Below are 57,671 nucleotides of genomic sequence, written 5' to 3' on the forward strand. Positions count from 1 at the left end.
CCCTAGACGGGCTCGGGCCTGGTGCTTCGGAAGTCCGGCAGGGATGCCGCGGGGGAGAGGAGCGTCTGAAGGAAGAACCCCGACCGTGGTCGGGGCCCCCGATTCACGCAGGCGCGTGGAGATCAATATTTGGGAAACGTCTGGCCGAGCTTGTAATTGAGCCGTGCCGTGATGAGATCGACGTCCTGGTGGACGCGATCGGCGCCAAAGGCCGCTGGGAAGCTTACGTTGCTGCGCTGCATGAACAAGTGGGTATACTCGACGCCAGCTGACCAGTTCGGCGTGAGGCTGACTTCGGCACCGGCGCCCAGCGCGCCACCCCAACGCACATCATTGTTTTTGGCAATCTCGGTGCCAGTAGCCACCGAGTTGACGTGATAGGTGTTGCTGGTCACCGCAGCACCGCCCTTGCCGTAAAGCAGCACGGCATTGAACGCGTAGCCGATATGGCCGGTGAGCAGACCGAACGCATCTGTCTTGGTGCCAATGGTGTCTGCTGGGAAGGCGGTGCTGACATTGGAGCCGCTGAAGTCGGCCCAGTTGCCCTGGCCTTCGATCCCGTAGACCATGTTGAAGATGTGCCAACGATAGCCAATCTGGCCGCCAATGGTACCGCCAGTCGAATTATGACAACCCTCGGGAGTGACGCCATTGAAATCCCAGCAGTTGCGGCCCGTTCCCCAGCCGCCATTGACACCGATATAGTAGCCGGACCAATCGATAATCGGGGCTGCGACCGGCAGCGGTGGCGCCTTGACCTTGACGGGCTGCCCGGCCAAGTCCGCGCCAAATGCGGGAGCGGCCGCACTGAGTGCGCCGATGCTTGCGATCAGAATCAGAAAATTCTTCATTCGAGTGTCGTTCCTTTCGATGCCCCCCGGCGCCGTGCGTTTAACAACATGATCGCGAATTGCTGTAACTGCGGCACAACATGTCTTCGAAAGAAATGGCGCCAATCGCACGCCGCGTCAGATTGTGGAGCGCGCAATTTGCCATGCACTGCCTTGACCGAAATGCTGCGGCCTGACAGTGGTCGCTTGGCGCAGATCCTTCTTTGAATACGATCCGTTCATGACGGCCTGTGATGTGACGCAATGCTGCGAGGTGTTTGGCTCCCTCTGTCGCTAACTGGCGCCAAAGCCAGGCTGCGCCAATGCGCCCCGTGCATGCTCGCTGTTCAGACAGTTCGGCAAATAAAGACCGCTGATCGAGGACGCGTCTTGGACGCTCAAGCTCATTCTTCCGGCAGGACGGTCGCGCTGCCGCTTGTAATCGTGAGCGATGCGGTGGTGATCGATCACAGGCCTCGATCGCTTTGGCTCCGGACCTATTACAAGTGTAGCACAACATTCCTCAATCTCTACCGGGATCGAGGGACGTCAAGAAGGCAATGCGGCTGCGCTTGACGAGGCTCTTGCTTGAAGTTGCGCAAGCTCGTGCCGAGCTCGTCAGAAGAGAGAACGAATTACGCCAGGGAATATTAGCGCGGCTGTCCCGTCTCGTCGCCGACTTGCTCAGGGGTCCAGCTTACTGGTCCCGGGTGACCAGAAGAGCTGCACAGGCAACAGTCGTCGCGAACGTGCTCGTCGTCAGCGGGGCAGAACATGAGTGGAGGCAGGTCAGCTCGACCACGTTCTGACCCGGTTCGTTCCTGCCGCATAAGGTCCCCAAGAGCCTTAACGAAGCCAAACCCATCTGACAGTAGAGGTGCAAGCGCCTTATTGCTTGGTCGACGGCGCCAGTTCAGCCCGCAAGTTGCGTATCGCTTCGTTTGCCAGATTCAAAGTATTCCGTTCGCCGTTCCTTATCGAACACTCGAGGAAAGTTCGCAATCGAGTATGAAGGACCGTCTTGAGATTATGCGCCAGCAACGGATCCTTCTCGACAAAGCGCCAAGCCTTATCAAATGCGACACTCACGATAGCATCTGGCGCCTGCACTTGCTCGGATAAGAACTGATCCATCTCAACACTCCTCGACATCCTGATACAAGGACGTACCTTGCCAAAAGCGAACCGAGAGTCTGTGGCCTGTCCCAGCAAGTAGGACATCAGGGCCCAGACCGCTTGCGTATCGAGCTGCTCTCGGCGCTTCAATGAAGTCGATATAGATGTTTGTTGAAGTTCCGATGACCGAACGTCGTATTGCCAGGCGCAATTCGAAAAATTCTGAAACGGTTGAAACGATCACGCGTTGTTCGCGCGCTTCATTGCCGCAGTGCTCTTGTCGCTTGGCATCGGTCAATAGTTGTGGCTATTCTTCCTGCAATCGGAAGATCGGCGCCATGCCATCACGACTAAAGCCGAACATGATGAAAATGGGCCGTTCAACTCCTTTCGCAGTCTCAATCTAAGAAGAGCTCTGATCGCAACTGCTTGTCATGTCGTTTCTGGAATCGTGTGGCGTTTTCCGAACGCTGCTTGTTTGCTTTCTGACATGTGTCCGCGATCCGTCATCCTGTTGCTCGACCCTGCGTGTGGCCTCCTGCTCTCGGTGCGGGTTTTGCTCCAGGTGAGTCGCACTAGAGAAGGGAGCGAGATGCAGCGGCAATTGCGATGCTCTCCTGCCGAATTCGCTGTCGTCCGGCAAAGGAGTGTGGGTGCCGTTCGTTGCGCTTTGTAGGAGACAATGCCGCAACGAGGGCCGAACGCATGGAGGGATCAGAAGCGGCGATAGCCGTGCGATGTCTCGCACGCATGTGTTGGGTTGCGCTTCCCAACTATCAGCCCTTGGAGTTGGCCGCAGGCGTTTAAGACACCATAGCTATCAGGTGCTCGAAGAACTGCAAGGTCTAGCTGGATCGAATGAAACTGTGTCATCTCCGGCGCGAGGTGGTTTAATAGGCGAGCCTGCTTTCGAGTGTGGTGGCGAACAGTTGCGATATGGAAAAGCCAGCGGAACCGGCGCGCTTACGGGACGGTGAACCCATAAACGCCAAGTCGTCGATCCCTGGTGCGCTCGGGCGTAGCAGTCAGCCCAGCGATAAACGCTCGATAAGCGCGTCATCAACCGCAGAAAAACCAAATCAAATCTCAGTCCGCTGCTGCACGTGACAGAATTAGTTTGGCGATCTTCATTTGGTTGGCGGGAGTTCGCAGCACTTCCGGTAATGCCGCCACGGCCTGATCGAGAAGGCGTCCCAAAACCTGAAGGTCTTCTGGGTGGTAAACGCCACGGTCCCGCGACAGTCGCGCTGTTCGCCGGTCGCCGGCGTGGCCCCCGGTTCTCGTATCGCCGAGCTGGCCGAGCTCCAGTTCCGCGGTAATCATTTGGTTTGTGAGTGCGTTTAGCAGTCGGATCGCTTCGAGCTCGTTGCCTTCTTCGCGTATGAGGGCGGCCACGATGTCGAGTTGCAGGTCGATGCGATCCTCGAGGTCTTGTGTGCGTGAATTGGAAGGGTCAAGTTCCACGGTGTTGCTCCAAGGTAGTTAAATGCAGGGCAGCAGGCTGAGTAACGGTTGTGTCGTGCTTTCCCCGTTCGCGAGACGGCAGACGCGGCGCTACAACGAATGGCTGCTAGCAAGGTGCGCACGCATGGTCGCCGAATGGAGCGGGTGGCAGGCACGTGCAGCGAAAGGACCGCAAAGGCGGAATCGACGGGATAGAACGCCGCGAACAGCGTTGTAGATGGCCCGTCATTTGATTGGACCGTCGAGCCGGTCCAGCGCGTCGGGTAGTGGCAGTCACTCCAGCCAGCGGGGATACCGCTGATGACGGCAAGTCGAGAAGCGCCGCCCGAACTGCTCCGGGATTGCTTGCCGCCTGACATAGCGATCCTCACGTAACCGGAGGGCTCGCCAGGCAGAGTGTCATACAGAGCGCTTGGCGCTGGACGAAGCTGTTGCTGAAGATGCGCCGTTAGCTGGTCCAGACCGGTCTCCTCATCATGCCAGACAATGATGTCCCAGTCCATGCCAGGCAACCCAGAAATAACATTCGCTACATACGTCTGCGGTTTCTCTCTGCATTCGTTGACAGGCGATGCCTGGCACGCTGAGGGTGCGGATGGGCTCCTGGAAGCTGCGCGCGCTAAGATACAAGACCGGCAGATCGCGCACGTCCACCACTCGTTCCGATAGTGATGTAAGGATCGCTGACAAGGCATAACCGCGTCGGGATATGGTCGAAGAGCGCCGGCGCATAGAATGAGATGAGGTAGCGTCAGTCTGGAGGAAGTGGGTGAGGGTGCCGCCCGCCGACGAAGGCCGAGGACGCAAGCAGAGTGAGAATCCACGATCACACGACGTACGGGGGTGGGCAGTAAGATCGCGTGGCTGGTCTCATCACACGGATCGACATCAGTGCCCCGTCCTGGCCGGAGGATACGTGTCTTGCACTTAGCGCAGTCAGATAGCTGACGGCACTGCTTTGCTTGAAGGCCGCGACAGCGGCGGATTGTCGACGCTGCCCGCCTGGTGAGGGCGAAAAGTCCAGCCCGCACCGGTGGAGCGGGCAGTTCGCCTGCCCGAACTCTATGCAGCGCACGCATTTACCCTGGCCAAGCAGTGTGAGAGCCGATCTTCTTGGAGGGCTTAGTATGATGGCAAAGGGGGAGGCGACAACGCGATAGATTGCCGCGCGGCTGGCCATCCGACCGCATCTGCGCCGCACGTGCGTCGATTTCAAAGATTGAGGGGTGTCGTTGGGGATGCAGCCACGAGAAGCTTGAATTGGCCTGCGACTATGCTGAAAGCAAGAAGGATCCATTGTCACACGACATTCGTGAAATGTGCTTTCCGGAAACCGGGCGATCGACTTATGGGGTATTTGGCTGAAATTGGTAAAATCGAAAGTGTTGATGGGATGCATCCAGTTCGTGAATAGCGCACGTGAGTAATCTCATCGCCTACATCAAAGGCGGGGTAATTAGTTTTCTCCCGCCGTCTTGGTTCAGTGAGCTTAAGGGCTTTCAGGCGAGCCTGCTGATTCGTTGATGACAGGCCGTGATTGAGAAGACAAAAAGGTCGCAGCGGTGACCCTTCGAATACCTTTAAAGTGGACCCCCAGATGTCACGAAGTTCCAAACTCCTCGATCGCCGCAAGCCGAAGAGAAGGCCATGGAATCTCGACGGCGACTATCCACCAGCTTCGGCCTCCCGCAGATGCAGGATGACCCTGAGCAATCGCGGGCCTTCATTGAAAAGGCCCGCGAGATCAAAGCGGACGAAGAGCGTTCGGCTAGGTTGACAGTCCCCTTCATCCGACCGCCTTCCTCGATGTAGGTGCCACTATAGCGAAGGTTCCCAGCGTCGATTCCGACAATCTTGCCGTTGCCGACGTAGACGGCACCACCGCCAGTTCCGCCCATGCCGACAAAGTTCATTGCGTAAAGCCGCTCACAACGAAGAATTCCCTTCAGCAGAGTTTCATGTGTCGAAGCAAGGAAGAAGCGCAGTCCGAAAGATTGACCGGTTGATCGCTGCCATTGAGGCTGACCGTCGCCTTTGCGCCCAGGGCAAGCGACGACCAAAATCGCAACCAGCTTCGGATATAATCTCAGCGCGTCGGTCTACTTGCCAAGTGTATGATTCCCCAATCTAGACATTATCCGGCAAAACTATCGAGAATTTCAGCTTTGATTGCTGTTGCGGTGTACAGGGAAGTCTCCAGCGGAAGGTTTCCGAATGCAAGCTGGCAAAGCAGGTAGTTGGCACCTGCCTCTTCCATCTGGTTAAGAAGGAGCTGTCGGACGGAAGCTGGCGTTCCGACGACGCACAATTCGCTCTCAAGCGCTGCATCGAAGGTCAGCGGGAGGGCGGGCGGTGTCGGAATGGCATTCAGCTCGTAAAGAAACTTGAAGCTCTCCAGCCATCGTCGATACGCAGTTTCGGCCGCCGCATGAGCGTCCTGATCAGATTTCGCAATCACGACCATGCGGACCAGCCCGAGAAATGGCTCGCGACCGTGGGCGGTTGTATTGTGCGCTCGATGGGAGCGGTAGGCATCCGTAACGTTCCGGACAACACAGGCGCGGCCTATGCACGCCAGATTGGCGCCATTTGCAGCGGCCCACTGCGCCGTTTCGACCCGATTGCTCGCGATCCAGGTCGGCGGATATGGACGTTGATGAGGCCTCAAGGTTAAGGGTATGTCCCTCAGCTCAAAGTGGTGTCCCTGATAAGATAGCGTATGCCCCTTCAGCGCAATATTCAGGATTTCGCTGGCTTCCGTATAACGGCTTGGTACGGCGTCTGCACTGATGCCGAAATAGCTCCATTCAATCGGCTGGGAGCCGCGGCCTATCCCGAGCTCGAGCCTGCCGCCGCTCAATTGGTCAAGCATGCAGATCTCTTCGAATGCGCGCAATGGATGATAAAGGTTGAGCAAAAGGACGAGCGGACCGAAGCGTAATCGCCGGGTGCGCTGCGCGACGCTTGATAGAAACAGGTTCGGCGAGGGCCCTCTGCCATGAGGTGTGCAGTGGTGTTCGGCCAGGTGATAAGCGTAGAAGCCGAGGGAATCGCAGACCTCCGCCAGCTTGAGACGATCTTCATATTGTCGTGCGGCATCTCGGCCGTCGTCATCCAAATGGTCGAAAATGCCGCACGTTAGTCTTGAAAGGCCACTCTTCACTCGATCAATCTCCGATTATGGGCTAGGTGGCGAGTCCTGGTTGCTTCATGCCGTCGCGCTCAAAGAGGTCTTCTTCGTCATTTGACCGCTTAGGGCGTTTCCTTTTGGGTGCGTGGATCTGATTGCACGATGTGATTGGCTCACGAGAATGCGCAGATGGCGGCCCGGCCGTTACTTTGACTGGCGAAGCGCCTCCACACCAAGCATGTGCTCGACCAGAAGCATCGATAGCTTGGCGGTCTCCTCTTCCTGGGCCTTCAACCGCTTGGCCGCAGAAACGTCCATGCCGCCAAACCTGGCACAATTGTAGATGGCCGCTTCAGAAATGCTGTGCCTGCCTGCCAGATCAGCTCGGTACGGCTACTATTTGTCTATCGTCAGACGTAGCGCCTCCTTCAGGTCGACATCGGGTAGCTCTGCGAGCGCCGCAGCGAACGCTAAAAACGCTCCAAAAGCTGCAAGTATAAGAGAGCTTGCGAGTATCGCTGCTCCAACGTTATGAGGGCGTCTCATCATCCGTGTCACTTTGAGTTTGGGGAGACGGCGTTGATGCCAATCAGTTCTGCTGGACAGTTTCAACACGGCCGTCGCGCCAGCGGTAAACCAGAAAACCAGGAGCCGCGTTGTCTCCCTTTGTATCGAACCGGACTGGGCCAATCACGGTGTCGATCGGCCGTGAACGAAGTGCACTGGCGACGCGCGCAGCATTGAAGGAGCCGGTCCGGTTCACCGCTTCTGCCCATGCTTGCACGGCTGCATAGGCGTAAAGCGTGTAGCCTTCAGCGGACAGGTTGGAAGCTTGGAGTCCGGCGACCACGCCGGCCGCATTGGCATTCCTGGCGGGGTCCGGCATGAAGGTAAACAATGTGTCATTCCCAGCGCTGCTGGTAATGGCCCAGAATTCAGAGGTCATCAACGGATCGTTCGCCATGACTATGAGTCCCGCTCCTGCTTCTGATGCCTGGCGTACAAACAATCCGATTTCGGTATGATAACCGCCGATATAGACAACGCGCACCCGATCCTTCTTCATTCTTGAGACCAGCGCCCTGTAATCCTTTTCACCGGCTACATAGCTTTGCCGAATGACTTGTTCACCGAATCTCTGAAGCTGTGCCTGAACCACGTCGGCAATACCCTTGCCTGCGGTGCTCTTGTCGTCGAGCACCGCGATCTTGTGGTTAGGATAGTTCCTGTGAATGTACTCAGCGGCAACGGTGCCCTGTTGGTCGTCGCGGCCGCAGATCCGAAAGACAGTCTCAAGGCCGCGCTCTGTTAGCTGAGGATTGGACGAGCCAGGTGACAGCTGAACGATGCCTGCTTCGGCGTAGATGTCGGAGGCCGGGATCGACGAAGAGGAACAAAAATGGCCAACGACCAACCGAACCCGCTCTGTTGTGAGCTTATTCGCAACTGCGACAGCTTGCTTCGGGTCGCAGGCGTCGTCGGCGACACTCAATATCACCTTGGTATCGGGAAGTAGGCCCGAAGCATTCAATGCCTCGACCGCCGCAGCCGCACCAACGCGCATTTGCTCGCCGAACGCAGCGCTGCTTCCGCTCATTGGGCCAGCCACGGCAATATTGACCTCGGAGCCGCGCGCAGCCGAGGCGAGGGCGCAGAAGAGAAGCGCTGCACTCGCAGCAAAAGCGTAACGCCCATTTAACATTGTAGAGCTCCCAATGCTCACCTGAAGTGAACCGCCAGCAGCTGTGATCAGACGCGCCTGCAGGTCGAGGCTGCCGACCAAGCGAAGCGTGCGTTAGGTCGGCCAGATTGCGACCACGGTGGAGCCTACAATTTGACGTTACGTGCGGTTCAAGCCCCTTTTGAAGGAGGCCTCGATCAATGCGTCAGGGGAGCGCGGGTCGGTGAGACGATGACAATCTGTCCCATTGAGTCCTTAAAACTGTCGGCCCGCATCAGAGCCGCCAATCAACCAAGCGTCATCGCGTTTTCAGCTTGCCAATGCCGATCGGCAGCCTTGTGCGGAGCCGGCCATGAGAACGTCATTACGGCTGATCCTCCAACCCGCCAAGGGCGAGATCGAGATACTGCATGAGGCAGGGATCCCAACCAGCCAGACTTTGGGGGGCGCTTAATCGTGCAAGTACCTTCAGGATCATGGAAACGCGTGAGTCGGCGCCGGCGATTTCGCTGATCAGCAAGCGTGCTGCAGCTGCGACGGCCTTGGCCCGCTCGCCGCAAGGGTGCTCGCCTCGATCCATGCAATCACGCAGGTCGTCGCGGATCCGCCGCCACCGCTCCTCGCGATCTGCAGCTAACTTGCAGGTGCATCGGGACGTCTGACTACGCGTCTCGACCCGCGACATCGCATTCAGGGTGGCAGGCAGCTCATCCACACTGACCTGGCTCTCGCGGTCGATGGTCATGTTGCGCAAACGGTCGCGCAGCAGAGTTGCTCGAGCGACTTGAAGTTCTATCCGCTCTAGATGTTTGCGCAGCAGGTCGATGAGTGAGGTCGAGCCCTCCATAGCTTTACGGATCTCGACAAGGGAGAAGCCAAGCTCACGTAGCGCGCGAATCTGGTGAACCCGCTGCACGCTTTCACGGTCGTACATCCGGTGGCCGCCGTCAGTACGCTCTGAGGCTGCTAGGAGCCCCGTGTGTTCATAATGATGCAGCGTGCGTACCGTTACTCCGGTCGCCTCTGCAAGTTCGCCAATGCGCCATCGACGCCTTCGTGGTGTAGCTTTGCTCATGTTGTTCAATTTAAAGCCTACAACCTGACGTCACGTATGATTCAAGCTATTTCAAAGCTCTAGCCGGATCGTCTTCCATTCCAGCGCGAGAATGGTGACTATCCTCAGAATGCCGGGGGATCAACCCTGAGAGGAAATGGTGATCAACAAGTTCGTCAGGCATGCCACTTGAGCCTTGCCAGCCGCGGTACGCTCCAGGATGAGTTTGGCGATTGCTGTGCGATTTTCCGGATTTCGCATCGATGGGGGTAGCGCGGTGACCGCGCCATCATAAAGGCTTCCCAGGACGGAAAGCTCTTCCGGATCGAACACCCCGCTGCATTGCTCCAACGTCAGCTCCTTGTTTGTCATTGCGTCAGGGCACCGCACGTCGTCAAGACGTTTGGCTGCGGTAGGGCCGAAAGAAGTCAGACCGGCGGCGCAGAGCGACGAGGGTGCGATGTACTCCAGGGTGATGCGACAGGGCAACACGCGTGCGAGATGCTTGCTTCGACAGCGCAAGAGATCGTGGTCATATGCATGATCGATGACCACCACGCTCACTGTGCATGGTGGTACTTCTGCGAAGAAGCCGAATCGTCTCCCTCAACGGGAGCCACTACTGATTCGGAGAGTTGACGACGACATCCCCCGTACCGATCCTAGCTGTATCGAGGCCCGGCGGCCGGGGTTGCAACGTAAGGCCTGGCTTGGCAGTGAACGCGTCGCTCCGTCCCTGTCTCTAAAACCAGGCCAACAGTCTGAGCCGCCGCTCGCATGTCGCGCCTAATGCCAACATGCGAAAGAGCGACACAACGTCGTCATGATAGCCGTCCGCTGCGAGGGCCTCTATCCAGCGACAATGAGTTCGAGCGAGGCGAGCCTGAATTGTCTGCGTTGAGACATGCGTTGAGATATGAGGTTCGCAGCCGTTGCGAACGTCCTTACGACAAAGGCGAGACAGATCGTGCGAAATCTCCGGCAGTATCCGCTCGTTCCGAAGTGCAGATGATGGAGGGCTCTTGTGCAGTTGCCATGCGGGTGGCCTCCTGCAACAATATCTCTCGCATCCAGAGGCTTTCCGGGTCGCTGTTGTGAAGCACGGGCCATTGGACTGCCTCAGTGAAGGCGGGGAATGGCTGCGGAAGCTCGGCAATCCGAAGGGGCATCGTTCTTTGGAAATGCTTTACGAGCCCTAATGGCATCGTCCCTATGCGGTTCGTATCTACCAGTAGGAGCGGGATCATGCTGAAGCTCTGCACGAGAATGTCGATGCGCCGATTGAGGCCGAGATCGAGTAAAAAGGATTCCTCGATCGGCGTCTTGCGCGCAGCTCCGAGCTTAACCGCAACGTGGCCCATCGACATATACCGATCAAATGTAAGCCGCGGTAGTAGGTGGCTGTTCGTGCAGCAGCCTACGCAGACGAGTCTCTCCTCGAATAGGGCCGCCCTGGGGTGCGCGCTGGACATGAATAATTCCGGCAAGATAACAAAATCGACTTCGCCGCGGCGGAGAAGCTCATCGTGCTCATCGGTGAGCGCCACAAGTTCGAAGCTGACGGCGGGCGCTTCTCGCGCGACGCGCTCCACGACATTTCGGAAGAATACGACTGTTATGAAATCAGAAAGGCCGATCCGGAATCGCCGATTCGATCGAGCTGGGTCGAACACGTCCCGCGCCATAATTGAGAGCTCAATGTGCATTAGAGCCTCGCGCACAGGAGCTGCGAGTCCTTCCGCGCGTGAGGTCGGGACAAGTTCCCGCCCCCTCATCCCAAACAGCTCATCACGGAAATAGGAGCGCAGCCGGGCAACGGCTGCGCTCATGGCCGGCTGACTGAGGTTAATCTTGCGTGCCGCTGCGGTGAGGTTGCGCTCGGTCATTAGAGCATCCAGCGCGACGAGAAGATTTAGATCTAGACCTTTGAAACGCATTCTTCTTATCCGGCACAAACATCCTTGCGGCGCATACGACAAGCGGCGACGGCTGCGTCTGAAGCGGTCCTATTGGCTCGCCGAATGGACATCGGTTCCATCGTGCGATCGCGTAAAGACGCTCGCGAAGTGACCGCAAGAATGGAGAGCAACGCGGTAGGCCGATCAGCAGCGGCCGGAAACCGTCAGGAGTCCCGAAGCTGATCGGTCTCGCTGCTTCCGGCGGGCCCGGTCAGTTCGTTAATGGCAGATCAACCCCAGCGTCCGGCCAGCGCCGTGAGTTCGCCAAAGCGCCCATCGACGGCCGCGTAGCGCAGCGTTAGTCACGGCGGTTAACCTACAACCTGACGCAGTGTGCGGTTCAAGCGATTTTATCGGGCAAGCTAAACATTATTGTGCTTGAGGAGGCGTGTTCTGCCGCGTAGTGCCTGGCCTCACCTGTTTGCAGTGCAAGCGAATCCAACCACACCTGCGAGGTCACCACGCTCACCACTCGGCAAGTCTTCCCGACCGATCGCCGCCTCGCGGCGGTCTCTGGCAGCTTCGCCCCAGAGACGTTGAACTGACGAAAGGGGCCGAGCACGTCGAAGGAGTTATAGCGTATTTGGAACTTTCCGAGCGCGGCTTATGGCGAGCCTAGCAGCGCCGGCGAGTTGGAGGCTCCTGATGCCCAGATGCCATGTTGGACGCCTCCTCCAGCAATATCCGCCGCATCCAAATGCTCGCCGGGTCGGTATTGTGAAACGCAGGCCACTGCAAAGCCTCGGTGAATGTGGGCAGGGGAAGCGGTGGCTCGACGATCCGCAGTGGCATCCGCTTTTCGAAGTGTCTGGCGAGCCGTAAGGGCATTGTGCCGATCCGGCCCGTGTCCAACAATATGGGCGGAATCAGGCTAAAGCCCTGCACAACGACCTCAATGCGTCTCTTGAGGCCGTGCTCAAGCAAAAACCATTCTTCTAGGTTTGGTCTCAGGGCTCGTCCGAACTTGGCCGTAACGTGCCCCATCGAAATGTATTTTTCGAACGTAAGCTGCCGCGATAGCTGTTTGTTCGCGCGGCAGCCCACGCATACGAGGGTCTCGTCGAACAGCGTCGCCTTAGGGTGCGCGCTCGACATGAACAATTCCGGCAGAATGAGAAAGTCGACCTCGCCGCGGCGGAGCAGCTCATCGGGTTCATCGGAAAATGGCAGCAATTCGAACCGCACCGCGGGAGCTTCCTGCGCAACACGGTCCACGATTCTACGAAAAAAGACGATTGTCATGAAATCGGAGAGAATGACCCTGAAGCGTCGGCTCGATTGAGTCGGGTCGAATGCGTCCCGTGATATGATCGAGAGTTGGATGTGCAGCAGGGCCTCGCGAACCGGACCTGCAAGCGCCTCCGCGCCAGGTGTCGGGACGAGCTCGCGACCTCTCATGGTAAATAGTTCATCGCGGAAATAGGTGCGCAGCCGCGCGATCGCAGCGCTCATAGCGGGCTGGCTCAGGTTAATTTTGCGCGCCGCCGCTGTGAGGTTGCGCTCCGTCATCAGAGCATCGAGCGCAACGAGAAGATTTAGATCAAGTCCCTTGAACCGCATGTTGTGAGTCTATCCATCGTGTGGATGTGTTCTATCGAAACAATCGATTTTACCAAACTGCGGGATGTTGGATAGCAAACATCAGTTTGTAAAAGTAATCAGGCATACCACGATGGCTGCTGGTCGCTCCCGCGGGCTCAGAGAAAAACTTCTGGACGTGCGAGCAGCACGCCGCATCCGTTTCGAGGGCGGCTATGGGCGCGCCGTGCGAGCCACGTCGATTCTTCTCAGCGCGAAGCTCGCTCAATGGGATACCAGGCGGATCCCGATAAACCTTGGTTTGCGTATTCCATCCGTTTCCATATTGGAGGTTTACTCGCGTACACTTGAGAGGGCGTTCAGCCTCATTCTAGTGTCGCGAAATAGCGGCAGGCGCAGATTGCGGATGCCAAGCATTTCAGGCGAATCTCCAAATGGCTCGCCTGTTCACCGCATTCAGGGCGTGTCGAAGATGCATAAGAACCAGTTTGATCTGATGCCGCTCCGATGCGCCATCGATGAGGCCCCGCGCATCGATGGCCTGCCTTCAGACGTCAAAACATCGACAGCGATGCTGGACGAGGCGGAAAAGCGCCGTGGTGCAGACAGGTTCTGGTTAGTCCAATCGCTTCGTCGGCATCTTCCGGCCTATCGCGCGCAGGGCATTGGTCGGGTGACGACGCGAACGATGCGATCGCTTCATCGCGAGAGAAGGCGCGAGGCGCGGTGCAGGCGAGGGGTGCCGAGCTCCGACGGGGCATGGCAGCGCCATTTCAGTGTGGACCGGCGCTTTGGCGGGTAGCGAGTTCACGTGACCATCTCCGCTCTTAATTCCACTGGCGCAAGGAAGCCCGCCATGAACATTGCCGTATCCCGGACTGCGGAAGCTCCTTCTGCACGCGCTCAAGTGCAGTGGAGCCGTCGCTGGGAAAACGAATTGCAGCTCACCGATCATGCCGAACTCGCCGAGTTCTTCCGCAAGAGTTACGGGCCGACCGGTGCGTTCAATGCGCAGCCATTTGAGGGCAACCGAAGTTGGGCCGGGGCGAGGCCTGAGGTCCGCATTATCGGTTACGACGCGCGCGGGGTAGCCGCTCATGTCGGGCTACTACGCCGCTTCATCAAGATTGGCGGGGTCGATCTACTCGTTGCCGAACTGGGGTTATATGCGGTGCGTCCGGATCTCGAAGGGCTGGGAATCAGCCACGCAATGCGCGTGACGTATCCGATACTGCAGGAGCTTGGGGTTCCATTCGGCTTCGGTACGGTTCGGCCTGCGCTTGAGAAACATATGACTCGACTGGTCCAAAGGCAGGGGCTCGCCACCCTCATGTCTGGCATTCGCGTCCGCTCCACGCATCCGGATGTCTATCCCAGTTTGTCGCCGATCCGCATCGAAGACGTGATCGTGGTGGTTTTCCCGGTTGGACGCTCGATAAGCGAGTGGCCGGCAGGGACGATCATCGATCGGAACGGGCCTGAGCTGTGAAAGCGCTTTTCCCCCTATCTGCTGTCCGCTGCGACTACGCTGACGTGAGCGGAAGTCGCCCTGTCTATTTGACCTTTGACGATGGGCCAAATCCATTCTGCACGCCAGAGGTGCTCGATGTGCTGGCGCAACATGGGGTTCCGGCGACGTTCTTCGTCATCGGCACGTACGCGGCCGACCAACCTGAACTCATTCGACGAATGATTGCGGAAGGGCATGAGGTTGCGAACCACACGATGACGCATCCAGATCTATCCAGATGCGGACCTGCGGAGGTGCACGATGAAGTGCTGACGGCGAGCGAGGCGATCCGTTTGGCGTGCCCGCAGGCCTCGCCCAGGCACATGCGAGCACCTTACGGCATATGGACACAAGAGGTGCTCGCTATGTCAGCGAGCGCTGGTCTTACAGCTGTGCACTGGTCGGTCGATCCGAGAGATTGGTCCCGCCCCGGGGTCGATAGAATTGTGAATTCAGTACTGGCGAGCGTTCGCCCGGGTGCAATCGTGCTCCTGCACGACGGATATCCTCCCGATGAGGAGAGACTGTGCACTGATGCCACGCTGCGTGATCAGACCACGATGGCGCTGTCATATCTGATTCCGGCATTACAACGGCGCGGGTTTGTAATCCGTCCACTTCCTCAACTTCACTGAACAAAAACTGAGACCCTATGGACCTGCTCGCTACAACCAGCGCTGTCGCCGTTTCGTCTTATGCGCTGCTCTCGACTATCTACAAAAGCGCGCAAGCGCTTTATGCCCAGCCGGCGATTAAGTCATCGCTGCAGGACAAGCCGGTACAATCCGAGGTGGTCCTTCCCACTGTGGACGTCATCGTGCCGTGCTTCAACGAGGATCCAAACACGCTCGCCGAATGTCTGGAGTCGCTTGCGAATCAAGACTATGCCGGAAAGCTACAGGTCTATGTGGTCGACGACGGATCTGAAAATCGCGACGTTGTCGCGCCTGTACACAAGATCTATGCAAACGATCCGAGATTCAGCATCCTCTTGCTGGCAAAGAACGTTGGGAAGCGCAAGGCGCAGATCGCTGCAATACGCAGCTCATCCGGGGACCTGGTGCTCAACGTGGACTCGGATACGATACTTGCTGCTGACGTTGTCACGAAGCTTGTATTGAAGATGCATGACCCGCAAGTCGGTGCGGCCATGGGTCAGTTGATAGCGAGCAATCGCAGCGAAACCTGGCTGACCAGGCTGATCGACATGGAATACTGGTTGGCGTGCAACGAAGAGCGCGCGGCACAGGCTCGTTTCGGTGCCGTCATGTGCTGCTGCGGCCCATGTGCCATGTATCGTCGCTCCGCGCTCGCCTTGCTTCTTGATCAATACGAAGCGCAATTCTTTCGTGGGAAGCCGAGCGATTTCGGCGAGGATCGCCATCTAACGATCCTCATGCTCAAGGCGGGGTTTCGAACCGAATACGTCCCGAACGCAATCGCAGCAACAGTCGTCCCGGACAGTCTTGGGCCATATCTGCGTCAGCAACTCCGCTGGGCGCGCAGTACCTTTCGGGACACGTTTCTTGCATTACGCCTGCTGCCAGAGCTCGATGGCTATCTGACGCTAGACGTTATCGGGCAAAATCTCGGCCCGTTGCTTCTCGCCCTTTCATCCCTGGCTGCGCTCGCGCAGTTCCTAATCGGCGGCTCTGTACCCTGGTGGACGGGATTGACGATTGCAGCAATGACAATGGTCCGGTGCAGTGTGGCAGCCCTTCGTGCTCGCGAACTGCGGTTTCTCGGCTTCTCGCTCCACACACCGATCAATATCTTTCTCTTACTTCCTTTGAAGGCTTATGCGCTTTGTACATTGAGCAACAGCGATTGGCTATCGCGCAAGATCGCCAATGTGCCGGCCGAAGGGGAAAAGCAGTCTGTCATCCCGCACCCGAACGCTGGACGAAGTCCTGCAATTATGGGAGGGATGTCTGGCACAATTTGTAAGGCGGGAGTTTCGCACCGTCCATCGAGCCTGGCAGCGACGAAGAGTGTTTGCGGTCGCGATCGTTCGACTGCCTACAAATAGGTGGTTGTTTCATGACCCTGGACACAAACCATCAGCTATTAGAGCGAGAGTTGGCTGTCGACGATCCATGGCGCCTCGACAGTAGTTCGTTCGAACAGGAGCGGTACGCGCAAATGCTCCGGATGTCGCGTTGCAACGGAGATGTTGCGCATGCCCTCGAAGTAGGATGTGCAGCCGGTGCATTCACGGACATGCTGGCGCCGCTATGCAAACGACTCACCGTGGTCGATGTCATGCCGCAGGCGATCGAGCGAGCGCAACTCCGGACAAGGAAGTGGTCACATATCACGTGGGTGACCTGCGACATTCAGCGGTTCTCGACCATTGAGCAGTTCGATTTGATCGTCGTGGCCGAGGTTCTTTACTACCTCAAGGACATTGTCGAGATGCATGCGGCTATCCGCAATCTGGTGAGTATGCTTGCGCCAAATGGAGCTCTGATTTTCGGGTCCGCACGTGATGCCACATGTCAACGTTGGGGTCATGCTGCTGGTGCCGAAACGGTGATCGCTCTCTTCAACGAGAACCTATCGGAGGTCGATCGTCTGCACTGCCACAGCGAGTCGGTCAACGAAGACTGCTTGATCGTCCGCTTCCAGAAACCGGGTCACTCGTCAGAACAATCAAACGTCGGTCACTAGGCCAGGGGGTCGTATGCGCATCTGCGGCATCAAATTAACACATGACGGGGCAATTGCTGTCGTCGAGGACGGGCGGCTTGTCTTTTGCACCGAGCAAGAGAAGCGCGGCAACAGTCCACGCTATCAGTCCGTCGACAATCTCGATGCAGTCGTGCTCGCCTTGGCGGAGCATGGTCTGGATCCGCGGGATATCGATCAGTTCGTCATCGATGGCTGGGATGGTGAGATCGAGTCGCAGTTCCATGTCAACAGTGGAGCTGTGCCGATCTCATTGAAAGGGGCGCCATATGTCGAGCGCCATGCTGAGGGCCTTCTTGATTCCGTCGACGGCTTTGGCCTGATCCTCGGCGGCAAGGTGTTCCCATATAAGAGCTACCCGCACGTCACGGGCCACGTTACGTCTGCATATAGCACCAGTCCCTTTGCCACCGCGGGAAAACCCGCGTTCTGTCTGGTATGGGACGGCTGCATCTTTCCACGTCTTTATTATGTCGAACCTCGGCGGGCACGGCTCATTGGATCCCTGTTTCCGATGATCGGCCATGCCTATGCTGCCGCGGGCCTTCACTTCGGGCCTTACAGACAGCCGAACCGCTCCAGTTGGGATTTGGGCATCGCCGGCAAGCTGATGGCCTACATCGCGCTTGGCTCTGTCGACGAAAGCATCGTGGCAGTGTTTCAGGAGCTCTATGAAAAGCGCTTCGCGGCCGACACGGAGCAGGCTCGTCGCTACCGCGCGGACATCAACAATGCGGAATCGTCTCTTGCAGCTATCCACGACTTCTTCGAGGCAAGCGCATTGCGCCTGACGGCCAAGCGAGCGGAGGACGTCCTCGCGTCGTTTCATGTGTTCCTGGAACGTCTTCTTGTCAAGGAAATCGCGATGGTTCTGCTGCGGCACTCGTCGCTTCCGGGAGCGCGAAATCTATGTGTCGCCGGAGGCTGCGGTCTCAATATCAAGTGGAACAGCGCGCTTCGTGCGACGGGATTGTTCGATGATGTCTGGGTGCCGCCGTTTCCGAATGACAGCGGTTCGGCAATCGGCGCTGCTTGCGGTGCGATGGCGGCGCAAAATGGCTTCGGGCCGTTGGAATGGTCAGTCTACAGTGGTCCGGCCCTGCAGGACAGCGAGCTTCCGTCGGACTGGGCGGCCGCGCCGTGCAGTCTGCGAGAACTAGCGGCGATTCTCGCCGACAACAAGCCGATCATCTTCCTTTCCGGCCGCGCCGAGCTTGGGCCGCGGGCGTTGGGCGGGAGAAGCATTCTTGCAGCCCCAAGCTCCCCGGCAATGAAAGATCATCTCAACGACATCAAGCGTCGCGAGCACTTCCGACCGGTGGCGCCGATTTGTCTGGAGGATCGGGCGCCGGAGATCTTCAGCCCAGGCACGCCAGATCCTTACATGCTGTTCGATCACCAGACCCGGGCGGAATGGCGCGACAAGATCCCCGCTGTGATCCATCTTGACGGCTCGGCGCGCCTGCAGACAATTTCCCGCAACTCTCCGCACCAAATCGCCGCGCTTCTCGTCGAATTTGAGCAACTCACGGGCATTCCGCTGCTCTGCAACACGAGCGCCAACCTCCACGGACGCGGATTCTTCCCGGATGCTGCGGCGGCCTGCCAATGGGGGCGTGTCGAGCATGTGTGGTGCGACGGCGTGCTCTGGACCAAAACGGCCGTCAAGAAGCCATCGTCTGCGGAACGACTTCTGTCAGCCTAAGATGAACATGTCCACGGTAGCGATCGACCTTGCCGGCGTGAAAAAGTCATTTGGCGACAAGATCATCGTCAATGAACTGTCGTTCTCGGTTGCGCGCGGAGAATGCTTCGGCCTGCTTGGGCCAAATGGAGCAGGCAAGAGTACGATTGCGCGTATGCTCCTCGGCATGATTTCGCCGGACGCAGGCAAGATTACGGTCCTCAATGAGCCTGTGCCTTCCCGCGCTCGTGTGGCGCGTGTGCGCATCGGCGTGGTGCCGCAGTTCGATAACCTTGAACTCGAGTTCACCGTGCGAGAGAATCTGCTTGTGTTTGGCCGCTATTTCGGCATGAGCGCTCGCAAGATCGAGGCGATCGCGCCCTCGCTGCTCGAGTTTGCGCGTCTCGAAAGCAAGGCGAACGTGCGCGTCTCTGAGTTGTCCGGTGGCATGAAGCGGCGGCTGACGCTGGCGCGTGCCTTGATTAATGATCCACATCTACTCGTGATGGACGAGCCGACGACTGGTCTGGATCCACATGCACGCCACCTGATTTGGGAACGCCTGCGGGTTCTGCTTGCGCGTGGCAAGACGATTCTCTTGACCACTCACTTCATGGAAGAGGCCGAACGCCTGTGCGATCGGCTGTGCGTCCTTGAGAGTGGGTGCAAGATCGCCGAAGGCAAGCCCGACGCCTTGATCGACGAGCATATCGGCAGCAACGTGATCGAAATCTATGGCGGTGATCCACATCAGCTCCGTGAGCTGATCAGGCCTTATGCGCGGCACATCGAAGTGAGTGGAGAGACGCTTTTTTGTTATGCGCCATATCCGGAGCAGGTACGCGTGCACCTGCGCGGGCGAGCGGACCTTCGCGTTCTGCAGCGCCCGCCCAATCTCGAAGACGTGTTTTTGCGGTTGACCGGGCGCGAGATGGAGAAATGAGCGATGGGTGAAGCTTATGCGGCGGTAATGCCCGCTAACGCGTACAACTGGATAGCGGTATGGCGTCGAAATTTCCTGGCATGGAGGAAGGTCGCGCTTGCATCGCTTCTCGGCAACCTCGCAGATCCCATAACCAATCTGCTCGGCCTTGGCTTTGGCCTCGGCCTCATCGTGGGACGAGTCGAGGGGACTTCGTACATCGCCTTTCTGGCGGCGGGTATGGTCGCGATCAGCGCCATGACATCCGCGACCTTTGAAACCATGTATGCAGCCTTTGCGCGCATGGATGCAAAGCGCACCTGGGAAGCGATCCTCTCTACTCAGCTCACGCTTGGCGATATTGTTCTGGGTGAACTGGTGTGGGCGGCCAGTAAGTCCGTTCTGGCCGGGACAGCAATTGGGATTGTCGCTGCCACATTGGGTTATGCATCCTGGACCTCGATTTTCTGTGCGATACCAACAGTCGCCCTTACCGGCCTTGTCTTCGCCAGCCTGGCAATGGTCGTCATATCTCTTGCGCCAACTTATGATTACTTCGTGTTTTACCAGTCGCTCGTCCTTAGCCCTATGGTGTTTCTGTGTGGCGCGGTCTTTCCGATGAGCCAACTGCCCGGCTCATTTCAGCACTTCGCCGGCTTGTTGCCGCTCGCACATTCGGTCGACCTTATTCGCCCGGCGATGCTTGAGCGCGGCGCCGACAGTGTTGCCCTCCACGTCGGTGCGCTTTGCGTTTACGCGGTATTGCCCTTTTTCGTGTCGACAGCACTGTTTCGGCGCCGCCTGCTGCGTTGACGTGAGTTGAGCGATAACGGAGAAAGTCAAATCGATGCAGGGTCACGATGCTTTCTGCGGTAGCTCGGGAAGACCTGGTCTGTCACAGCAGTTGCTGAATGGCCTTAAGAGCGCCGCGATCGAGCCAGGTCTACGGCCGCCTGTTCAGTCGATTGGTGCGGACGCCGGTATCGTTATTTTCTGAGCGCCTGTCGCTAGCCGCCGAGACGGACTTTGGAAGATCCTGGTTGTGCTGTCTGGCCCGTGCAGCCGACGGAGCGCGACTGTACAGATAGATGGAACGGCAGTTGACCTTCCCGTCATCATCGAATGGAGAATGAGATGTTGTGCCTGGGAATTAGTGGCGGTCTTGACCGAATCTATGAAAGCTCGCCGGAGCTGCCGAATACATTTCTTCACGATGGCGCTGCGGTCCTTGTGCGCGATGGCCGCGTGATCGCTGCCGTCGAAGAGGAACGCCTCAATCGCGTCAAGCACTCCAACAAGCTCCCGAGCAATTCGATCCGATACTGCCTTTCCATCGCAGGAGTTGAGCTCGGCGAGATCCACCGTGTCGCGTTCTACGCGACTGAAGCCTACTGCAACACTATGCTCGAGCGTCTTTCTGTTTCTCAGCCCGTTCCGCTGGACGCCAAATTGTTGCTGCGGCAGCTGCTGGAACGGGAGTTCGGCGCCGAGATCGATCCGTCCCGGCTTTCCTTCGTGAATCACCACGAGGCGCATGCCGTGAGCGCGTTTGCTATGTCCGGGTTCGAGCAAAGTCTCGTTTTTACGATCGACGGCGGTGGCGATCTTCTCTCGGGCTTATTGGCGGTGGGGTCTGGCACCGAAATTGCGCAACTTGCAACCTTCCCGGAACATAACTCCCTGGGACTGTTCTATCTCGAGACAATCCGGTATCTCGGCTACGGGTTATTCGACGAGTACAAAGTGATGGGGCTTGCCCCGTACGGTGATCCCGCTCCCTATCGCGAGCTCTTCGCGCGGTTCTACGAGTTGTTGGACAACGGTGGCTATCGCGTTCACCTGGATCGAATCGGTCCGGCCCTAGTCCGCAACATCGAGGTTCGGCGAAAAGGAATGCCATTCACCCAACAGCATCGAGATGTCAGCGCTTCGCTGCAGGAAGCGCTGGAGCGGATCGTGTTTCACATCCTGCGCCACTATCGCGAAGCGACGGGCATGACTCGCTTGTGCCTGGCTGGGGGTGTAGCCCATAATTGCACGCTGAACGGTAAGCTGCTTTATTCCGGGCTATTTGACGATATCTTTGTCCAACCCGCAGCGCACGACGCCGGTTGCGCACTCGGCGCTGCATTGATGATGTCAAACGAGCTGGGCAGGCCAGCGCCGCGCGAGCGACTGCCGGACGTTTATTGGGGGCCCGATCTCGGAACCGAGCAAGCCGTAGAGCATGAGCTCAACGCATGGTCAGGCCACCTCGACATTCAACGAAGTGATGACATAGCATCCAGTGCGGCAGAATGGATGGCAAATGGCGCTGTAATCGGCTGGGTTCAGGGCCGCTCTGAATTCGGCCCACGTGCGCTTGGTAACCGCAGCATTCTTGCGGACCCGCGGCCTGCGGAAAACAAGGACCGCATCAACGCGATGGTCAAGAAGCGCGAGGGCTATCGCCCGTTTGCGCCATCTGTACTGGAGGATGATGCGAGCGAGTTCTTTGAGCTCCCGGACGGCACGCGGCAGCTCCCCTTCATGAACTTCGTGGTTCGTGTGCGTGAAGCCAAGCGTAACGTGCTCGGTGCGATCACGCACGTTGATGGGACCGCTCGGCTGCAGACGGTATCGCGCGAGACAAACCCCACCTATTGGGATGTAATTGATGCGTTCAAGAGGCGAACCGGCATCCCGGTTCTTCTAAATACGTCATTTAACAACAATGCCGAGCCGATCGTGGAGTCCGTTTCAGATGCGATCACCACGTTCTTGACGACTGACCTGGACGGACTTGTTGTTGGGCCTTTCCTCGTCAGGAAGCGGGCAGCATCACTGCAGGATTGGAGTGCGCTGGGCGTTTCATTGCCGCCGTATGCATCCCTTCATCGTGTTCGCTCCCACACGGGGCCAGATCGTCAGGAAACGGTCTGCGAGATCCGCACGGGACATTCCGGCCGCGACAGTATGCGTATCTCATATGAGCTTTTCGAGATCTTGATGCGGATCGAGGGCGAGGCGTCGCTCGGCTCGCTTCTCGACGCAACCATGCTGGGCCAGGCCAAGCGTGAAGATCTCGTGAAGGAATTGCGGCTCGTGTGGGAGCTGCGGGGCGTTCGCCTGCATCCGCCGCGCGCGGCTTGCGGCCGCAATAAACTGCAAAGCGAAACATAGCCGGAGCTCAGAGCATGGCCATGCTTATGCCTGCATGTGAGGAGGCCTGGCCATCCGACGCACAAGGTTCATCGGCCATCCGACTGAAATCGGCACGGCGACGCAACACCGCCGAAGAAAGACGGAAAGTGTTGAGAGAACGCGGCCCATCACGGAAAGTGCTGCTATGAAGTTCTACCGACGCAGCTCACCGGCACCGCGATTTCAGACCATGACGCCGGACAAGATGATACGTGAGATGTCTGCAACGACGTCTCTTGTCCAACCAGGAGCCCGGGAAGAGGCAATGCAGATGCTTAGTGGTTCGAGGAATGATCGGTTCGTAGTTTCCCGGCGACATACGGGGTTCGGCGACTGCCTGTGGTCACTGGCGGCTGCCTGGCGTTTCGCAAAGCAGACAGGACGGACGCTAGCCATTGATTGGCGCGGATCTTGTTATCTCGATGAGCCATTCACCAACGCCTTTCCAGTCTTCTTCGAACCGGTTCAAGACATTGCTGGCGTGCGGGTGATTTGCGACGACAAGATCAATCAGTGTACATTTCCGGGACCATTCTTCCCGACATGGTGGAACAAGCCACCCATCGATTGCGTCTATCGCCCGGACGAGCAGATTTTCCGGGAACGCGACGAGCTCGATCAACTGTTCCAAAGTCAGCAAGATAGTGACGCTAACACGGTTGTGTGTGACGCGTGCCTGATGTGGCGCTGCGATCAGGAGGCCGAACGAGAAATCTTTCGGAGCATCAAGCCACGACCTGAAATTCAGGCTCGAATTGATGCTATCTACCGCGAGCACTTTGAGCCGTACAGCGTAATCGGCATTCACGTCCGGCATGGCAACGGCGAGGATATTATGGGGCATGCCCCCTATTGGGCCGACCCGGAGCGCGCCTTGCGACAGGTCTGTAATGCCATTGATAAGGCTCGGGGTTTACCCCACCCAAAACCCGTGAGGGCTTTCCTGTGCACGGACAGCGCGCTCGTCCTTGAGAAGGTTTCGACTATATTTCCCGATGTTTTCACGATCCCAAAACGGTTCCAGGCGCCTCAGGCCGGCCCATTGCACAACGCCGCGCTCGGAGCCGAGGGTGGCTTTTCCGCCCTCATCGAAATGTATCTGCTTGCGCGCTGCGACACTGTGATCCGTTTTCCCCCGACGAGCGCCTTCACGCGCTATGCGCGTCTCTTTGCCCCACGCGTTATAGAATTCGATTTGAACGATCCGAGCCGATTGATCCTGATTGCACAAACCTCGCAAGAGCTCGTGGCTTCATGAAAGTCGTAGCCCGCTTGATCGATCTGATTGCCGCTCTTTGCATCCAGCAGTACTGGCAGTTCTTTTCGAGGCGGCAAATGTCTGCCCAAAGTGAGACTTCCACCGGAGAACAGAACGATGCGGCGGCCGAATGCCTTCCGCTGAAGCTCGACGTCGACAACAATGGCCTTAACGTGCTACCGCCGGGCTAAACAGGTGGAACACGTCTTCGTCTTCGCCTCGGGCGGACCGCGACTCGAAGCTAATCGGTGGTCGATCGCGGATGAACATATCGAAAGGTCCCGTTCAGCCGGCGAGTTCCGTCGTGGTGGTCGGGCACTCGCTGGTGCGGACGGCGCTCTCGAGATCCACTATGTTGGGCTGAACATTCAGCACGCCAGGTCGTGGTCCGGATTCAATCCGCCCGGCGATGTGCCAGTGCTGGACACAGCAGAGCAGGGCGCGATGAAGTCAGCATCAGTTGCCGACGAATCTAACGTACGAAGCTGGTAACGTCAGTTTTCGAGTTGGCGTGGCTACTGGCCGCGGTCGCGACACTGATCGATCGTTGCTCTTGACGAGAGGCGCTGGCCATCCGCTGGCTCTTCCGGTTGTGCGATCAGGAAAGAGAGCGCGGCTCGTAGCCTTGTCTTGACGCAGGCGAGTGTGCTCGCGACATTACGTAGCTGATGCACCATCACTGTCACAAAGCACACGCATCGTGTCTTGAACCCGCCAAGCATTCCGTGTGCGCGACATTAGGACGCAAAACGGAAGCGGATTTATGGGCATCGCAGTGGCACAAACCCTGCTACGCGTGCGCCGGCGCAACAGGAGAGGAGGCGGGCGTGGGTCTCGATCTACAAAATGACGATCTGATCAGAGGCCCGGTGCCCGAAACACATTTGGGCTGCCTGTTTCACTCCGATAAAGCCCGTGTTCATCGCGGAGAGCAGAAGACGATGTTGCTGACCGGGGCATCGCGCGGAATTGGTCATGCCACTGCCAAGCTGTTCTCGGAGGCGGGCTGGCGCATCATTTCTTGCGCGCGCCAACCGTTCGACGGCGAGCGATGCCCCTGGGAGGCAGGGAACGAGGATCATGTCCAGATCGACCTCAGCAATCATCGAATGCTGCCGCGCGCGATCACCGAGGTCAAGAAACGCTTGGCCGGTGCACCTTTGCACGCGCTGGTGAATAATGCCGGGGTCTCGCCGAAAACGCCAACTGGCGATCGGATGACATCGTTGACGACGTCAACCGAGACTTGGATGAAGGTGTTCCATCTCAATCTTGTCGCCCCGATCCTGCTGGCGCAGGGTTTGTTTGACGAACTAAGAGCCGCGTCAGGATCGATCGTGAATGTAACTTCGATCGCGGGCTCGCGGGTGCACCCGTTTGCCGGCAGCGCCTATGCGACCTCGAAAGCTGCGCTTGCAAGCCTCACACGCGAGATGGCGCATGATTATGCGCCGCATGGCATTCGCGTGAATGCGATCGCGCCCGGCGAAATCAGGACGGACATGTTATCGCCCGACACAGAAGCGCGTCTCGTGCCAAGTATCCCGCTGCGCAGAGTGGGAACCCCGGATGAAGTGGCCAAGGTCATCTTCTTCCTGTGCTCGGATGCTGCGAGCTATGTCACGGGGGCCGAGGTGCCGATCAATGGTGGGCAACATCTGTGAATCGGCCAGCCTTGGCGACGCAGCTGATTTGAGCTGCAGCAGCGGTACTTATGTTCTCCGCTGACGACGCGCACACAATCCGCAAAAATTGAAATGAAGGCACACTGTAAGTTTACCGTAGTGCCATGAAAAGGTGTTACGGTTCGATGTCATCTCGTCAACACTTGGCGCTAGATCGAGAGTGACATGCAAAACGAAGCTCGCCGACCCGAACAAGGTCCCAGGGAGGATGATCAAGACAACGGAGACCGCCTCATGCTGCATATCCCTTCCTCACGCGAAAGACCTGCCTCGCAACCTGAGCCGGAGCGTAAGCTCTCGGCGGAGCCGTTGCGTGAGAGCGCGCTGACCGGCATCTTCGAAATATCGAAAATACTCACCGCTCCTTGTCGGCTCGAAGTCACGTTAGCCAACGTTGTTGGTCTTCTGCAATCGTTTGTGCAGATGCGACACGGCATCGTCTCACTGTTCGACGATGACGGCATGCCGGAAGTTACAGTGGGCGCCGGCTGGAGCGAAGGCAGCGACGAACATTACCGGATGCGCCTGCCGCAGAAGGCAATCGACCAGATCGTCGCGACAGACAGGCCGCTTGTCGCCGAAAACGTGGCCGCCGAGCCTGCATTCAGCGCTGCCGACCGGGAAGTGCTCGGCGCCTCCGATGATATGCCAGTGTCCTTCATCGGGGTTCCGATCCGCATTGATCCGAAGGTCGTGGGTACGCTGACGATCGACCGTATCCGGGACGATAGGTCAAGTCTCCGGCTCGATGACGATGCGCGGCTGCTCGCGATGATCGCCAACCTGGTGGGACAAACAGTGAAGTTACATCGCTTGTTCGCCTCCGATCGCGAACGACTGATGGCGGAGAAGGATCGTCTCCAAAAGCAGATATATGAGCTCAGGCAGCCCGCTCGGGAGCGCAAGAAGCTACACGTCCATGGGATCATTGGCGACAGTCCGGCGCTGCGCGGGCTGCTCGAGAAGATTGCAGTTGTAGCAAAATCGAACAGCACGGTTCTGCTGCGTGGCGAATCCGGTACCGGGAAGGAACTCGTAGCCAAGGCCATTCACGAATCGTCCTCCCGCGCCAAGCGGCCGTTCGTTAAGCTGAATTGCGCGGCGCTCCCTGAGACCGTCCTGGAATCGGAATTGTTTGGCCATGAAAAAGGTGCCTTTACCGGTGCGTTCAGCTCGCGCAAGGGACGCTTCGAACTTGCTGACAAAGGAACGCTATTTCTTGACGAGATCGGCGAGATCTCAGCTCCGTTCCAGGCGAAGCTGCTGCGCGTTCTGCAAGAGCAGGAGTTCGAGCGCGTCGGCAGCAACCAGACTATTAAGGTCGATGTTCGAGTTATAGCTGCGACCAACAAGAACCTTGAAGAGGCCGTGGCAAGGAGCGAGTTCCGCGCGGACCTTTACTATCGCATCAGCGTAGTTCCCTTGCTGTTGCCGCCGCTGCGCGAAAGACGCAGTGATATTCCGCTGCTTGCCAGCGAGTTCCTCAGGAATTTCAACAACGAGAACGGCCGTACGCTGACCTTGGAGGCGAGTGCGATCGATGTGCTGATGAACTGCGGCTTTCCGGGAAATGTCCGCGAACTCGAAAACTGCATCGAGCGGACAGCGACGCTGTGCGCCGGATCATCGATCGTGAGAAGTGACTTTGCATGCTGCCACGGCCAGTGCCTTTCCGCGATGCTGTGGAAAAGTACATCGGACGAGATGACAGTCCAGCCGGCACCCATCGCGCCGGTGCCTTCGAAATCCATCACTCCGCTACCTCAAGCGACTGCGCCGGTCCCGCCTGTTGACAGCGAATTGGTCTCACTGGCACCTCCCGGCACAGCCCTCGTAAGTGGCCCGAGAATGGCCGATCGCGAGCGGGTCATTGCGGCCATGGAAAGATCTGGTTGGGTGCAGGCAAAGGCAGCGCGCTTGCTCGGACTAACGCCGCGCCAGATTGGCTACGCGCTAAGAAAATACGGAATCGAGATCAAACGGTTCTGACGCAAGGACCAAACCGTCGGGGCCACCGCGGTTTGCTGCCAAATGCCGCCTTTTTTCACTTGCGGGACCGTCCGTCGTCCCATCGTGATTGACGGCGGTAATCTGCCGCAAGCTATCTCAGCGTTACTCAGCTGACGTCCCAGGGGGATAGCGCTGTCGCAGCCCCGACGCGGTGTCGGTGTTCGCTCATCAGAACACCGGGCTAGGGCGGCGCATCGGTCCCGTCTAAAGGCCTGTCGTAGCTAGTCGATTCCAAAATCGGGTGCGATGGTACGACACTTGCTGTGCGCCTTGCAGCTATCGCAACTTTTGGAGCAACTCCGTGCACAATGTCGTCTGCATCAAACAGGTTCCCGACTCTGCGCAGATCCGCGTGCACCCCGTGACAAATACGATCATGCGTCAGGGCGTGCCGACCATCATCAACCCATATGACCTCTTCGCGCTCGAGGCCGCGCTGGACTTGCGCGATCGGTTCGGCGGCGAAATAACCGTCCTTACAATGGGGCCGCCTTCGGCGGAAGACTCCTTGCGAAAGGCGTTGACCTATGGCGCCGATCGCGCCGTACTGCTCACCGATCGCTGCTTTGCGGGCTCCGACACCCTGGCCACAACGTATGCGCTAGCAACAGCCATCCGAAAAATTGGTCAGGAATATGGCCCGACAAACCTCATCTTCACCGGCAAGCAGACCATCGACGGCGATACGGCGCAGGTTGGGCCCGGCATCGCGAAGCGGCTGGGCGTATTGCAGCTAACCTACGTTGCCAAGGTCAGATCCTTAGATCTCGCCGCCCATACAATTGAAGCGGAACGACGCTCCGAAGGTGGTGTCCAGGTGCTGCACACGAGGCTGCCCTGTCTCATCACCATGCTGGAGGCAACCAATCAGATTCGGCGGGGCGCGATGGCGGATGCCTTGCGTGCCGCGCGTGCGCCAATCGTGAAATGGAGCGCGCACGATGCCGGTGTCGAAGACGTCTCCAAATGCGGCCTCAAGGGCTCGCCGACCGTCGTCAAGCGAGTGTTCGCTCCCTCTGCGCGGGCTGAGAAGGCGGTGCTGGTTGAGGCCGCCGAGCAACCGGCGCAGGCGTTGATAGACGCTATCTTCAAGCATCAACCGAAGCTGGAAACCGATCTTGCCGCACTAGCCCGTGACGCTTGATCTGGAGAGCTTTGTTAGATGCATTCGGGTCTATACGGTGGCCGGTACTCAGCTGGACACCAACGACATGTTCGGGCCTCAGGCTGCTATTGACGAGGTCATACAGTTTACGAGACAGGCCACGACATCCGGAGCATGTCGCGGCCTGGAGTCCCGATTATGCCGCCAAGCGCGCCGGTTGAGCGCGCCGCTGCCGCTGTCCGAAAGCCTCGTGATTGCCTGGCGCGGACCGTCGGCCTGATTGTCGCGAAACTCATCGTGCTCTTCATTGCTGGCTACGTACTGTTTCAACGGCAAGAGGTCAGGGCGTGAATACGTAAGCGGGTCGGGTCAGCAACAAGGGCAACTGCTCAGCATCCACCGTGCGGTCCCCGGACTATTTTGCACCCTGGGACTGAGCTTACTGTCCACCGATTTCTGCTACAGCCAACGCGCCACCGCGGAGAGCGAGGAGTCCGCATCGCTGCCGCTGGCGCACAAAATGGCTTCGCGCATCGGCGCGACGTCGAACCCGCCAAGCGGCGGCTTCAGTGCCGCCTGCAACGCCGCATCATGCGCGCGCCGCGGCGCCAGTAGCAGGACCGCATCATAGGGCGGGATCGCCTGCTTGGGATCGGCCAGCGTCACCAGGTCGTATTTCTTGATCTGTCCGTCGCTGAAAGCCCATGACGCTTATGATGCAGCGCTGCAAAGTCGATCGCGCCGAAAGCCTTCGGAGTTATGGCCTCCAGGCGCGTGGTCACGCTATGAAAATCCGCGGCCGCGTCCTCTGGCTTTGCTCAACGCGGACTCTCTCGACAAGACACGATCTCTCGCTGACCAAACCTCGTACCACTTGCCGGCATAATGGAACAAAGACCCCTGTCTTGCCCATCAACGTTACTCCCGGGTCACGGACGGCTCATCGCTGCGATCGAGGTGCCGCTTGCGTATATTATAATTGAGCAGCCAGACCGCGCAGACTGCAATCGGCACGCATGCTGCGGTTAGGTACGACGGCTCGACTTGCAGTCCCACATCGTGCGCGCCCTTGGCGAGGTAGCCAAACAAGCTAACCACATAATATCCTATCGCAGCGACCGACAATCCCTCGACCGTGCGCTGCAGCCGAAGTTGTTGTCCCGTGCGCTCGTTGATAGCGTGCAACAGGTCACGATTCTGCCGCTCGATTTCGACGTCGACACGAGTTCGCAACAGATCTGCCGCACGCGCCAGCTTGGCCGATAGAGCGACCTGACGATTCTCGACCGTCTCGCAGGTTCGCATAGCCGGCGCCATGCGGCGCGCCAGGAACGACGACCAGGTCGGATAGCCCGCGATCTCGCTGCCTTCGATGATGGACAGTCGCGATTGGACCAAGTCGTTATAAGCTCTGCTGGCGCCGAAGCGAAACGGGCTCCCCGTCGCGCCTCGTTCGAAAGAGGCGGCCAGCGCGGTCAGCTCGGCAAGCAGATGGCTGTTGAGTTTCAATCCCTCCGCGCCTTGCATCCCTTCGAGCACCTCAATAAGACGTCGATCAATACGATCGACGAATGGGCCGAGCTCAAGAGCTGCTGATAGACCAAGTAGCGCCAACGGACGATAGGTCTCAATTTCAAGGAGCCGTTGCACCAATGCGCCCAGATTGTGTGGCGTCATTCCGAGGTCGCAGACGAGTATTTTGGTGAATCCGTTTTCGTCGACGCGAAAATCGGAGGCCATAACACTTGCTCCTCCCTTTACGCGCGCCATGGCCAGGCTGCTCTTGTCGAAAAGCTGTCCTGCTCGCCTCGCTGGGGAGGTGTGCCCCTCTACATCCAGCTTGATCGCGACTAGTAACTGCCCGTCCTGCCGTAAGGCGCGCATCAGGGATTGAACGGTACCGTGGGCGTCATCGAAGTGGCGAGCGGCTGGACCATTGCCGGTGCTCCATATCCAGGTAAATGTCGCAAATTCCGAATGCTGTTCCCAGCGAAGCACGACGGGCTCGATGGCTATCTGATGATGTTTCGCCGAGAGGTCTGGCGCTGGAACGTCGTGCTCCCGGCAAAATGCGACGAAGCGGTGGCGATCGCTTGCGGCCGCTTCGCCCTTCGCAAGAAATGCGAAGTGGATCATACTGAACGGTGCGACGAGTTGCGTGAATGGGCGCGCGTGTACTTCAGCGAGAACGGCATCGCGTTGCGGATGAACCGTGAACTTACTCAAATCGAGTTTATCGAGCATATGTAGCGCCTTGCTTCAGAAGCAACTCACAACCATCAGTGCTGCCGCAAGCGGCAATAGCGGCGGCACTCCTCGCATAGGCCAGTCCGCCCAGATTTGAGACCGATAGCAACTCCGCCACGCGCCGCTGCCAAGAAGCGGCGATCGGCACGGTTTGGATGAGCGCCATCGCCAGTAGCGATCAAACCGACGGGCTCTTCGCTCGATAACCCGCCGCATGCTGCTCGGTGAAGCCCTGGCCTCACCAAAGAAGCGAACCTCTCCTTGCCGGCCAGCTCCACAGTCGGGATCGGTTCCTTGCCGAATATGCATATACGTCCGTTCTGTGAACGCAGCGCCTGCAGCGAACGTATGTTCGGCCAACCTGACCATGCGGCGACTGTTCTTCTCGATCCCATGACGCATGCGCGTTTGTGGATAGCTTTGCAGGTGTCGTGCCAGACGGGAATCGGATTTCGGGACAATGCGATTACTTAGAGCGCGTCCCGTGCAAGACGACGCTCGATGCAGTGCCGCCGCGGAGCGGCATGCCATTCTATAGTGTCTTCATATCCAGCATTGCAGTCATCTGCCGAGTTGGAGATGGCTGTGAGGAGAACTCTCGCCTGTAATCTGCGCTAAACGGAGCTTCGGCGGCTGGCTCTTCGCTGTTCGGTTTCTCACGGCCGTGCAAACCCTGTCAGGATCAATACACTTGCAATCGAGGAGTCGGTCGCCAGCGTTTTGTCAACGTATTCAGAATCTTATGGAGTGAGTGCACGAGTTGGCACGGCGATTGCTATAAGCGTGCAAGAACACAGGGTGGTGGCGGTGCTCGCAGAACGCGCAAAACTAAGGGCGGTCTCTTTGAGACGCTCGTGCCAAGAGCCCGGTAGATGCGGATTGGTTCTTGTAATGCTGTACCAAGCTCACAGCGGCTCGATGAAGTGGCAGGAGCAGCAACCGCGAGGGCGTGATCCATTCACGACAGATCGCGAAAGCCGGAAGCGACCGGGCGACCAGACACGCCACTCCCGCATGTGACGTTAGCCTTCCGAATGGCGTGCGCGGCGCAATATCTCACCATGACTCTGCAAGCGAATGCAGGCCGTGCCGGGCATTCGCGGCATCGGACTGCTCGTGGACCGGAATCCGACTTGCCTGGATGGTGAACGCGATCATAAGCCCATCGCATCAACAACTCGCCGATCTCGCGGCGGCCAATAGTTGGCCCGGACACGAAGTTGCTTCGTCAAGGATCGTTCTCTCCTCATCGCCAGGGGCCAAATGATATCTCAAGCGTCTCGATTTACACCCGATCAGCCTCCGCAGATATCCTGCGAGTATTTGACTGAGCAAGCGCGAGCCCTGTTCGGCCCGCACCCGTTCGCTGCGGAGATGTCCCAGGACCAGGTCGCTAGCCTCCTGCCTGAATACCTGGCGATGTCACAGGCGTTCCCGTACCTGCAGGCCGGGTCGCAAAGGGATCTCATATTCGATGCAATGCATCACAATCGGGACCTTGCGAGGGACATTGAACTGACCAGCGTGGTCGCAAATTTCATCTGTTGGGATGAGACGGGTGGCCATGGCCGAATTCTCCAGGGCGGCAAGGCGGCGCTACCCGATATTCTGTTGACTGAAAACTTCCACTCGAACCTGTTTAGAAAGGATGCTTCGCGACTGCTCGGCAGAGCAATACGGCCCAACTACAGCGCCACGACGCAGCGCTACCTGCATTCTCTCTATGCCGGATTGTCATCGAAAGATCCCTTAGTGCGTTGCGCCTACATGGTCGCTTTTGAGCTACATGCTGCGGACATGATCCAGTCGCTATGGACCACTCTGGTCAATAGCTTTAAGGCGCGGTCCGAGGATCTTGAGTACTTCCGCAGCCATGTCGGCGGAGAAGATCCCGCGGAGAAGTATCATGGAGAAATGACAAGCCGGCTGATTGAAAAACTTGTCCCGGCTGACCGTAATGGTCGCTTTTTGGATGAATTCGATCGAGCCTATCGACTCAGCTTACAGTGGTGCCGCGATCTGCTCCGAATTGTCTCACGTGAGGGAGATGGTCACTCGGAGATCGAACACCATGGCCGTTGTCATTGTGGTTCTGTCAAGTTCTACGTCCGAGCGCCGCGAGAGCTCTGTGCAGTTCGATGCAATTGCTCAATCTGCCAAATGTCTGGATTTCTGCACTTGCTCGTACCTGGCGACAAGCTTGGCATTGAGTGCGGCGAAGAATTCCTCACGGTGTACCAGTTCAACAAGAACATCGCTCGGCACACGTTTTGCCGGGTTTGTGGCGTAAAGCCATTTTATAAGCCGCGGTCGAACCCCTCAGGATTCAGCGTAAATGTTCGATGCCTGGATAAAAGGACCATCGAAGGCATAAGAATAAGCGAGTTCGATGGCGAGCATTGGGAGCAAGCTTTCCGCTCGATGCACCAGGACCTGGAGTCCTGCGTCGAAGATCAAAACCCTGGAGTGAACTCGAATGGCGCGCGCAATGAATGATAAATCCCGTCTGCTTTCAGAAGAAGCTCTGACAAAATACCGCGTAGAGCTGTTGGTGAAGGGGACGGTCGTGATCGGCCCCCAGATATTGTTCACCCAAGATGACTTGGCCAAGATCGATCAGCTGCAGGCTGAGATTCCCGAAGAAGAAGTGAGGGAGGGAGATGCCGGCGACTCGCACAATGTCTTTGTCAAACGGGTGAGGGTAGACCCGCCCGGCCGCGCTCCTAGCAACGTGGGTGGTGCAGCTCCAGGGCAGATCATGGAACTACTTGAAAGGAAAGACCGCAGCTTCGCGCTAAAAAAGATCTTGGGAGCCACGTCAGATTACGTGATTCGCCGATGCCAAATGCATCGGATGCCTCCTGGTTCCTTTGTTGGCATACATCTGGATGCTGCGAGCGACCCGGATTTCGAGTACTCGGTGATTGTGCAGCTCGCGAGAGACTTCGAGGGGGGTGAGTTCGTGGTATATCCAAGCGGGTACGAACACCAGGTATTCCGACCGCCATTTGGCGCCGTTCTTGTCACCACATGTAAGCTCCGGCATGAGGTGAAGCCTGTGCTGACCGGGGAGCGCCGATCGCTGGTCTACTTCTGTTCAAAACGCAGCGGCGCGAACCGCCGGACCATCGAAAACTCTACCGCTGGGCTATGAGGTGGGGTGGCTGAAATGCGTTTTCGAATGAATTAGGTAACGGGTCAGGGGAGGTTGGTAGCTTGGCCACGTCGCGGTCAGACTGTCACTCGCAAAAGGCTGCCACAATGCCGGTCGGAAGGAACGGCTAGCCTTGATGTCTGTAAAGGCCACTACGCGTAATCCGAGCAGAGGTTGCTCAGGGTCGTTGTGGCAAGTCATCGTCGCGGCCCCGAACCGGGAGGCGTGTCAGCGCGTGCGCGATGGGCACGGCCGACTACGCGCTCGTGGAAGAAGAGTTGCGGAGGAAAGATCCGGATCTCGCCGTCCAGACCCGGTTCCTTCAACCCTCGCAAGCGCAGCTCCTGCGCTTGATCCCGAGCCAGAGCGATCGCGTACAAACCTTCCGGCAGATCGTCAATGATCAGGATGGCAACGATACCACCAACTTCCTGTTCGTGCCTGTTAACGATGGTGGCGTTAGTGGCGGCGGCGCCCACTGGTCGCTTCTGCTGGTTGATCGGCGCGTGCCCACCGCGCCGGTTGCCTATCACTATGACTCCGCCGGGTCTCGCAACAGCACCGTTGCAGAACAGCTCGCAGCACGTCTGGGCTACCGTCTGCAACCGGCCCGCATGGCCCGGCAGCAGAACGGCCATGATTGCGGAGTCTATGTGGTAGACGCGACGCGAGCGCTGATTGGACGATTGGCGCAGGGCGAGCGGCCTGCACCTCGAGCACCTCATCGCCGATCGGCCGGCACAGCGCCTGTATTATGGCTATACAGCTGCGGGCGCGTAATTCGCTTCGCATTCCGCCGGAGCAACCCACAGTTGCTCCTTACATTTCGCTAGATCTGCATCAGCGGCAACGGAACCGCGGCAGTTACTAAATAAGACGTCGTGCCTTGACGACGCACTGGGTACGGCTGGTCGTTTCCAGCTTTCGCATCGCATTCTTGACGTGAAAATTGACGGTGTTCTCGCTCACTTTCAGGATGACGCCGATGACGCAGGATGACTTCCCCTCCTCAGCCCATCGCAAGCACAGTCTTTCCCGTTCCGACAGCACAACCTCTTGCACATCCGCCATGACTTTCTCCTGGAGCCGAGAGCACGTGGAATGAGATCAGCAAATGCCATACCAGTCAGTGGCACCGCAAACTCTCGCGGCAGGACAAGATCTTGGGAGATTGCCGGTTCACTTCTCCGGAGACTGCCATCCAACTGCAGCCCTATCGACGGGATTGCGACATATGTCGAAAACGCAACAGCAGTATTTACGACAACCGTAGCAGTCGATATTTGCTCAACATCTGTGAGCTGGATATCACCCTTTGGCCAGGCGTTCCTCCCGCAAGGGGTGAATGCTCTGTGAAGAGCCGTAGCACCCGGCTCGCGAGCCGAGATCTTTCATTTGCACCAAAGCTATGGCGCAGCGGGATCTCTCCTGGGCGACCGTGACCGCGGTAAGGCCCAACATCACGTTGCCGGTGATTCCGAAATGGAGGCGGTAGAGCCACCAGATTGCGCAGCACCGGTCGAGATCGGAAATGGCGAGCGCGCGCTTTATTGCTACACCCATCCGCGCCATCGGCTTCATTCCACGTGTCATCTGGAAACCTCGACGTCTCGGGGCCAGTGCTCTCCATTTAGTGCGTTTCGGTCGGTGATGGCTCGCTGTCGGGCGTGCATCTGCAATACATTGGGAGCTGATGTTCGCCATGGCATTCTTTTCCGCGTTTTGAAGCTGGTTGAGCACTCGCCTATGTGCATCCAACCTTGCCGTAACCTTATATGGAAGTACTGCTTCCAAAACGCCCACATCTGGTAGTGACAATTGACAGGACTCCTATCCGATAAGTGCGCGCACGCAATCCCACTGCTGCACAAAGCACCTGCGCCACTTGCCACTGTCGTTGCGGCTATCCGAACTTTGCTGCTACCTCCTTCAGAAATACCTCCGCGCCCAAGACAATCTGGGCTCGCACCGGCAGGGCCTACGCCGTTTTCCGAGGGGCAGCCAACGCCATCGTCTCCGGCCGTATCAAATCGCTCAGCATCGGGCCTGCCAGCTGTCGCGCGTCGAATGCTCCATCGCGACTGTCCCGAAAGACCGCGCAGAGCGATGCCGCTCTAGCGTTGCGTGTCCACTCAGCCTCCGCTCTTAGGCCACGAGCTCAATGTTGAAGATTGTCGCAGTAGGGGCATTTTCCTAGGAGAAGCCCTTTCGTTAATCGCGAAGTTGATCGCCTCAACCGGCGGGCATAGACAACACTCCTGCTGATGTTCGTGCCGATAGCGGTCGGCGGCGTCGTACTCGTCTCAGGATACGCACTCGGCTACATGCTCAGCGTGAGCTTGAGCGCAAGGTAGCAGGCCTTCCTGGCTCGCCTGTGTGACGGCGTCGCAGATTTTGATTGAAGCATCGGAAGGCGCTTTCTTTCACCTCCACGATCGTGTCCATGTGCTCCAGCACCGCGACGCGCTTCTCGAATGGCGCCCCGATCACGAACTGCAGGCCGAGCTTCTTGTAGAAGCTCATCATCTGGCCCTCCGCACGATACGCCAGTCACGAGGAGCAGCAGGAGGCCGAGCGCGAGCCAGCCGCTGCTGGCGCCGCGCCGAACAACAGGAACAACGTCGAGCCGAGGATGAAGTGTACCTCGGAGACCCCGGCCGCCGTTCGATCCAGACCCTATGTGCCCAATGCCGCGCCGTCCGAGGGATGCGATAAATGCCCGGAGTCTGGGGGGTGCGGGCGAAATCTTCTACCCATTTCACCCGCTCTTCGCGTAAGCGCTTAGCTGAAGCGCCTCACGCTTTGCGGGCTCCTCGGGCTGAGAGCATCGATCTGAGACATCGGCTCAGCCTTGCGCGATCCGAGCTTGTGTAAGCCAGGTATGCGGGATCGCCGTCACTCATATTTGCCCCTCTGCAGATCGTGGGGATGACCACCTAGCTCCGGCCTCGGCCATGGCTGTACGCAAAGGTGCATTTTGCAAGAAAGTGTTCAGCATATGACCGCGAGAGACTTTGCGTTATGGGATCGCACCGCGACTTCACCTGGAAGATCACCTCCGCGTCGATCCGGACGGAGGTCATGTCCGAACCTCCAACGTGCCACAAACGATCCACCGCTGTGCTCGCTGATCGCTAATTGCCGCTGGCCCACCGGATAAATGGACGAATTGACCGGTGAGCAGCTCAGATCGTTACCCTTTTTCATCTTTTCTCTCCGGCGCTTGCCCTTTGATACTTTGCGAGACGCCGGGTTGCGGAGTCGCACAAAGAGACCCATAGCAAGCCTTCTGAGCCTTGTAGTTGGCCAACGTTTGGACCAATACCGATGTAACCTGCTGTTTCAGTTTGTCCGGGATAGCTGCGGGGCCGTGCAGCGACTTCAGCGTCACCTCGATCAACTCGATTGCGCGATCCTTGTTGCCGCTCTCGTAATAGTACTGAGCGACCGCCGGATAGGACCGGAACTTAGGGGCCTCGCCGCGTTGCGGAGGATTCACTGCCAGAATGTGTTCGGATAACTCATTGCCCATCGCAAAGCGCTCGGCCTGCGGCAAATGAGAGTTGTCATTCGCCGGATCAAAGAGTTGGCGCATCGCCCCGACCATCCACAGCTCGGATTTTTTGCTGATCGCGTCACGAACCAATTGGCGCATCACCGGCAGGCCGGCCTGCAAGTCGTGCATTTTGTGAAGCAACAGATCCGCATGGAGCACGCGGAAGTTCACGTCATCCGGCAGAACAGCGACGGCTTCTTCGACCACCGAAAGCGCCTTCGCCCAATCCTGCGCCTTCATCGCCGGCGTCAGTTTGGCGAAGATCGGCATTGTGCGTTCGCCCTCGGCGATCCGCTCTGCATCGGCGGCTTTCGCTTCATCGCTGATGCGCCAGCTGCCGGTCAGAATCTTCGGCAAAGCGTCATCGAGTTGCATCGGGGAACCGATAAAGGCGATGTGGCCGTCACGGTCGACGACGAACGAGGTGGGAATCCCAACAGAAAAGCTGGAATCCATCCAAAGTCTATCCATTTCGCGTGTGTAGTCGAACCCGACCCGATAGTTGAGATTCGGCAACTTTTCGGTCAACCATGCGTCCAACTTGCTTCGGGCCTCTTCCGCTGTTTGAGCGCGCTCACGAGCTGCTATTCCGAGGACCTCAACTCCGCTATCTCTGTATTTCTCTTGCAGCTGTACCAGATCGGACAGCGCCGCCAGACAGGGTGCGCACCAAGTTGCCCAAAATTCGACGATGTACACTTTCCCGGGCTGGAAGCTCGTGAGGGGCTGACCACGCAGCCAATTCTCCACCTTGATCGGGGGAGCTGGGGATTCTAAGCGCAGCGCCATGTTACTCTCCAAAATTATTGTCAGAGGTTGCGCGACGTTTTGTGCTAGCTGATCTCCGATCGCGACCGCGACCGAGAGGGGTGGTGCCTTGGTGTAGACGGGCTGCCGAACGAGATCCGCAGCGAATGTCGGTGTCGCCGCGCTAAGCGCGACGACACACAAATTCGCAAGCAACAAGCTCTTCCTCTCACAAGCGGGCCACATCGGTTCAAGAAAGGATAGCATCGCTCGTCTCGCCTCTGGGTGCGCTCAGCACTTTCAGTACTGCTACACCCTAGTAGCAACGTCCGTGCCAGCATCGTCTGCGCGCATTAAGTGCCCAATTGCGCATGAATAGCTCAACGGCACTTCACGGCGACCAGTGCTTTGAATCCGACGGGCTTTGTGCCGCTGTCGGACTTTGAACAAGAATTGCGCACTTCGCGTCGCCAGAAAACTCAGATGTGCTAGCAGACAGGATTAGAGGCGAGCGACGATGTAGATCGGACTCGAACGAGCCAAAGCCCGTGGACCGGGGACACGTGTTCTGGTCGATGACGATGGAACCATTCGCGGAGCACTGCAGACGGTGCCGCGGATCGGGGAGGCTTTGAAACTGTCAGTGCTCGCCATCACGCCAAGCGGTCCCTGCATCAAAAATGGTACTTCGATTAGTTTGCTCTCCAGCCGCGTGTACCAGGGGTACCTGACGCCCCTATCGACTTCGAAAACCGTTGGCCCTCGTATCGAAACAGATGCCGCCGATCGCCTCGATGGAGCTAAGGCTTATACAGGCGTTCACCTCCAGGTTTCTGACCAGGAGGCCGGCTGGACCCACCCGCTAGCGGCGCGCATCACTTCCTCGACTCTTTGCGCAAGCTGCGGACCTTCAAGACCCATCGTGCTACAGCTGGATGACAGGTATCGAAATGGGCAGATGGCGGCCCCTGCAATATGCGATAACCGCGGTACTGCGGAGCTAAACAGTGTGGCCCTAAGCAGCGTCGCCGAGGTCGCTTGACAACGGACGGGCCGCAGCGAGCGAGCCTTGGCGCTGCTTTCTTAAGGAGCGCCGCGCAATTTCTTCCTCGTGAGCCGGAAAGCGCTTCGAGTCCTGTTGATCGTTTCGATTTGGACAAGAGAATTCACACGTCTGCGCGGCACCTAACGCACAAAGCGCCTAGCATATTGCTCCGCTGATGAAGCGCGGCCGCGAAACGCGCCGTCGTCTTCGGCGATGCGACGCAAGGCATCGCAACTTGCCATCATTTCATTTAACAAACACGAATGTCCGTTCGGTTCGCACTTTGCCAACGAGTGGAAGCCGTCAACGATCCTGCGTCAAACTTCAGGTGCTCCCATTGTCTCTCGTTGCAGAACGGCTCAAGGCCTTGTCCGTCCCTCCGAAGCCGAGGCCACCACGGCGCGAGCCGCCGAACAAGGCGCGGACGTGATCACACTCGGTCAGGGCGAATCCGATTTCGAAACTTCACTTGCTGCCTGCGAGGCCGGCATCTGCGCAATCCGCGACGGGCCGACGAAATGCACTCGCGGGGAGCAGGCAGCTGCGCGGGGCAGTCCGCGGACTTCAGTCGCGATCACGGGCTCGATTCCAGTATCGATCAGACCACGGTCCTTTGCGGCGCGAAGCAGGTCGTGTTCAACGCGAACTTTGCAAGTCTCGATACCGGGGCAACGGCGGTTCGGAGGCCGACGCAATGACTGGTTGGTGCGTTCTGTATGACACAGGACCCTTGACTCTGGTCAAGCCATCAATCTCGTCCAGAGTCGAATCTTTTCCCACAGGCGCTCGATCGCGCAATATGCAGCTGTCGAGGCGCTGTCTGGCGTCCGGGGTTCATCTGAGGCAATTCGCGCGCGTTTCCGCAACGCCGCGAGCTCGTGGTCGCTAAGCTGAACCAGGCGGAAGGACCATCGCGCCCCACGCGCCCCTTACGCGGCGCATTTTACGTTTTTTCCTCCTGCGCCGGTTTGATCGGCAAACGCACGCCGGGCGGCAAGGTGACAGAGACTGACAGCCATGTTCATATCTTCTCGATGCGTTTGGATCCCTGTAGTGGCCCCGGCGGCTTCCTGGCCTCGCCCTACATTCGCATCTCCCATGCTTCCTCGCTTGAGGATCTCACCCGCGCCTGCGATCGGATCATCACCGCTTGCCGCCCTATCTTGAAAGACTTCCGATGTCCCATGCCAAACGCCAGCGCGCCCGGATGGCCGAAAGCGATCTTGTCCACATTATGCCAGCTCATAGCCCGGTTTCAGCGATCCTCGCGGAGGAAGCCGGTTTCGATGGGCTGTGGGCCTCCGGTTCGAACTGACATGAGCCTGATCGCGATGGCAGAGCATCTGGATATGCTGCGAGCAATCGCCGGGCGCACGACGATACCGATCGTGGCCGACTTCAGGAGCGACTTAAGGATGGCCGCGATTGGGGCTGACAGAGCTCGAGCAAGACGAAGCAGACATTCACGTCACGTCGTCAGCTACCGGTTTGGGCGCGCGACCGAAAGCAGGGTCAAGTTCGGATGAATTGACCGGTTGAAGATATGGTCGCTGGGATCTCAATCAAACCATTCTCAGTAGCCGGTGCTGCAGATCGCGGGCCGCGGGCCTATCGCGCGCAATCACAAGGCACTCCACCGTGCCAGCCTCTTCGTCGGCGGCAAGCGGAATCACGCCCTCCTTGCGTGTGCGGTCGAACAGAAATCCTTCCTTGACGAAACGATCATGCGCTGTTTGGAGGGATCGTGATCGAACATTCCTCGCGGATAAAATAACGTTGCAACCGGAATAGTCGAAGCCCAGCAACCGGACGGCAATGCTGTGTAATACCGAGCCGCCACCCCAGCGGCCGTTCGCTTCATTAAACAGCAACCGTCCGTCATCCGCGAAAATGGCGTCAATGTTGATCATTCCGCGATATCCCAGGTCTCGCGCAAGCGCCACAAATCGGTAGGCATGCGCCTGGGCAGTCAACCATTGCTCGTTCCCGAGGTCGCTTGGAAGCTCAAGTCCTGTCCAGATCAGAGCTCTTTCGGATCGATCCGTGCTTTTACGCAGACGTATGTTTCCACTGTTCATGAAAACAATTGAACCATCATCCTCGATTTCATACTCGAGATAGAACAAAGACCCCGCCAAGTGGTACGATTCCACGACCAGCGTCTTACACGATTCTGTTGTCATCTCAGACCAAAGCGCGTCAGGATCAAACGACGGCCATGAAATTTGCCGGGTATCTCTTGCCCCAGGAAGTGGATCGCTTTCATTGCCGGTCAGGATGACATTTCCGACTCCACCGGCTCCATTGTCCAGCTTTACAATGACGCTGCCGGTCTTGGATCTGAGGGAAGCGACCGCTCTGAATAGTTCGTTTGAGTCCGTCGTGACAGATCCATTGGGCAGCGGAAGTGCGACGCTTGTCGCCAATTGACGGAAGTGGCTCTTGCGGTTCAACAGATCAGGCCCTCGCTGCAGAGCGAAGTCGTCGCCGGTCTGCGGTATGCCCAGCATGGCCGCCAAGCGTGCGACGCCTTCAGTAGAGTAGCAGGGATACAATCGCCAGGTTGATTTCTGGCGAATATGTCTGTTGATTCGCTCAACAACAGTCTTGGACAGCAGTGTGCAATCATCAAGGACCGGCGATTGGCGGCCGCCTTCAGGTACAAGCAGACAAAGGCTCGATGCGTCGAAATCGAGCGTCGCGCCAATGAAGGATAGCAGATCCGCCGGGATGACTACCGGGGAGACTATCAGGTCGCCCTCCTGAGCAAACCACGCTGAACGGTATGCCGAGTTGGCGGCCAGCGAAAGTTGAGCTGGTGTCAGATCAGCGCCCGACATTTGAGCCGTGCCGGCATTCAGGATCAAGATCCGCGGCATCCGCGACCTCCGGGCATTTGGACGCGATCAGGCAGGGATCGTCATGCCAACAATGGTGAACTTGTTGCGCCGTGGTGAGGCACTGAGCGAAGGTTGATTTGGCGCCGTCTCGACGTCACCTGCGATGTAGCGGGAGAGCACGGCCCGCCTCCAATCTGCCGATCTCATTGATGGCTCCTTTCGGGCTTGACCGCGTAGCGATTTCCTTCAGCAAAAAATGCTGGATCTTGCCCAACGCGGTTTTCGGTAGTTCTTGTGTGAAAATGATTTCGCGCGGCACCTTAAAACGGGCGAGCTGTGACTGGACATGCGCTATCAGCGCTTCCGCCTCGATCCGGGCCCCAGGTCGCCTGATCACATAAGCGACCGGTACTTCTTCCCAGCGCGGATCGGGTCGACCGACCACGGCGCATTCCACGACATCAGGATGGCCCGTAAGCACACGCTCTACTTCTGCCGGATAGACATTCTCTCCGCCCGAAATGATCAGGTTTTTCTTGCGGTCGTGGACCCAAAAATATCCATCTGCGTCGCAGCGGCCAATGTCCCCAGTGCGATACCAACCATTGCTCAAAGCCTCACGCGTTGCCTGTTGATTGCCCCAATATCCGCAAAAAACGTTGGGCCCACGGATTGCGATCTCGCCTGGGGTACCGGGCGGCAAGTTGCTGCCCGAATCATCGATGATCGCCGCTTCGCAGCACAGACCTGCCTGGCCGCTTGAGCCCTCAGGCACGAGCTCTCCGCCGAGCTTCGTATACACAGCGATCGGGCAGGTCTCCGTCGAACCGTAAACCTGCAGGACTGGCACGCCGCGAGCGACAAAGCGCTCGACAAGGTGCTGAGGCACCATCGTCGATCCGGTACAGATTGCTCTGAGCCAGGATAGGTCGGTGCTGTCCCATCGACCATTGCTCGTCAGGGCTTGCATCATGGCTGGCACCAGGGCTGCCAGCGTCGGCCGGTCACGCTCGAACGCATCAAGCATGGTCTCCGGCGTAAAGCGGGTGTGGATAGTCACCGTCGCGCCCTGATGCAAACTCGGCGTTGTCTGGATGTTCAAGCCACCGACGTGGAAGAACGGCAAAACAGCCAGCGCGTGATCGGCCGAGGTGAGGTCATGCATGTGCTGACTCATGATGCCGTTCCACAGCAACGCTTCCTGACGCAGCACGGCGCCTTTCGGTCGCCCTGTGGTGCCCGAAGTGTAGACGATCAGAAGCGGGCAAGAGAGGTCCGCACGTGGATTGCGTCCGTCACCACAGTCTCCGTCCAGGAGATCGTCCAACTTGCTGCCGCCGAGAGGCGTAAAGTCCAACCCGACAGGGGAGGCATGGGGCACTTGCTTCGTCAGGACAGGCAAAGCTGCGTCGAAGCACTCCTCGAGAACGAGCGCTTTTGCCCCCGAGTCTGACAAGATGAAAAGGTGCTCGGCGGCCGCAAGGCGACAATTCAATGGTACGAGGATTGCGCCGAGCCTCGCGCAGGCATAGAGCAGCGCCAGATAATCAGGCCTGTTGAGGCTGAGGATCGCGATCCGGTCTCCCCTTTGGACGCCGAGCTGGCTCTTGAAGGCGCGAGCGATCCGCTCGATCCGTCGATTGAGGCTGACGTAGCTGAGAGTCTGCCCTTCGAAATGGATCGCGGTTTTGTTGGGAGTGTACGCAGCGTTTCGCTCGATCAGTGTGCAGAGATCCAACTTGTCATCCATGTGCCTCAGGCCCGCACGGTAGGTTTGTCCCGATGCGCTTCAGCCGCAACCCGGAATTGCTCGGCGAGGCCCCGATCACATGCTTCGGTTGACCTTTGTACAGGCTATGATCACACGGCCTTGGCTGAGCCCGGTTCTTGATGGTTGTCATGAGTTGCGAACAATGGATATTGCTTGAGGGATCTCGGGCGATTGATCACTCACTCTGTTCTGCTGGGCGGCGGTCGTGTGCATCTGTCGGTAGTGATAGGCACACCACGAAGACAGTGTCTTGCCGCGTCTTTGATATACAGGCTCGCCGCACATATAGGCCGCTCTGGCATCTCCATCTTTGAAGCCGATGATGCAACGGCATTGGCCTTCAATATGGTCGATTAAAAGGACCTTCTTGACACCGTCGGGCTCTTTCAACTTGCTGCTCCAGAATGCCAAGCAATATCTTCCGATGCCGCGCTGGTCGCGCGGAGCGACACTTGCAGCTCAGGCTCTTTGAAAACCTGCGCCGTTCTGAGGCCCGCCGTCTGTCGCACCTTTGCGCGATGGAAATGCCTTGCCAGCCACAGGAAAGCAGTTTGAACAGAGCGGAAAGCCGGTTCGGCGAACTGATTTTGGCGCGGTGTCGCGCCAGAGGAGGGGCTTGTTTCAGATTCGGGAAGCAGCTTAGGGGCGTCGGATGGAGGTCGACGTCGATCAAATCTGACCTCATCGGCTCTCTGGTGGCCCGGCCCAGGACAGCCACATAGTCTCGGGTCCGGAATGGCGAACCATTCAAAGCTACGTGCGAGCCATCGCGCCGCAATCGGGACTCGCTGCATAGCCCTTCCGGCCGACCCGCCACCGGAGATGAGGATCATGACCGACCATCGGGGCGTGGATCTGACCAGCTGAGACATTCACAATCCTTCACAATCCCGGCGGCAGACCAAGATCCAACAAGACCGTACAACTTAACGTTACGTCCGATTCAAGCCCTTTTGGGCAGCCTGTGTGAACGTAGCCAAGCTCTCAGGCTGTCGGAAACGGGCCGCCGGCCGGTCTGGTGTCGCACGCATTCAGCGCTGCGATTTGCGTTAAGAAAGTTCGTCATCTCCTTGAGATCAGGGTCGCTGCCGATGAGCCCATTGTCGGAAACGCTCGCTCTTTCGCGACCAAGTGCTCGCTGCCTTTGCAGCCGATTGCGCGCCTGACCTCCGCTGCGTGGTCATTGAATTGCTCAGTCACTTCTATCCGACGGCTGCCCCTGGAATGCCAAATGCGGCATCCGACCGATAGTTTTCGATCAGGTCGGCCTGGACGGGGGCGCAGCCTGTAGCCCTTGGGGGCGGGCGAGGAACGATCCCGCGAATGTTCCGGCGGCCGTCATCCAACGCACGTCGCGGTCGCTGACTTCGCTTGGCGCCGGGATTATCGCAGCGTCTGATAGAGGCGGTACAGCAGCCGCGCGCGAGGTTCAATCGACGAGATGTAGAGTTGCTCATAATGCGTATGCGCGCCCTTGCCGTCGACGCCAAGGCCGTCAAGGGTCGCGGTATGCGGCGCGGTGAAATTGCTATCGGAGCCGCCGCCGCTGAACGCGTCGAGCAGCTCGAAGCCAAGCTCGGCGGCAAGCTTTTTGGCGTGTTCGTAAAGCGCGGCACCGGCGCTGGTCTTCTCATATGGCGGACGGTTCAATTTGCCTAATACCTTCACGCTGACGCCCTCGGTGCGCGAGCTGATGCCGAGAATCTTCGGCACCAGCTCGTCAGCATGGGCCATGGTCGGGACACGCATGTCGACTTGCGCATAGGCCAGTTCCGCGATCACGTTTGGCCTGGTGCCGCCGCGGACGAAGCCGACATTGACGGTGATGCCGCGTGTGAGATCGTTCATCGCCTCCAGCGTCTGGATCACATGGCCGAGTTCCCGGATCGCGCTGCGGCCGTCCTCGGGGCGCGTGCCGGCATGCGCGGGCGCCCCCTTGATGAATACGTCGAAGCGCGCGACGCCCTTGCGCCCCGTGATGACCTTGCCGCCGTCGCGCGCCGGCTCGGTCACCAGCACGTATTTGGCCTTGCGGCCCTCGGTCTCGATCAGCGCGCGCGAGGTCGGGCTGCCGATCTCTTCGTCCGAGACGTAGAGCTGGGTGATGCCGAGCGGTGGGCGTACGTCATCGGCGCAGATTTGCCGGAATGCGTGATAGGCGAGGTAGGCGCCGCCCTTCATGTCGTAGATGCCGGGGCCGAACGCACTATCGCGGTCGATCTTGAAGGGTAGCCGTTCGATGGATCCCATCGGATGAACGGTGTCGAGATGGCTCAACACCAGAATGCCCGGTACGCCCTGCCCCCAAGAAGAGCGGGTGACCAAATGATCGCCGCAGCCGTCACGCCCCGCAACGCGCTCGACGCTGGCCGGCAGGTCGCGATAGCCTGCTGCGACGAGATCAGCCAGTTTGTTGATCTGATCCGGCCGCTCCGTCGGAGATTCGATCACGACCCAGCGGCGAATGCCCTCGAGAATCGGGGCGATTTCGAACGCGTTGCTGGACATAGTTGTCTGACGCCTTTGAATTCGATTGTCATCGCTTCCGCAAAATCATGACATCACCCATGTACTCACATCAGAAGCGAGCCCGAGGATCTAGAGATTCGCCAACCGTTGTGACCCAGGGCGTGCGTCTGGAGCCGATCTTGCTGCGGCAACCTACGCGCCTGTCGATTATAACTGAGCTGCCAAAGTTGGTAGTTTTCGACGGGATTATGCAGCCCCAAGGACGCCGTACTGAAGTTGGCCGTTCTGGTAAGCTGTAATTGTTCTGATCAGAACTCCGCGCAAAACGCATTGTCCTGACCAGATGACCCGCACGCGTCTCGACGCGGGAGGTAGCCGACCAGCGCCAGCATAGCACGACCGGCGAAGCGCCGAAATCGCCGGAGCTGAGAGGCCTTCAATACGAGCTCTAATCTGTGAAACCAGTCGCAGCCCGGGCGATTGTTCGAAAGCGACCGGGATTGAGGCCATCCACCGTTCTGCTCTCCCGACGCACTCAGTCAAGCAGTAAGGTTCGAAGGGCGCCCCGGAAGTTGATCAATGGATTGCCATGGCCTTCGCGGGTCGCGATAATTCGTCCGATAAAGATGGTATGTGTGCCAAGCACCTTGTGGTCATACAAAACGCATTCGAGCGCGCAAAATGCGTTTGGCAATAGCGGTACATCGAGGACGCCCTGATTCCAGGGCGCGGTATCGAAGCGGTGAGCGCCTTTCGCCACCTCCCGACCGCCAAAACGCAGGGCAAGGTCCTCCTGGTCACTGCGGAGAAGACTGACTCCAAAGCTGCCGCTGGCAAGGATCTCATCATGTGCCTCGGAGCGGGCATTGATGCCAACGACCAAGCACGGGGGCTCCATGCAGATGGACGTCACAGAACTCACCGTCAGTCCACGTCGTCCGGCTGCCGTTCCGGTCGTCACGATGGCGACACCGCTCGCCAGACTTCGCATGGCCTGGCGGAACTCTGTCGGTTGGATAGACGGCATATCCCGAATCGCAGGAGAGAACTGGTGGCTCATGATCTGCCTCTGGAGTTGTACCCCACTTCTAGTGTCTCCACAGCGAGAGACGACTTTGATCCCTATTGGGCCTGTCACGGGGTACCCGGTGTCGGAAATGCGTGACGAGTAAGCTCAGATTGAGACCGGATGTCCTCTGCATCAGCTACAATCATGACCGGACGGACGTGCAGTATCTCGGCGCGTTACGCCGGATCGGCGATCGCAGCGGCAGAACTGAGAATTGCCGCCGCCACGCGTTTCAACAGGGCCTCTTCAAGCAGAAAACCGCGCTGAGCGGCCAGCAACGCGCCAGTGCACATGGAGTCGTGGTCGCGATCCGACCAGCTGGGCTGGAACCTCGCTGGACCCCCGTGCGGACGGGATGATGCCGATTGCGGTACCGGCGCGCGCCTGCCAGAGTTTCTCCGCGTAGACGGCATCGACCCACCTAATGCACGTTTAGGAGAACACGTTTTTTTGCCTCGAGAAGATGCTCATCGAGCGTCGCGTGCAGCGCACCCCGCAGCTCCGGGGGGATCGAGCTATCTGTATCGATCAATTCCCGAAACTTCCGAATGATGTGTTCTATCATTGCAACAGATCCGAGTGTTTCAATCTTCTGCCAGGACATCATCGATTGTCTCCTTTGGCGCGCAGCGCGCTTGGTCGCGGGTCCTCACCTCGGCAACCCCGGCTGCAACAGGCTCTCGTCGTTAAAAAAGTTGGATCTCGGGCCGCGTGCTCAGCGCGAATTGCTTTGATCAGGACGAGGGCAGGCGGCGCACGCTCCCTCAAATCCCATGACGCGCATTCGCGGCCGCAATGTTGTCGCGCTCGTGAGCAGCAGTCTTGGTCGGAATACTGGAACATCGGCCAGCTCGGTTGTCACGCGTTCGAAACCGCGATCAGGCGCTTCAGTCGAGCGGCTGCGGCGCCGCGATCAAGTGATTCTTGTCCAAGTGCTACGGCCTCCTGCAGGGTCGAGGCCCGCCCGGCCACGACCAATGCCGCCGCCGCGTTCAAAAGCGCGGCGTCGCGAAATCGACCTGGTACGCCATCAAGCACATTTTGCAGCGCAACGGCATTAGCCTCGGCATCGCTGCTCTCCAGCGCGTCGTTGTGGCAGCGGGGGAGCCCGGCTTCTTCCGGCGTCACTTCGAAGGTGCGGATTATACCCGCCTCAAGCGCAGCAACAAAGGTTGGACCGGTGAGGGTTATTTCGTCGAGCCCGTCCGAGCCATGAACAACCCATACCGACTCGGCACCAAGGTTCTTCAAGACGTACGCCAGAGGCTGCACCCATTCGGGAGAGAATACCCCAACGATCTGCCGCTTGACCCCGGCCGGATTGCACAGAGCCTCGATCAGATTAAAGATCGTGTGGGTTCCAAGTGCGCTTCGGATCTGCCCGACGCGCTGCCTCGCCGGATAATGGGCTGACGTAAACATGAAGCCGATGTCGGCTTCCTGCACACAACGTGCAATGGCCTCAGGTTTGAGATCGACCTTCACGCCGAGGCGCGTCAACAAGTCCGCGGCGCTTGAACCCGAAGACGCAGCGCGATTGGCATGCTTGGCGACAGGAATGCCCGCCCCGGCGACAACGAAGGAAGCACACGTCGACACGTTGACCGAATACATAAGGGTGTCGCTCATGCCAGCGATACCGATAGGGTCGCATGCCGCCTCGATCCGCGGCATTCTATTCCGTATCGCGGAGGCGGCGCCGGTGACTTCTTCGACCGTCTCGCCCCGGACCCGCATCCCCATCAACAAGCCACCGATTTGCGAGGGAGTCGCGTAACCCGACATCAGGCTGTCGAAGGCTGACGCAGTTTCCTCACGCGTCAGAGTGGCGCCGGTGGCAACTTTGCCGATGATCGATTTAAGCGCTTCCATCGAACTTTACACATTCCTTGTCCAAACCTAGGGCTCTTCCGTTCAACCAGGCATCGTTGAGACCTGGCACCGGTTGCCTTGATGCAGCTGCCCGTCCCATCCGCAACGCGCCATGGTCTCATTGATGCTTGAGGCTGCAGTCGGTTGAGTGTGGGGCACCCTTGGCGAGGCTACAACCTGACGCTACGTGAGGGTCAAGCTCTCCATTTCGGTGGTGCCATCGAGAGGAGATCGCTGGCCAGTTAGAGCACGGCAGTTGCTTGACGCCAGGACCGATGGCACTGTCTCGCGCCCGCTTGCCGCGTCCGCAGCGGCCTCTTTACCGCGGTGTTCCGGCCGGATCACCGCATCCTTCAAAGCCTTTTAGCTTTCCGGCGCCGGCATCGTGGAGCGTTGAAGCGGCTTCCTCTACCTGCTTCGAGGCTATCGGTGCTGAGTAGATCGAGGCCGATTCAGCTGGCTCTACAAAATATCCCGACCTGATTGTAAATGAAGGTACGCAGGACAGCCCTCATAGAGCGATGGACTCGTCCCGTGGATCCGCCCGCATGAGGCGGTGACTCGCCGTTTTCGGTCCTGTCTTACAGTCGGAATACGCCGTACTGCGGCGCGTCGATCGGCGCATTGAGCGAAGCGCTCAATGCGATTGCGAGGGCAGTTCTGGTATCGACAGGATCAAGAATGCCGTCGTCCCAGATTTCCGAGGTCGCATAATAGGCACTTGACCGCTCGCGATATTCTTCAAGAATCGGCGCTCGAATGGCTGCCAATTCCTGGTCCGAGAGGCGCCCTCCGGCGCGAGCCAATTGTCTCGCCTTGACGTGGGTGAGAACTCCGGCGGCCTGCTCGGCGCCCATCGCAGATATCTGAGAATTCGGCCAGCTGAAAACGAATCGAGGATCAAACGCGCGTCCCGACATAGCGTAAGTTCCTGCGCCGTGCGAGCTATTACAAATGATCGTAAACTTCGGCACGGACGCTCCGGACACCGCCATGATCAGCTTGGCGCCGTCCTTGGTGATCCCACGCCGTTCATATTCGCGGCCAACCATAAAGCCCGTGACGTTCTGCAAGAACAGCAGGGGCGTCCGGTTCTTGTCGCACAGCTGAATGAAATGAGCCCCCTTTAGCGCGCTGTCGCCGAACAGCACGCCATTATTGGCAAGGATCCCGATGTGATATCCATGAAGCCGCGCAAAGCCGCACACGAGTGATGTCGCATAGCGCGGCTGGTATTCGTGAAATCGGCTGCCATCGACCAGACGAGCGATGATCTCTCGCATGTCGAACTGCGCTCGCGTGTCCTTTGGAATGATCCCGTAGAGTTCGGACGCACTATAGGCGGGCGGCTCGGGGGCTACTCGATCGATCGAGGTCTTCGCTGGTTGGTGGAAGCGAGCAACGACGTCGCGGGCAATCGCAATTGCGTGGATCTCGGAGCTTGCGAAGTAATCACTGGTGCCTGACACGCTGGTGTGCATGAGGGCACCGCCAAGTTCTTCGGCGGACACTTGTTCGCCGGTGGCAGCCTTCACAACCGGAGGGCCGCCGAGAAAAATCGCTCCAGTACCTTCGACGATAATGTTGTATTCACTAAGCGCCGGGACGTAGGCCCCTGCCGCGGTGCAGTGGCCCATGACGATGGCGACCTGCGGCACCCCCATCTTCGAGAGAACGGATTGATTGCGGAGAATTCGACCAGCATGGTAGCGATCAGCAAAGAATTCCGCCTGCAAAGGCAGGAATCCGCCGGCGCAGTCGCACAGGTGAACCACCGGCAGACGGTTTTCGATGGCTATATCCAGGGCCCGCACGATCTTCTTGACCGAGAGCGGATACCATGCGCCGCTCTTCACGCTGGCATCGTCGGCGTGAACAATAACCTCTCGTCCCGCCACAATGCCGATGCCGACGACCTGGGCGGCGCCGGGCACCTCGCCGTCGTATGCCTTGTTAGCCGCCAGCGTCGAAAGCTCCAGGAACGGAGTTTCCGGATCGAGCAAGGCCGCGAGTCGCTCACGAACAAACAGTTTATTCTGTCGACGCAGCCGCTCGAAGTCCCGCTCGGGCCGGTGGAAGCGGGCAACGCGTTGGCGCTCCTTCAATTCGGCGGCAAGTTGTCTGTTGTGCAGGTCGTTGCGACGAAATTCCTGCGAGTTCACGTTCGCCACGGAACCGATCCGCTGCATTTCAGCGCCCTTCTTTGGAGAGCGTGACCAGCACAACGTCGTGCTCGAAGCTCTCACCTTCCTTGACGTGAATTCGATCGACGATGCCATCCTGTGGTGAGCGTATGATCGTTTCCAGCTTCATGCTTTCAATCATCATCAGCGCCATTCCCGCCGAGACCGATTGACCAGGCGAAACTGTGATCGCAACAACAAAGCCAGGCATCGGCGCCCGGGCCACCAGCGCGTGAGTCTCGTTATTCCCGGAAGCGGACGCTCGCAACGGGTCATTGTAGCGCAAAATGCGCGTCCTGCCGCGGATGTGGAGGTGAATGAGCTCCCCCTCGATGGCGAACCTGACCGGTTCGCTCTCGCCCGCAATGGTCAAGATGCCGCTGCTGTCGCTGCGATGGGTGAACGCGACAGGGGTAATCACCTGGTCTCGCAGATGAAGCCGGTAGCCCTGCTGGCTGGATGAAAGCCACAATTCATGATCTACGCCGTCGACCTCGAATGAGTGATGCACGTCAATTTCTCCAACTGCCGAGTGCTGCGTGAAGCTCGGGCACGGCGTCGGCCGCTTCGCGGACCGGTCTCGTCAGGAGAGCCGCAGATGCCAGGAACGCAGACATCCCGGCAGAAAAGGTCCCCATTGCGAGATGTGGGTTTTCTTCCAGGTATCCCGTATGGAACTGACCGCCGAGAAATGCCTCGTCGCAAAGAATCCGGGCGAGCAAGCTCGCGTTGGTCTCGCACCCAAGTAGAACCAGTTCGCGAACCGCGCGATGGGCTTTCAGAGCGGCCTCTATGCGGCTCGGTGAATGCACGATGATCTTGGCGAGCATGGAATCGAACGCCGGCGTGATGTGCTGGCCTTGCATGATGCCGCTGTCGATCCGTACGCCATCCGGATACTCGAGAAGAAGTACTTTGCCGGTGGTCGGGACGTATCCGCGTTCGGGAGCTTCCGCGCAAAGCCTGAGTTCGATTGCGTGCCCATTTGAAACAATGTCGGACTGCGAAAGTGCAAGTTCGCGACCCGCTGCCGCATAGACTTGTTCGGCGATCAGATCGACGCCGGTGATCATCTCGGTCACCGGATGTTCGACCTGAAGGCGTGTATTCATTTCCAGAAAGTAGAACTCTCCGCCGCTGAAAATGAACTCGACCGTTCCTGCATTCTGATAGTTCGCTGCACGGGCGATGCCGACGGCGGTCTCGCAAATCCGGGTCCGCAATTCTGGTGATAGCGCTGGCGAGGGCGTTTCCTCGATGATCTTCTGGAACCGGCGCTGCACCGAACATTCGCGCTCGAAGAGATGGACCAGGTTACCGAAGGAGTCGCCGAGCACCTGCACTTCAATATGTCGCGGGCTTTCGATATATCGTTCAACATAAAGTCGGCCATCTCCAAAGTAGCGACGCGCTTCACTGCTCGCCTGCTCGATGGCTGCCTCCAACGTAGCAAGGTCTCGTACAATCCGCATTCCCTTGCCGCCACCGCCCCCTGATGGCTTCACGAGCAAAGGAACTCCAATAGCCCGCGCTCTCGAAACGAATGTCGCCGGATCATCTTCCTCGATGGCGCAGGGTGCGACTGGAAAGCCGTTGCCTTGAACGAAATTACGGGCGCGGATCTTGTCGCCCATTAGCTCGATAGTTTCTGGAGCGGGTCCGATGAACGCAATGCCGGCCTTTATCACTGCCCTGGCGAATTCCGCACTCTCAGAAAGCATTCCATAACCCGGATGTAGCGCGCCGGCGTTCGCCTTGTGGGCGGCAGCGATGATCTGCGCGATGTCCAGATAGCTTGCGATCGGCGTGCGGCCGCTGATCGGAATAGCCAAGTCGGCCATTGAGACGGCCGGGCTTCCCGCGTCGACCTCGTGGTAGGCAATTGCAGAACGAAGTCCAAGCTTGTGCAACGTTTTGATGATACGTACGGCTATCTCACCCCTATTGGCGATCAGAACTGTATCGAAGGGTAATTTGTGCATTCGCCTATCCGGACAAGCGCGATTGAACCAGAGCGTCCGTTAATTGTGGGCGGCCATGCTCGTCATCTGACCTCGCGTGACCATCCTGCAGGTCAGGCTGGGACCACGTCTGGGCATAAGGCAAGCGAAACAGGCCGCCACATCCTTCACCTCGAGTCGCTGCTTCTCTTGTCAGTGTCTCGCACGGAGATCACGTAGCGACATTGCTGACTGAGGCTCGCTTGCTTGGATCTGAGGCAGGCAGTGATAGCGGTGCGATCTGGTATGTGGTTGCTACAAAGGCGGAACACGTCCTGAGTGCAAGCCTCTTTCTCTTCTGCGGTCGGCGTTTGGTCGCGCGCGTTGACCGGCCCCGGGATTACAGCTGTCATTGCGAGGGCAAGAGCGATGGCGCAGTGGTAGATCTTGAGGCGCGAAGCCAACTGAGTGCGTTGATTTTGAGTCATGATATTCCTTCAACTCGGTGGGTCTGCGGTATTGTTGTTCCTGCGCGAAGCGCAACATGGCCTGTCAACCGGGAAACAGGCCGGAACTGTTTAAGTACGGTGCCCGCAGGCTCGTTCTCCCGCTTTTGCGGTCCTGCTGTACGGTGCTGGTCATCTGTCCGGCACGACAGAAACGAGACCCGCCGTAGTGGCGGACCCCCCGCGAAGAAGGGAAGCACTGGCGGCTAAGCTGGCCCAGCAAGTGATGATTTTGGAGCTTCCGGTGATTGTGCGGTCGGTGCATGCCTGCGACGCCGGGTCGAAGGGGCCGGGCAAAGCTATCGCGACGCAGAGAGAGCAGGCAAAAGCCAGGTGCACTCAAGCCATTGTTGATGATGCATGCGATCGTGCAGAGCGAACCATGATGGCGCGTGTCGAGGCTATGTTTGGTGTAATCGCGCCTGTGTTCCACCTTATGTGAAGACGGCGGGTGGGGTATCTGGGATGGAGCCTTCGTCTTGCGTCCGTTCCGGTGAGGCTACGGTGATGGGAGCGCCTGCCGTGCAGATCTTGAAACGCGCGATTTCGTTGAGCCGCGACAGGAGCAGCCTCCGATGAAGCGCGGACAAGAGTGCATCTGGAAGATCTTGTCGTCCTGATTGAGTCGTGCCAGGTGAGTTTAGATGTTTGAGACATTCGCAATTCTCATGATCTGTCAGGAAGCGTCTGGATTGTCAGACGTGGTTCCCACTTGTCCAGGATCGTACAATCTGACGCTAGGTGCGATTCAAGCCCCTTCGTGCGTCCGATCGTCTGGGAATGTCGGGGCTGTGCATTCTTCGTACGAACTTCGGCTGCAACGCGCACTTTGGTGTTTCTGAACAGCGGCTATGCATGGCGATTGTCCGCTTCGGCAACCGGACCACGAGCGTCGCTGCTACGTGATTATACGGAGCGCCGCTGTCGCATTTCTTTGATCTGCGAATTGCATGCTCGCGGCATGAATCCGAAAAGTACACTCTACCAGCCCGACCACTGGCGAGGCCGTGCGGAAGCAACGCGAAAGAAAGCGGAAGCGCTCGCTGACGGCAAACCCAGAGACAGGCTGCTTAAGATTGCCATGGAATATGAGAACCTGGCTCGGCGTGCCCAAGTGTGGCAGACGCGCAGAGATGAGGACGATACGTGGCCTGAGCAAGAGCTGTAAAGCGTCGCTGCGGTTCGATAAAAACGCTCCAGCCGGTTGATAGCTACCCCCCCAATGGCTAGGCAAATGTCGCTCAGCAGGCAATTCAGTGGCGCTTGCACGGGACAAGAGGCGGCACCATAGGGCGACGCATACCGACGGTCCTGTGCCGCGCTCCAGATCGCGACACGTACGTCGAGGGCTGAGCAGGCCGCCCAACGGCCACTTCAGGTCTACTCGTTTAGTCAGCTTCTCGAAAGCTAATCCTCTTACCATGAGGATGCTGGAGCCCTAGACCTGCATTTGCAGTCAATGCGTCGCGCTGAACGTAAAAGGCCGGATGCCATCCACGCGTGGCAGTGTTGAGCTGTGACAGGTCAGTGTTTGGCACTTCGTCGCGGCTGCAATCCAGGCCGGCAAGCTGGCGGCATATCAGCTTCGCCAATTCGAGAGCCTCATGCCTCGCTATTTCGTTTGCGTCGGTCGGAAGGGCGGATTTTATATCCAGGCAGCGGCGCTAGGTGTGGACTTGAACCAAGTCTGTGAAAGAGGTCTCTACGTGCGATTGATGGTGCGCATACGTTGCAGCCGCATGCGAGCGGCGTCCGAAGGTCCTCGCGCCCTTGCTATCGGCGAGATGATTTCAGAAGAACGCTCTGATGATCCAGTAGATACCGACCCAAAGCAGCGCATTTATGAGGAGTGCGGCCAGCGGCCACAGGTTCCACCGCCTTTGCGCCTGCCGGGAGCGACAATCGGCGCCGTAATGCTTGATCGTTGGGTGCCGTGGTGCGCGCCAATGCGTCATTTCATCAGATGCCGCGCTGGTCCACGGAAAAATGCCAGGCCTTTCATGCCTCGTATCACTCATAAATTCGCAGTCCTCTTTCAAAGCGCGATTATCAGAATCCTTGTTTGTTGCGCGGCGATCATCCGGCCGATGATATGCTCGCGCATCGTCGGTACAGGGAGGTCGCTTTCCGTCACCACAGCAATCTGCATGCCACGACGGAGAAGTGCCGGCATCGCTTTGATAGAAGAAAAAGCGCGTCTGTCGACGTTGGCGACACGGAGTCGCTGCCCGTGGTCGGATTCGCGACGTCGACGTCTGAAAGACAACACCCGCATTAGCAGGAAAAGGGTGAGCGCTTCGCGAGCGCCATCCCGGAAACAATGCGTTAGGTGTTGCATCGTAAGTGACGCGGGAAGATCGGCCGACGGTCGCAGTTGCAGTCAATGAGATCGAGAAATCATTGTCTCTGATCGTTAGCTTACAAGGAGGCAGCGAGATGGCTGGCGATCCGCTGGATGGTATCAGCTCGAAGACGGTTCATGCGAGGGATCCGCGCCTCTGGTGCGAGCCCGTTCGATTTGGCCCACATACAACTCAATCGTGGTCATATAGATGGCGCATTGGCACTGTTTCAGACCCGGCGAGAAGGTTGCGAATGATCAAGTACGATCTCACGAAGCAGCAATATCGCCGCGAAGCGTCACCTGGTGCCGCCACTGGTTTTGCGAGCCATCATGGAATGTAGATTTCAAAGGCCATTATAGGGAGCATGCCATGATGACGATCGATTCATTGAAGACGAGGTGACGGGCCAAGAGCCGCCGATTTGATGTGCTCAAGCAGAACGCCATGAGACATGAATGGGCACGGGCACGAACGCTTGCTTGAAGCGCGAAAGCTCGATGGCAGATATTACTGGTGCTGATGCGCGCGCTCTGTTCGGCGATGTACGGCCAGCACTGGCTGGCATCGATGAGCAAGATGCTTCGCATGACAGGGGCTCGAAGACGCAGTTGTCCGGTGAGCGAACCCGTCGGGCTACCAAGAGCGGGAAGGTGCAATCCGCGGGCTCAGTCGCCATCGCTCAGATCGTGCACGGCTCATAGTCAGGCAATCAGCGGCCATTGAGAGCGTTCGTCGGCCACAATGCGAGCGTTAGAAGACTAATACAGGAGAACGAGTGATGATGGACATCTGCAGCTTTCTCGAATGGTTCGCTGAAGAGTGGCATAGGAACACTCGGCCGAGGACCGAGCCGGTTGATGAGTTGCGAGACAACGTCATCTACGTTGAGTTCAAGGCCATCCGAGAGGCAAAGGAGGCGGCGTGCGAGCGCAGATCATAGAGAAGCTGGAGGCCGGTCGCGTGCAATACGGCCAGTTCGCTACCCTTCCGGGATCAGGCCCTTGCGGCCTGTTCTTTGTGCAGGGGCCTTGCGGGTGTGAACTCAAGATAACTGGATTAGTCCGTCCTGGCTGGGAGCATGTCGCTGTCTCGACGCCGCGGCGCTGTCCG

General features: G+C 58.3%; 43 protein-coding genes and 2 pseudogenes (1 of these 45 running past the window's edge). 18 read left to right on the forward strand and 27 right to left on the reverse strand.

Going from position 1 to position 57,671, the window contains the following annotated elements:
• Positions 1-122: 122 nt before the first annotated feature.
• The 10 genes from CWO91_RS15205 to nodD1 form a co-directional block, all read right to left on the reverse strand.
• Positions 123-851 carry an outer membrane protein gene (locus CWO91_RS15205; protein WP_130214166.1) on the reverse strand — a complete coding sequence of 243 codons (729 nt, stop codon included), beginning with the start codon at positions 849-851 and terminating at the stop codon, positions 123-125.
• Between the two features lie 867 nt (positions 852-1,718).
• Positions 1,719-1,964, reverse strand: coding sequence for a hypothetical protein (locus CWO91_RS15210; RefSeq protein ID WP_130214167.1), 246 nt, complete (start codon positions 1,962-1,964; stop codon positions 1,719-1,721).
• Position 1,965: 1 nt separating this feature from the next.
• Complete coding sequence (locus tag CWO91_RS15215) at positions 1,966-2,244, reverse strand: hypothetical protein (RefSeq protein ID WP_130214168.1); 279 nt, start codon at positions 2,242-2,244, stop codon at positions 1,966-1,968.
• Positions 2,245-3,032: 788 nt separating this feature from the next.
• Positions 3,033-3,410 carry a NolY gene (locus tag CWO91_RS15220; protein WP_130214169.1) on the reverse strand — a complete coding sequence of 126 codons (378 nt, stop codon included), beginning with the start codon at positions 3,408-3,410 and terminating at the stop codon, positions 3,033-3,035.
• A gap of 2,134 nt (positions 3,411-5,544) precedes the next feature.
• Positions 5,545-6,573 carry an LLM class flavin-dependent oxidoreductase gene (locus CWO91_RS15225; RefSeq protein WP_130214170.1) on the reverse strand — a complete coding sequence of 343 codons (1,029 nt, stop codon included), beginning with the start codon at positions 6,571-6,573 and terminating at the stop codon, positions 5,545-5,547.
• 556 nt (positions 6,574-7,129) lie between these two features.
• Positions 7,130-8,323 (reverse strand): branched-chain amino acid ABC transporter substrate-binding protein, encoded by a 1,194-nt coding sequence (locus CWO91_RS15230; protein ID WP_245471259.1) that lies wholly within the window; start codon positions 8,321-8,323, stop codon positions 7,130-7,132.
• A 262-nt stretch (positions 8,324-8,585) separates the two neighbouring features.
• Complete coding sequence (locus CWO91_RS15235; protein ID WP_208753027.1) at positions 8,586-9,296, reverse strand: MerR family transcriptional regulator; 711 nt, start codon at positions 9,294-9,296, stop codon at positions 8,586-8,588.
• Positions 9,297-9,416: 120 nt separating this feature from the next.
• Positions 9,417-9,839 (reverse strand): hypothetical protein, encoded by a 423-nt coding sequence (locus tag CWO91_RS44275; protein ID WP_245471260.1) that lies wholly within the window; start codon positions 9,837-9,839, stop codon positions 9,417-9,419.
• A gap of 380 nt (positions 9,840-10,219) precedes the next feature.
• A complete protein-coding gene (gene nodD2 / locus CWO91_RS15245) occupies positions 10,220-11,212 on the reverse strand; it encodes a transcriptional regulator NodD2 (RefSeq protein WP_130214171.1) in 993 nt (330 codons plus the stop codon).
• A gap of 636 nt (positions 11,213-11,848) precedes the next feature.
• Positions 11,849-12,793 (reverse strand): transcriptional regulator NodD1, encoded by a 945-nt coding sequence (gene nodD1 / locus CWO91_RS15250; RefSeq protein WP_130214172.1) that lies wholly within the window; start codon positions 12,791-12,793, stop codon positions 11,849-11,851.
• 112 nt (positions 12,794-12,905) lie between these two features.
• On the opposite strand from nodD1, the gene CWO91_RS15255 reads away from it, so the two are divergent.
• The 14 genes from CWO91_RS15255 to CWO91_RS15320 all read left to right on the forward strand — a co-directional run bounded on the left by CWO91_RS15255 (position 12,906) and on the right by CWO91_RS15320 (position 28,856).
• The gene (locus tag CWO91_RS15255; protein WP_245471261.1) at positions 12,906-13,574 is read left to right on the forward strand and encodes a NodY; all 669 of its coding nucleotides are present in this window, start codon (positions 12,906-12,908) and stop codon (positions 13,572-13,574) included.
• A 54-nt stretch (positions 13,575-13,628) separates the two neighbouring features.
• Positions 13,629-14,261: a NodA family N-acyltransferase gene (locus tag CWO91_RS15260; protein ID WP_091886376.1), complete on the forward strand. Its 633-nt coding sequence runs from the start codon at positions 13,629-13,631 to the stop codon at positions 14,259-14,261.
• Entirely contained in the window at positions 14,258-14,917 is a 660-nt protein-coding gene (nodB, locus tag CWO91_RS15265) for a chitooligosaccharide deacetylase NodB (protein ID WP_130214173.1), read from the forward strand. Before CWO91_RS15260 ends, nodB begins: the two co-directional genes overlap by 4 nt.
• Before the next feature lie 17 nt (positions 14,918-14,934).
• Positions 14,935-16,311: a chitooligosaccharide synthase NodC gene (nodC, locus tag CWO91_RS15270; RefSeq protein ID WP_130214174.1), complete on the forward strand. Its 1,377-nt coding sequence runs from the start codon at positions 14,935-14,937 to the stop codon at positions 16,309-16,311.
• Between the two features lie 11 nt (positions 16,312-16,322).
• Complete coding sequence (nodS, locus tag CWO91_RS15275; protein WP_130214175.1) at positions 16,323-16,952, forward strand: nodulation methyltransferase NodS; 630 nt, start codon at positions 16,323-16,325, stop codon at positions 16,950-16,952.
• Positions 16,953-16,965: 13 nt separating this feature from the next.
• Positions 16,966-18,675: a nodulation protein NodU gene (nodU, locus tag CWO91_RS15280; RefSeq protein WP_130214176.1), complete on the forward strand. Its 1,710-nt coding sequence runs from the start codon at positions 16,966-16,968 to the stop codon at positions 18,673-18,675.
• A gap of 1 nt (position 18,676) precedes the next feature.
• Positions 18,677-19,597, forward strand: coding sequence for a nodulation factor ABC transporter ATP-binding protein NodI (nodI, locus tag CWO91_RS15285; RefSeq protein WP_130214177.1), 921 nt, complete (start codon positions 18,677-18,679; stop codon positions 19,595-19,597).
• Positions 19,598-19,600: 3 nt separating this feature from the next.
• Positions 19,601-20,389 carry an ABC transporter permease gene (locus CWO91_RS15290; RefSeq protein WP_130214178.1) on the forward strand — a complete coding sequence of 263 codons (789 nt, stop codon included), beginning with the start codon at positions 19,601-19,603 and terminating at the stop codon, positions 20,387-20,389.
• 321 nt (positions 20,390-20,710) lie between these two features.
• Positions 20,711-22,738: a carbamoyltransferase family protein gene (locus CWO91_RS15295; protein ID WP_165405477.1), complete on the forward strand. Its 2,028-nt coding sequence runs from the start codon at positions 20,711-20,713 to the stop codon at positions 22,736-22,738.
• A gap of 166 nt (positions 22,739-22,904) precedes the next feature.
• A complete protein-coding gene (locus tag CWO91_RS15300; RefSeq protein WP_130214180.1) occupies positions 22,905-24,017 on the forward strand; it encodes a nodulation protein NodZ in 1,113 nt (370 codons plus the stop codon).
• Positions 24,014-24,208 (forward strand): hypothetical protein, encoded by a 195-nt coding sequence (locus tag CWO91_RS15305; protein WP_130214181.1) that lies wholly within the window; start codon positions 24,014-24,016, stop codon positions 24,206-24,208. Before CWO91_RS15300 ends, CWO91_RS15305 begins: the two co-directional genes overlap by 4 nt.
• A 636-nt stretch (positions 24,209-24,844) precedes the next feature.
• The gene (locus CWO91_RS15310) at positions 24,845-25,681 is read left to right on the forward strand and encodes an SDR family NAD(P)-dependent oxidoreductase (RefSeq protein WP_130214182.1); all 837 of its coding nucleotides are present in this window, start codon (positions 24,845-24,847) and stop codon (positions 25,679-25,681) included.
• A gap of 255 nt (positions 25,682-25,936) precedes the next feature.
• Positions 25,937-27,691 carry a nif-specific transcriptional activator NifA gene (nifA, locus tag CWO91_RS15315; RefSeq protein ID WP_245471262.1) on the forward strand — a complete coding sequence of 585 codons (1,755 nt, stop codon included), beginning with the start codon at positions 25,937-25,939 and terminating at the stop codon, positions 27,689-27,691.
• Between the two features lie 322 nt (positions 27,692-28,013).
• Entirely contained in the window at positions 28,014-28,856 is an 843-nt protein-coding gene (locus tag CWO91_RS15320; protein ID WP_130214184.1) for an electron transfer flavoprotein subunit beta/FixA family protein, read from the forward strand.
• Between the two features lie 420 nt (positions 28,857-29,276).
• Here the strand turns inward: CWO91_RS15320 and CWO91_RS15325 are convergent.
• Positions 29,277-29,513 (reverse strand): annotated as a pseudogene (locus CWO91_RS15325) (glycine betaine ABC transporter substrate-binding protein); the annotation flags it as partial.
• Positions 29,514-29,735: 222 nt separating this feature from the next.
• The gene (locus tag CWO91_RS15330) at positions 29,736-31,061 is read right to left on the reverse strand and encodes a DUF3422 domain-containing protein (RefSeq protein WP_130214186.1); all 1,326 of its coding nucleotides are present in this window, start codon (positions 31,059-31,061) and stop codon (positions 29,736-29,738) included.
• A 1,422-nt stretch (positions 31,062-32,483) separates the two neighbouring features.
• Between CWO91_RS15330 and CWO91_RS43720 the strand changes: the two genes are divergently transcribed.
• The 3 genes from CWO91_RS43720 (at position 32,484) to CWO91_RS15345 (ending at position 35,051) form a co-directional block, all read left to right on the forward strand.
• Positions 32,484-33,560 carry a GFA family protein gene (locus CWO91_RS43720; protein ID WP_245471263.1) on the forward strand — a complete coding sequence of 359 codons (1,077 nt, stop codon included), beginning with the start codon at positions 32,484-32,486 and terminating at the stop codon, positions 33,558-33,560.
• Complete coding sequence (locus tag CWO91_RS15340) at positions 33,553-34,218, forward strand: 2OG-Fe(II) oxygenase (RefSeq protein WP_245471264.1); 666 nt, start codon at positions 33,553-33,555, stop codon at positions 34,216-34,218. Before CWO91_RS43720 ends, CWO91_RS15340 begins: the two co-directional genes overlap by 8 nt.
• Positions 34,219-34,460: 242 nt before the next feature.
• Positions 34,461-35,051 carry a Ulp1 family isopeptidase gene (locus CWO91_RS15345; protein ID WP_130214188.1) on the forward strand — a complete coding sequence of 197 codons (591 nt, stop codon included), beginning with the start codon at positions 34,461-34,463 and terminating at the stop codon, positions 35,049-35,051.
• A gap of 34 nt (positions 35,052-35,085) precedes the next feature.
• Here the strand turns inward: CWO91_RS15345 and CWO91_RS15350 are convergent, their stop codons facing one another.
• The 15 genes and pseudogenes from CWO91_RS15350 to CWO91_RS15435 form a co-directional block, all read right to left on the reverse strand.
• Positions 35,086-35,289, reverse strand: coding sequence for a helix-turn-helix domain-containing protein (locus CWO91_RS15350; protein WP_130214189.1), 204 nt, complete (start codon positions 35,287-35,289; stop codon positions 35,086-35,088).
• A 237-nt stretch (positions 35,290-35,526) separates the two neighbouring features.
• Positions 35,527-35,799 carry a hypothetical protein gene (locus CWO91_RS44280; RefSeq protein ID WP_245471265.1) on the reverse strand — a complete coding sequence of 91 codons (273 nt, stop codon included), beginning with the start codon at positions 35,797-35,799 and terminating at the stop codon, positions 35,527-35,529.
• Between the two features lie 747 nt (positions 35,800-36,546).
• Entirely contained in the window at positions 36,547-36,744 is a 198-nt protein-coding gene (locus CWO91_RS15360; RefSeq protein ID WP_130214190.1) for a hypothetical protein, read from the reverse strand.
• A 54-nt stretch (positions 36,745-36,798) separates the two neighbouring features.
• A pseudogene (locus tag CWO91_RS44285) lies at positions 36,799-36,873 on the reverse strand (energy-coupling factor ABC transporter permease); the annotation flags it as partial.
• A 538-nt stretch (positions 36,874-37,411) separates the two neighbouring features.
• Positions 37,412-38,563 carry a TlpA disulfide reductase family protein gene (locus tag CWO91_RS15370; protein ID WP_165405484.1) on the reverse strand — a complete coding sequence of 384 codons (1,152 nt, stop codon included), beginning with the start codon at positions 38,561-38,563 and terminating at the stop codon, positions 37,412-37,414.
• 2,565 nt (positions 38,564-41,128) lie between these two features.
• Complete coding sequence (locus tag CWO91_RS15385) at positions 41,129-42,445, reverse strand: peptide ligase PGM1-related protein (RefSeq protein ID WP_130214191.1); 1,317 nt, start codon at positions 42,443-42,445, stop codon at positions 41,129-41,131.
• 115 nt (positions 42,446-42,560) lie between these two features.
• Entirely contained in the window at positions 42,561-44,144 is a 1,584-nt protein-coding gene (locus CWO91_RS15390; RefSeq protein WP_165405485.1) for a class I adenylate-forming enzyme family protein, read from the reverse strand.
• A 159-nt stretch (positions 44,145-44,303) separates the two neighbouring features.
• Complete coding sequence (locus tag CWO91_RS15395; RefSeq protein WP_130214193.1) at positions 44,304-44,567, reverse strand: hypothetical protein; 264 nt, start codon at positions 44,565-44,567, stop codon at positions 44,304-44,306.
• Positions 44,568-45,560: 993 nt separating this feature from the next.
• Complete coding sequence (locus CWO91_RS15400) at positions 45,561-46,685, reverse strand: M20 family metallopeptidase (protein WP_130214194.1); 1,125 nt, start codon at positions 46,683-46,685, stop codon at positions 45,561-45,563.
• A gap of 496 nt (positions 46,686-47,181) precedes the next feature.
• On the reverse strand, positions 47,182-47,706 hold the full coding sequence (locus CWO91_RS15405) for a flavin reductase family protein (RefSeq protein WP_245471266.1): 525 nt from the start codon (positions 47,704-47,706) through the stop codon (positions 47,182-47,184).
• Between the two features lie 430 nt (positions 47,707-48,136).
• Complete coding sequence (locus tag CWO91_RS15410) at positions 48,137-48,322, reverse strand: hypothetical protein (RefSeq protein WP_091886436.1); 186 nt, start codon at positions 48,320-48,322, stop codon at positions 48,137-48,139.
• A gap of 251 nt (positions 48,323-48,573) precedes the next feature.
• Entirely contained in the window at positions 48,574-49,587 is a 1,014-nt protein-coding gene (trpD, locus tag CWO91_RS15415) for an anthranilate phosphoribosyltransferase (protein WP_130214195.1), read from the reverse strand.
• Positions 49,588-50,168: 581 nt separating this feature from the next.
• On the reverse strand, positions 50,169-51,776 hold the full coding sequence (locus CWO91_RS15420) for an acyl-CoA carboxylase subunit beta (RefSeq protein WP_165405478.1): 1,608 nt from the start codon (positions 51,774-51,776) through the stop codon (positions 50,169-50,171).
• Position 51,777: 1 nt separating this feature from the next.
• On the reverse strand, positions 51,778-52,281 hold the full coding sequence (locus tag CWO91_RS42960; RefSeq protein WP_165405479.1) for an acetyl-CoA carboxylase biotin carboxyl carrier protein subunit: 504 nt from the start codon (positions 52,279-52,281) through the stop codon (positions 51,778-51,780).
• 1 nt (position 52,282) lies between these two features.
• Positions 52,283-53,752: an acetyl-CoA carboxylase biotin carboxylase subunit gene (locus CWO91_RS15435; RefSeq protein WP_130214198.1), complete on the reverse strand. Its 1,470-nt coding sequence runs from the start codon at positions 53,750-53,752 to the stop codon at positions 52,283-52,285.
• Positions 53,753-57,578: 3,826 nt separating this feature from the next.
• On the opposite strand from CWO91_RS15435, the gene CWO91_RS45445 reads away from it, so the two are divergent.
• Positions 57,579-57,671, forward strand: the start of a protein-coding gene (locus CWO91_RS45445; RefSeq protein WP_433995560.1) for a DUF7694 domain-containing protein. It continues 231 nt past the right edge of the window; 93 of the gene's 324 nt are visible here — the first part of the coding sequence; its start codon is at positions 57,579-57,581; its stop codon lies beyond the right edge, outside the window.

It is taken from the genome of Bradyrhizobium genosp. SA-3 (genome assembly GCF_004212635.1).
Lineage (GTDB): Bacteria > Pseudomonadota > Alphaproteobacteria > Rhizobiales > Xanthobacteraceae > Bradyrhizobium.

Coding starts and splice junctions, on each gene's coding strand:
- CWO91_RS15205 (WP_130214166.1), bottom strand. CDS start 851: ATGAAGAATTTTCTGATTCTGATCGCAAGCATCGGCGCACTCAGTGCG.
- CWO91_RS15210 (WP_130214167.1), bottom strand. CDS start 1,964: ATGGATCAGTTCTTATCCGAGCAAGTGCAGGCGCCAGATGCTATCGTG.
- CWO91_RS15235 (WP_208753027.1), bottom strand. CDS start 9,296: ATGAGCAAAGCTACACCACGAAGGCGTCGATGGCGCATTGGCGAACTT.
- nodD2 (WP_130214171.1), bottom strand. CDS start 11,212: ATGCGTTTCAAAGGTCTAGATCTAAATCTTCTCGTCGCGCTGGATGCT.
- nodD1 (WP_130214172.1), bottom strand. CDS start 12,793: ATGCGGTTCAAGGGACTTGATCTAAATCTTCTCGTTGCGCTCGATGCT.
- CWO91_RS15255 (WP_245471261.1), top strand. CDS start 12,906: ATGGCTGCTGGTCGCTCCCGCGGGCTCAGAGAAAAACTTCTGGACGTG.
- CWO91_RS15260 (WP_091886376.1), top strand. CDS start 13,629: ATGAACATTGCCGTATCCCGGACTGCGGAAGCTCCTTCTGCACGCGCT.
- nodC (WP_130214174.1), top strand. CDS start 14,935: ATGGACCTGCTCGCTACAACCAGCGCTGTCGCCGTTTCGTCTTATGCG.
- nodS (WP_130214175.1), top strand. CDS start 16,323: ATGACCCTGGACACAAACCATCAGCTATTAGAGCGAGAGTTGGCTGTC.
- nodU (WP_130214176.1), top strand. CDS start 16,966: ATGCGCATCTGCGGCATCAAATTAACACATGACGGGGCAATTGCTGTC.
- nodI (WP_130214177.1), top strand. CDS start 18,677: ATGAACATGTCCACGGTAGCGATCGACCTTGCCGGCGTGAAAAAGTCA.
- CWO91_RS15290 (WP_130214178.1), top strand. CDS start 19,601: ATGGGTGAAGCTTATGCGGCGGTAATGCCCGCTAACGCGTACAACTGG.
- CWO91_RS15295 (WP_165405477.1), top strand. CDS start 20,711: ATGTTGTGCCTGGGAATTAGTGGCGGTCTTGACCGAATCTATGAAAGC.
- CWO91_RS15300 (WP_130214180.1), top strand. CDS start 22,905: ATGAAGTTCTACCGACGCAGCTCACCGGCACCGCGATTTCAGACCATG.
- CWO91_RS15305 (WP_130214181.1), top strand. CDS start 24,014: ATGAAAGTCGTAGCCCGCTTGATCGATCTGATTGCCGCTCTTTGCATC.
- nifA (WP_245471262.1), top strand. CDS start 25,937: ATGCTGCATATCCCTTCCTCACGCGAAAGACCTGCCTCGCAACCTGAG.
- CWO91_RS15330 (WP_130214186.1), bottom strand. CDS start 31,061: ATGCTCGATAAACTCGATTTGAGTAAGTTCACGGTTCATCCGCAACGC.
- CWO91_RS43720 (WP_245471263.1), top strand. CDS start 32,484: ATGTCACAGGCGTTCCCGTACCTGCAGGCCGGGTCGCAAAGGGATCTC.
- CWO91_RS15340 (WP_245471264.1), top strand. CDS start 33,553: ATGAATGATAAATCCCGTCTGCTTTCAGAAGAAGCTCTGACAAAATAC.
- CWO91_RS15345 (WP_130214188.1), top strand. CDS start 34,461: ATGGGCACGGCCGACTACGCGCTCGTGGAAGAAGAGTTGCGGAGGAAA.
- CWO91_RS15350 (WP_130214189.1), bottom strand. CDS start 35,289: ATGGCGGATGTGCAAGAGGTTGTGCTGTCGGAACGGGAAAGACTGTGC.
- CWO91_RS44280 (WP_245471265.1), bottom strand. CDS start 35,799: ATGAAGCCGATGGCGCGGATGGGTGTAGCAATAAAGCGCGCGCTCGCC.
- CWO91_RS15360 (WP_130214190.1), bottom strand. CDS start 36,744: ATGATGAGCTTCTACAAGAAGCTCGGCCTGCAGTTCGTGATCGGGGCG.
- CWO91_RS15370 (WP_165405484.1), bottom strand. CDS start 38,563: ATGGCGCTGCGCTTAGAATCCCCAGCTCCCCCGATCAAGGTGGAGAAT.
- CWO91_RS15385 (WP_130214191.1), bottom strand. CDS start 42,445: ATGCCGCGGATCTTGATCCTGAATGCCGGCACGGCTCAAATGTCGGGC.
- CWO91_RS15400 (WP_130214194.1), bottom strand. CDS start 46,685: ATGTCCAGCAACGCGTTCGAAATCGCCCCGATTCTCGAGGGCATTCGC.
- CWO91_RS15405 (WP_245471266.1), bottom strand. CDS start 47,706: ATGAGCCACCAGTTCTCTCCTGCGATTCGGGATATGCCGTCTATCCAA.
- CWO91_RS15410 (WP_091886436.1), bottom strand. CDS start 48,322: ATGATGTCCTGGCAGAAGATTGAAACACTCGGATCTGTTGCAATGATA.
- trpD (WP_130214195.1), bottom strand. CDS start 49,587: ATGGAAGCGCTTAAATCGATCATCGGCAAAGTTGCCACCGGCGCCACT.
- CWO91_RS15420 (WP_165405478.1), bottom strand. CDS start 51,776: ATGCAGCGGATCGGTTCCGTGGCGAACGTGAACTCGCAGGAATTTCGT.
- CWO91_RS15435 (WP_130214198.1), bottom strand. CDS start 53,752: ATGCACAAATTACCCTTCGATACAGTTCTGATCGCCAATAGGGGTGAG.